The sequence below is a fragment of the Bradyrhizobium sp. DOA1 genome, assembly GCF_001593325.1.
Lineage (GTDB): Bacteria > Pseudomonadota > Alphaproteobacteria > Rhizobiales > Xanthobacteraceae > Bradyrhizobium.
Map to the genome: position 1 here is coordinate 3,065,870 of NZ_JXJM01000001.1, position 48,262 is coordinate 3,114,131.

A 48,262-nucleotide genomic window follows, 5' to 3' on the forward strand; every position below is an offset into this window, starting at 1 on the left:
CGCTTGCGGATCGGCCGTGGCCTGCTGCGGCGCCTGCTCGTTCTTCTTGGCCTTCTTGGCCTTGCCTTGGCCGGTGTTGTCGTACACGCCGGGAATCTGCACCGTGCCGCGGTCCGGATCGATGCGGATGGTGCGCCCGCCATATTCGAAAGTGTACTGGGCTTGAGCAGCTGTGCTCGCCAAAAGGAATGCGGCCGCGGCCACCAGCTTCCTCATTTCCATCTCCTGATCAGATAGTCCCCGAACCGACGCTTACGCCCCGGTTCAATCTTCGAAAGTGATCTAGATCACTGTCCTCGGTATGAGTCGTGCGCGCGCCGACCTTGGTTCAATAACGCCGAACTCGGCCCGGAGTTGGGTGGGGCGGCCGCGCTTCAATATGGCGCGCCTGACCGGCGAAGATTCAGCGCGCCGCGTCTACTTCCGCGGACAACCCGCATCGGCCGCCTGTTGGGCGCGGGCAAGCGCTGCGTCGTTGGCCTTATCGGCATGAACATCGACCGAACCGACGAGGCAGGCTTTTGCGCCGCTGATCGCGAACACGGAGAGCTCCTGGAGCTCCTTCGCATCGTCGACCGTTCGCCAGGTACGGATCACCGCGGCCCTTGGGACACCGCCTCGCATGATCCATTGGACCTTTTCGCCAAACGACTTGCCGGCACCGCGCCATTGCGCAGTCGGTCCGGACACCTTCTCGATCGCGCTCCGAGGCGCAATCGTGATCGATACGATGTTGCCTTCGTCGGCAAAGCTCACCACGTAGCCGGCCGGACCCGGACAGGTCCACAGACCGAGCTCGTCCGTCGACTCGTCCTTGCAGGACGGCCCGGTGGCGGGCGTGAACGTCGTCTGCGCCAGCGCACCGTGGACGCCGCTGATCCCGAGCACGATCGCGACCGCCAATTCCCTTCGCATTGCTAGTCGAACCACGCTGCATAGATCTTCTTGTAACTGCCGTCTTCCATGGAGATGTGCAGCCACTGGTCGACGAAGGCTTTCAGCGCCATGTCGCGCTGGAGCCAATAGGCCTTCTCGGAGAAGTCGAACGGTTTTTCGGGATGCACCGCGCAGAGCACGCCGGCGTGCTGCTTCTGCTGGTAGCGCGTCTCGGAAGAGTCCGTCATCATCAGATCGGCGTTGCCCTTGGCGATCTCGTCGAAGATCACGGTGTTGTCGGGAAATACGGTGATCTCGGCCTCCTTGATGTTGGCACGCGCGAAGCGCTCGTTGGTGCCGCCGGGATTGACGATGATCCGGGTGCCCTTCTTGTCGATGTCGGGGATGCTCTGGTACTTGCCGACGTCGGCGCAGCGCGCGATCGGCGTCTTGCCCTCGCGCATGATCGGCGTGGAGAAAAAGCCCTTCTTCTGCCTATCGAGCGTGACCGAGACGCCGCCCATGGCGATGTCGAACTGGTCGGCCTCGAAATCCTTCATCAGCTTCGGCCAGGCCGTCGGCACGAATTCGACCTTGACGCCGAGCGCCTTGCCGAGCGACTGCGCCATGTCGACGTCGAAGCCGCTGAACTGCTGCGTGGTCTTGTCCAGATAGGAGAAGGGCTTGTAGTCGCCGGTCATGCCGACGCGCAAGGTGCCGCGCTTGACGATCTCGTCGAGGCGCGAGGGCGATGCCTGCTGTGCCAGCGCCGAGACATTCACCAGCAACGTCACGGCCAAAGCGGTGCAGATTCGAACGATCATCTCTTTTCCACCCATGCCCGAGCTGTCATTGTGCAGCTCTTGAGTGTGGATTTAGACCAGATGCTCGTCGCTGGCGAGGTGGAAGTGAAGGAAATTCAGAGATGACGATTTCGATGTACGAGGCTTCGGTGGGCCTCTTCGTGCCGTATTTGCAAAATCTGTCGGCGCTACTCGACAAGAGCGTCGCCTATGCCGAGACCCGTAAGTTCAACCCGGCGGTCCTGCTCGGCATGCGCATGGCGCCGAACATGTACGATCTGGCGCAGCAGGTCGGCGAGGCCTGCCGCCATGCCACGGTCGCTCCGGCCTTGCTGGCCGAGCGCGAGCCGGTGGTGCTGCCGGTGCTCGAGCACGACATGGCCGGACTTCAGGCGCGCATCGCGACGTCGATCGAGTTCATCGAGAGCCTGCCGCGCGCCGAGATCGACGCGTCGGCCGAACGCAATGTTTTCTTCAGGCTGAAGAACGGCACCGAGCTGCCCTTCACCGGGCGGACGCTGCTGCTGACCTTCAGCGTCCCCCAGTTCTTCTTTCACGTGACGACGGCCTACGACCTCTTGCGGCACGCCGGCGTCGAGCTGGTGAAGAAGGACTTTTTGGGAAGGAAGTAGCGGCGGGTTCGATGTTCACTCGCCCCAGTGGGCAGGGCGATCGCATGTCGAGGAGATCTGCCTGCGGCCATCCTTCGAGACGCCCGCCGTTGGCGGGCCCTCAGGATGAGGACCCAGTGTGCGCTAGTTCGAACGAGCACCGAGGCTGCTTAGCCTCATCCTGAGGAGACCGCGAAGCGGTCGTCTCGAAGGACGAGGCGTGCGCTCAGGCCTACGCTTCGCCCTTGCGCTCGTAATCGGCGAGCGAGCTGCGGCCGGCGATCTCGCTGCGCAGCTCTTCGAAGCGACGGTGTGCCTCGTCCTCGCGCTCGTCGACGAAGCGCACGGCGGCCTCGCTCGTCATCGGGCCGCTGATCACGGGGGCGGATTGCTCGCCGATGGTCTCGTGGACGTAGAACTGGTCGTCGTCGCCGCGATGGACCGTCCATTTCAGCCGGATCGCCACCATCGGGCCGGGGCCGACCTTGCTGTAGCCGTCGGCGTCGGTGTGCTCCGGCACCAGCGGCTGCTCCTCGACCAATGGATGCTCGTCAACCGATGCATGCTCTTCGACCGACGGATGCTCTTCAGCCACCGCGTCGACGACCTGCCGATCGTCTGCGTCCGTGTGCTCGCGCTCTCCGGCGACCACGATCTCGGTCTCGGTCTTGCGAATGACGAGGACGGGCTCGGGGTTCTCCAGGATGCTGGCGATGGTCGCCAGCGTTTGGTCGGTCGGATCGATCTCTGACAAGGTTCATCCTCCAGCTCGACGCGCCGGCCAGTCTGTCCCCCTGCCGCCGCGTTTCCGACACCATTACGCGCGCTTGATTAAGGCTGAGTTGGGGCCCGATCTGCACCAAAATGGGACGCTTTCTGGCCTTCCGAAGGCGTGGATACTCATCGAGCCCCGGCCGCCGGCCCTGGCTCGTCAGCCCAGCACGTCCTGATTGATGATGTTCTGCCGGATCGGATCGCCGTCCAGCACACTGAGGATGTTGCGCGCAGTCTGCTCGCTCATGCGGCTCACTGCCTCGACGGTAACGCCGGCGACATGCGGAGCCATGATGACGTTGGGCAGCGCGAACAGTGCGTTGCTGATTGGCGGCGGCTCGACCTCGAACACGTCGATACCGGCGCCGGCGAGCTTTCCGGAGGTGAGGGCGTCGTACAGCGCACCTTCCTTCACGATGCCGCCGCGCGCGGTGTTGATGAGATAGGACCCCGGCTTCATCCGGCCGATACGCGCCGCATCGAACAGGCCGACGGTTTCCGGCGTCTTCGGGCAGTGGATGGTGACGAAATCGGCATTCGGCAACGCGGCGTCGAGATCGGCGACGGGCTCGCAGCCGGCCGCCTTGATGTCGGCGGCGGGTTTGTAGGGATCGTAGACCTGGACGTTCATTTCCATCGCCAGGCAGCGCTTGGCGGTACGGCTGCCGATGCGGCCGAAGCCGATGATCAGCACGGTCTTGCCGTAGAGATCGAACGGCAGCATGCCGAGGCGATTGGCCCACTGGCCGTCCTTGACGCAGGCGTGCATCTCGTTGGCGCGCTTGGCCAGCGTCAGCATCATGAACAGCGCCTGCTCGGCGACCGAGGGCGAGTTGGCGCTGCCCGCGACCATCAGCGGCACCTTGCGGCGGGACAGGGCAGGCACGTCGACGGCGTCGTAGCCGACGCCGATGCGGGTCACCACCTTCATGTCTCTTGAGGCTTCGAGCTCGGTCTCGCCGAAGGCCGTGGCACCCAGCGCCACGCCATGGACGGGAGCGTGGCTCTTCAGCAGGGCCTCGAAATCCTTGGCCGAGATCAGGTTCGCGAATTCGACGAGCTCGATATCGTCGCGCTGGGTAAGGAGGGCGCGCGCCCCTTGCGACAAAGTTTGCGTAACGAAAATCTTATTCTTGTTGGTCGCCATCGTCCCCTGCCTGCGCGAGTTTCTTGTCCGACCCTCATAACACGAGGCCGGACGCCTCGTTTAGCAGGTGCATGTTGTTGAGGTCCATCGCCAAACGCATGGGTGCTCCGTCCTTGGCGCCGGCATTGGGATTGACGCGACCGCAGATCGGCGTGCCCTCGAGCCCGAAATAGACCAGCGTCTCCATCCCCATTGGCTCGGTGACGTCGAGCACGGTCTCGAAGGTCTCGACGCCGGGTTCGAGATGCGCATGCGCCTCGGTGAGATGCTCGGGGCGAAGGCCCAGCAGCAGCTTCTCGGTGCGCGGCAGCGCGTTGTAGCGCGCGGCGCGGGCCGGCGGCAGCGGAAAGGCGATGCGGTCGGTCAGGCGGATCTGGAGCGTGCCGCCGACATCTTCGAGCCGGCACGGGATGAAGTTCATCGCGGGCGAGCCGATGAAGCCCGCGACGAAACGCGTCGCAGGCTTGTGGTAGAGCTCGTTCGGCGTGCCGATCTGCTCGATCTTGCCCTTGTTCATGACCACGACGCGGTCGGCCAAGGTCATGGCCTCGACCTGGTCGTGGGTGACGTAGACCGTGGTGGTGCGCACCTTCTGGTGCACCTTCTTGATCTCGATCCGCATCTGCACGCGGAGTTTCGCGTCGAGATTGGACAGCGGCTCGTCGAACAGGAAGACCTTTGGATTGCGCACGATGGCCCGGCCCATGGCGACGCGCTGGCGCTGGCCGCCGGAGAGCTGCTTCGGCTTGCGGTCGATCAGGTCGGTGATGTCGAGAAGGCGGGCGGCCTCGGTCACCCGCGCCTTGATCTCGGCCTTGGGATAGTGCTTCAGGCGCAGGCCGAACGACATGTTCTCCGCGACCGTCATGTGCGGATAGAGCGCGTAGTTCTGGAACACCATGGCGATGTCGCGGTCCTTCGGCGGCACGTCGTTGACGATGTCGCCGCCGATCATGATGTCGCCGTCGCTGATGTCCTCGAGGCCGGCGATCATGCGCAGCGTCGTCGACTTGCCGCACCCGGAGGGGCCGACCAGTACGATGAACTCATGATCGGCGATGTCGAGGTCGATGCCGCGCACGGCTTCGACATCGTCGTAACGCTTAACTACCTTCCGCAAAGCAACGTCAGCCATGAGACATCAACCCTTTGTCGCACCGGCGGTCAGGCCGGCAATGTAGTAGTCCATCAGGAACGCGTAGATGATCAGCGGCGGCGCGGCGCCGAGCAATGCGCCGGTCATGATCTGCCCCCAGTTGAAGACGTCGCCCTTGATCAGCGTGGTGGTGATGCCGACCGGCAGCACCAGCTGATCCACCGACGTCGTGAACACCAGGGGATAGAGGAACTGCGCCCAGGAGACGGTGAAGGCGAAGATGGTCGCGGCGATCAGCCCGGGCAGGGCGACGGGGATGAAGATCCGCGTCAGCGTCTGCAGCCAGGAGGCGCCGTCGATGAGGGCGGCCTCGTCGAGCTCTTTCGGGATCGAGGCGAAATAGCCGATCATGATCCAGGTGCAGAACGGCACCGTCAGCGTCGGATAGATGAACAGCAGCACGTACCATTTGTTGAGCAGCGTAATGCCGGTCACGTCCTGGACAACCGCCAGCATCTTGAACAGCGGAATGAACAACAGGCTGTCGGGGACCAGGTAGGTCAGGAAGACGCCGGTCGCGAGCGTCGTCGACCCCCAGAACTTCATCCGCGCCAGCGCGAACGCCGCGGGAATGCTGATTAGCATCGTCACGATCACGACGACGATGGAGACGATGGCGGAATTCCAGAAGAAGCGCAGAAACTGGTTGGAGGTCAAAAGCTCCACGTAGTTCGACAGGGTGGGATTGAACACCCACCAGGGATTGGTCGCCGCCGAAATCTCCGCGCTGCTCTTGAGCGAGGTGATCAGCATGTAGATCGGCGGGGTCAGCGAGAAGATCGCGAACAGCACCAGGAAGAAGTACGACCAGCGCAGTGCCCAGGCGCGATCCCGGCTCATGCTGCGGTATTTGACCTTCCGCGTGGGGCCGCTTTTGTCGATTGCGAGCGTGCTCATCAGGCTTCGTTCCCACGTTTGCTGACATCGCGCAGAATGAAGATTGCCGCGACTGCGAGGATTGGCACCATGAACAGCGAGACGCAGGCTCCGAGCGGAATGTCGCTGCTTTGAATGCCGACCTGGAACGCCCAGGTGGCGAATATGTGCGTGGAGTCCAGCGGGCCGCCCGAGGTCAGGATTCGCACGATGTCGAAATTGGCGAAGGTGACGATCAGCGAGAACAGCGTGGTGATGGCAATGATGTTGCGCATCATCGGCAGCGTCACGTACCAGATCCGCTGCCACCAATTGGCGCCGTCGATGGCGGCCGCCTCATAGAGCTGGTCCGGCACCGATTTCAGCGCCGCCAGATACATGATCATGAAGAAGGGTGCGCCGTACCAGACGTTGACGAGGATGACCGAGAAGCGCGCCCAGAAGGTGTCGCCGAGCCAGGGAATCGGGCCGATGCCGAAGAACGACAGCGTGTAGTTGAAGGCGCTGTAGGAGGGGTCGAACAGCCATAGCCAAGCCAAAGTGCTCATCGCGGGCGGGATCACCCACGGCACCAGCAGCATGCCGCGCCATTTGCGTTGGCCTTTGGCCGGCAAATTGTGCACGAAATGAGCGACGATGAAGCCCAGCAGCGCTTTGAAGAACACCGCGGTGATGGCGAAGATGCAGGACTGCCTCACGACCATCCAGAACGTGTCGCGCTTGAACAGGAAGGTGAAATTGCTCAAGCCGACGAACTTCTGCATCGACTTGTTCAGCGTCGCCAGATGCACGGAGTAGAACGCCGGATAGAGCACGAGCGAGGCAATCAGCAAAATCAGCGGCAGCGTCAGCAGGAACGCCACCGTCGATTTCCGCCCGAGAACATTGCGAAGGCTGGTTCGTTTGCGCGAGCTTGCGGCGCGGACGGAGCGAGCTTGCTCAACGACGACATCGGCCATGGTCAGACTTTCCTGCGGAAGGTTCAATGCAAGCCGGCCATATCGGTCGGCTTCTCTCGAAAGAGGATGGAACGGTCGGATGGTCGGCGGCTCACGCGCAAGCGCGCGAGCCGCCGTGGTCCACCGGCATCAGCTCCGCATGAAGCCTTCGCACTCACCCTCGGCCCAGGCGAGCGCCTGCTCCATCGTCTCGCCGCGCGCATACCGCAGCGCCAGCTTGGTCAGCGTCGCCTGGCTGTAGATCTGCTGTGCGATCTTCGGAGGAGCCGGCGAGGCCGCGATCGACATCGTCTGGCGGCCATGCGGGTCGGGATAGCTGTAGAGCGTGCCCTTCGGCGGCCCTTCCTCGGCCCACGTCTTCAGCTTCGTCATGTTTGCGAAAGCCGGGAGGTCGTAGCCGCCGCTCGCCGCGACGAACTTTTCGATCGACGAGGGCTGCGACAGATGGGTCAGCAGGCTCTTGGCGGCTTCCTTGTTCTTGCCGAAGGCCCAGACGCCCCAGAAATACGGCAGGAACGGTGCGAAGCGGCCCTTCGGACCGGCCGGCATGCCGTGGGTCCAGCATTGCTCAGCGACTTGTGGTGCGTCGCGTTTGGCAACCGCCCAAGAGCTCGGCGGATTCAGGATCAGTGCGCCGCGGCCGGAGATCAGCCATTTGTTGTTGGACGCGTCATCCCAGGAGGCAGCGTCCGCCGGCAGCACCGCGATCAGCTTCTTGTAGAACTCGAGCGCCTGACGCACGGCGTCGGTCTTCACGGTGATGTCGCCCTTGGCGTTCACGAGCTCGGCGCCGAATGACTGGAAGATCGCGCCGGCGGTGTCGACGCTATCGGTGGTCTCGCCGAGGCCGATCCCGAACGGGACGCCGGCCTTGTTGCAGGCTTCGGCGGCCTTGAGGAAGGTGTCCATCGTCCAGTTCTCGTCCTTGGGCGTGCTGCCCGCCGGATACATCTCCTGGACGTCGATGCCGGCATGCTTCTTCATCAGGTCGATGCGCGAGCAGGGGCCCTTGATCTGGCTGCCGACGGTGGCAGGAACCGCAAGCCATTTGCCGCCGGCCTGGCCGAGATATTTGGTGGTGCCGTTCACCTCGCCGTTCTGCTTGATGATCGGCCCCATGATGTCGGTGACCGGCTCGAGCTGGTCTGCATAGGCGTGCGGCCACCAGGTCGGCATCTGCAGAATGTCGTGACCGGATTTCGCCTGCGCTTCGGCGGCGACGGTCAGCTCGAGCTTTTTGTTGTTGCTGGTGATGTAGTCGATGGAGACTTCGACCTTCTCCTTGGCGGCCCATTCGTTGACGAGGTCGGTGGAGGCCTTGTTCGCGCCGGGGACCCAATGGTCCCAGAAGCCTATCGAGAGCTTGCCGGCGGCGTAGGCGCCCCGGACATAGGGCGCTGAGATCAGCGCCGCGGAGGACATTGCAGTGGCAGCCACAAATTGACGTCGAGTCAGTGTCTTGCGTGACATCTCATTTCCTCGCCTGGGTGCTTGTTGTTGGAGTTTCCTCTGAGACTTTCTTTTCGAGTTTTTATTGTTCGATTTTCTTATTGGTGCCGCCGGCCTGCGAGGGCAATTCACGCAAGCGGCAGCAAATTGGTAGCGCGATCAGATCATGATTGATCGCATCTGTCGAGAAAGCCGAACGGCTTCTTTCTCAAACTAATGTCGTGCTCGGCCCCGTCACGATCGCATGTCCGGATCATCCGTTGCACGTCGATGCGAGGTTCATTTTGCGATGCACACCTTGCGCAAACGAGTCCGCGAGCGATCCGTGCGCAATTACGCCGCAGTTTCAAATAAGCCTGCATAACCGCTTCGCGTGAAAGAGTTTTCGGGCGTGGACGGCAATCGGCTGCGTCTGGACCTCGGCGCGGCCGAAACGGTAGAATTGAACTCGAGAGTTGTACTCGAGAGTTGTACTTGGGCGGGCTCGCCCGTCAGACACGCTGATCGACGATGGAGACGAGAATGATCAAACCGGCGCTGCGAGCGCGGCTTCACCTGCGACGATGGTTTGCGCTGGGATCGGTGCTCGCGCTGCTGCTCGGCACGGCCGCGGTGGCGAATGCCCAAGGTCTGGTCAAAGGCGTTCAGGAGGGGGCGGCGGCAGGAAACAAGGCGGCAGGTCCGGTCGGCGGCGTGCTCGGTGGCGCCATCGGCGGCGTGGTCGGCGTTTTCACCGGCGTGCTGGGCGTTGGCAACAATCCCAACCAGGCACCGCCGCCCAAGGAGCCCAACAGGGAGGCCGGTAAGGATGCGAAGGACTCCAAGCAGCCTGGCAAGGACAAGGATGCCAAGAGCGCCAAGGCAAGCAAGGGCACCAAAGCGACCAAGGAAGCCAAGAACGCCCCGCCGGGCGGCAAAGATAATAAGGACAGCAAGGACAATAAGGATAATCAGGGCGTCACGGTCCTGACCCAGCCCGGCGCACCGCAGCAGACCGCGGAGCAGATCGTCGCCAACAGCGATGCCTATATCGAGAGGATCAAGACCGAGCTGAACCTCACGCCCGATCAGGAGAAGCACTGGTACGGCTTCTCAAGCGCGATGCACTACCTGGGACACAATGGTGCGGAGCGGCTCAACCTGCGGGTTGCCCGCGCCAAGCGCGATCCGCCCGACGACATCATCGAACAGATGCGCAATGAGTCGCAGTTCCTGATTGACCGGGCTGCAGACCAGCGCAACGTCGCCGACGCGGCCGAGCCGCTCTTTTCGAGCCTCGACGACAAGCAGAAGCAGGTCTTCATCCAGGAGATGGTGCGCCTGAGCCACGAGCGCGGGTTGGATTGATCAAGTTGAATCGGATCGGCCGCGTCTGAATTAACGGAGCTCGCCACGAAATCGTGTATCCTCTCCGCAATTCGGGTATGGTTAGCTTGGTAAGGCTGACTGTGGGGTTGATATGGCGGACGGACTCTCCGTTTTCCTGGTCGAAGACGAGGCGTTGATCCGGATGATGATGGCCGACATGGTGGAGGAACTCGGCCACCACGTCGTCGCGGAAGCGGACAATGTGCGCGACGCCAGCGCCTTCGCCATGACCGCGCAATACGATCTGGCCATCCTCGACATCAATCTGATGGGCGTCTATGTCGACCCCGTCGCCGACCTGATCGAGCGCCGCGGCAAGCCGTTCCTGTTCGCCACGGGCTACGGCCCGGAGTTGCTGCCGTCCTTGCTGCGGCGCAGGCCCATCCTGCGCAAGCCGATCGCCATGGATCAGCTCAAGGCAATGATCGATTCGATGTTTCCGGAAGCACCGGTGAAGACCCCGCACTGAGCGACGGCGAAGATGCTGTACTGGGGGACGGTAAAGATGCCGTACTGAGTGCATCGATCGGACCGCGCGTGATGAGCGCGAGGTCGCGGTATCGGCCGTTCTTCAACACTGTAGCAATGGTCTGTGCCGTCATGGCGGCGCGATCCGAGGCGCGCTGGGCCGCCAGCCGGTCCTTCGCCTTCTCCTCGATCAAGAGCTCGATCAAGGCCAGTCGCTTGTCGTCGTTATCCGCCTCGGTCAGCAGGCGGTGATAGCGGTGATATTCGAAACCCAAATCCTGCTTACGCATGTCACGCCCCTCGCAACTACGCCACACACAGGGCAGGATTGTTTCGCATCGGGAACAACCAGGCAAGCAGATCCTGCGTGGAATCGCGCGGACACCTTAATCAGTTGTGAATCATGGAACCGGTAGGAACTGACGCCGTCGCTCAAGTCGCATTGTGCTCGGCGAACATGTTGAGCCCGACGAAGCTCGCATCCGGCTTGATGACCAGCCGGGTTGGAATGTTGCGCAAGTAATCCTGGAAGCGTCCCTTGGCCTCGAAGCGTACGCGGAAGGCGGAGGCCGCGAGGAATTCCGGAAAGCGCGGCGCGATTCCACCGGCAATATAGACACCGCCGCGGGCGCCAAAGGTCACCGCGAGATTGCCGGCGACCGAGCCGAGGATGGCGCAGAACATGTCGAGCGTCGCGCGGCTGATCGGGCAGCTGCCCTCCAGCGCGGCTTTGGTGATGGCGGCGGGATCACGATGCGGCACCTGGGCGCCATCGACCTCGGCCAGAGCCTCGTAGAGACTTTGCAGGCCGGAACCCGAGAGCGCGCCGCGCTCGATCGAGACATGGCCGAGCCGCTTGCGCAGACAGGCGATCACGCGTTCTTCGCGCTCGTTCTCCGCCGGCAGGGTCGCGTGACCGGCCTCCGTCACCACCGCCAGCCGCGCGCCATGGCGCTCGACCAGACAGGACACGCCAAAGCCGGTTCCCGGACCGACCACCAGCAAGGGTTCGCCGGGCAGGCCATCCTGTCCACCGAGCGGGATCAGGTCGGCAGGCTGCAAGGCGGGAAGGGACCAGGCCACCACCTCGAAATCGTTGAGCACGTGGACGCTGTCGAAGCCGAGGGCGGGTTGCAGCTCGTTGCTGTCGATGACCCAGGGACTGTTGGTCATGACGCAGCGGTTGTTGGTCACGGGCCCCGCCACTGCCAGCACGGCTCGTCGAGGCGTCTGGCCACCGGAGCGGCGTGCGAGGACATCGACGATGGCTTCCCGGACGGTTGGGAAGTCGGCGACCTTCACATAGTCGATTGGTCCGGCTGGATCGCGGCCGCTGGAATCGACCTGGCTCAGCGCGAAGCGCGCATTGGTGCCGCCGATATCGGCGAGAAGAATCTGTCCTGTCTTGCCGATGGTCATGGCGATATGGCTGCCACAGCTTTGCCGGCTGCGGGAACCGCTTCCTCCGCTTTCTCCGATCGCAAATTGCGAACGGCTTCCAGAATCCGTCCTTGGGTGCGGCTAGTCAACACGGACGACATCAAACCGTTGCATCCCGACAGCCCGTCCGTTGACTAATTCGCGCAGCCTTTCGCACCGGCCAGCGGTTGCGCGACAGCGCGGGAAGGCCGACAGTGAGGGAGCGCGCGCGGGACTAGCGCATCGCTCCGCAGATGGAATGAGAAACGATGAAGATTTCCGACCGCGACGTGCTGCTGGTGATCGACGTGCAGAACGATTTCTGCACCCGTGGAGCGCTCGCCGTTCCCGGCGGCGAGAAAGTCGTCCCCGCCATCAACCGAATCGCCCAAAAATTCGCCGATGTGGTGCTGACCCAGGACTGGCATCCGAGTGACCACGTCTCGTTCGCGCCGAACCATGCGGGCAAGCAGCCGTTCCAGACCATCGAGCTCGACTACGGCACCCAGGTGCTGTGGCCGACGCATTGCGTGCAGGGCACGGCGGGCGCCGAATTCCACCCGGAGATCAACGTCGACAGGGCGAACCTCGTGGTCCGCAAGGGCTTTCGCCGCGGCATCGATTCCTATTCGGCATTGTTCGAGAACGACAAGAGGACGCCGACGGGCCTGCTCGGATATTTGCGCGAGCGCGAGCTGAAGACCGTCTTCGTCGCCGGCCTGGCGCTGGATTTCTGCGTTCGCTTCTCGGCGGAGGACGCCCGCAAGGCAGGCTTCGAGGTTGCCGTCATCGAGGATGCCTGCCGCGGCATCGACCTCGATGGCTCCGTGGCCGCGGCTCATGGCAGTTTCAGGGAGCTCGGCATTTCGGTGATCAGCCTCGAAGCGTTCCTGTGAGGAGATCGAGATAGCTATGGCGGACAAGACCAGCAAACAGCCGCGCGGACCCGGGCAGGCCCCGGATGACCCACTGCTGTGGCCGTTTGCAGCAGCGCAGCTTGCCATGGACGCCTGCTTCTGGTGGCTCGATCGCGGTGCACCAGTGGAGCAGGATGAGAGCAATCTGCCCTGGACCACGCCGAACACGGTGGCGTTGGAGCTTGCGACCATGCGCCTGCGCGATTGCACGCGGACGCGCTCCGGCCAGCCGGCTCTGGTCTGTGCACCCTATGCGCTGCACCGGGCCCTGATCGCGGACTTCGCGCCCGGCCACAGCGTGGTGCAGTCGCTCCAAGCGAGCGGCATCGACCGGGTCTATCTCACGGAGTGGCGGTCAGCTTCGCCTGACATGCGCTATCTCTCGATCGACAATTACCTCTCCGATCTCAACGTCGCCATCGACGAGATCGGTGCGCCAGTCGATCTCGTCGGCCTGTGCCAGGGCGGCTGGCTGTCGCTGCTCTACGCGGCACGCTTTCCGGCCAAGGTGCGGCGTCTGGTCTTGGTCGGGGCCCCGGTCGACCTCTCGATCGAGTCGTCATTGGCGCGGCTCACCCGCAACGCCCCCGAGCTGGTTTATGACCAGCTCGTCGCGCGCGGCGGAGGCAATGTCAGCGGCGAGGAGATGCTGCGCCTGTGGTCGAAGGCGCCAAGCCGCGACGACATCGAGGCGGCGTTGCAGAGGGATATTTCGGACGAGGAGGGCGCAGCCCTGCTCGCCCGTTTCGATCGCTGGAATACGGAGACGCTCGATCTGCCGGGCACTTATTATCTTCAGATCGTCAACTGGATCTTCCGGGAGAACCGGATTGCCGGCGGCAAATTCGTCGCGCTCGGCCGCACCATCGATCTCAAGGACGTCAACGTGCCGATCTTCGTGCTGGCCGGACTCGACGACGACGTCGTGCCGGCCGCGCAGGCGCTCGCCACCGCCGGTCTCGTCGGCACGCCGCCGCCCTTCATTGCGGCGGCGTCCGAGCCGACCAATCACCTCGGCCTGTTCATGGGAGCGCGGACCAACGCCCATGCCTGGCCCCGGATCGCCGAATGGCTGCGCGACGACCTGACCGGGGTGTTGGCCCGCAGCGCCTGACGTCGTGGGCGCCGGGCGGGAGCCATGCAATCCCGTTATGCCTGCCGGCGGATGGCCTGCACGGGACGCGGTCGATGGGTTACATATGACGTCGAATTGGCGGCTGCGGCCGCGACAAGATCAAGGGTACTGCGCTCGATGAGTTTCCATTCGATCTACGCCCACGGATTTGCACGCGTGGCCGCCTGCGTCACCACCTCCCATGTGGCAGATCCTTCGGCCAATGCGGAGGCTATCCTGGCCGCGGCGAATGCCTGCCACAAACAATCGGTGGCGGTCGCCGTGTTTCCCGAGCTGTGCCTGTCCGGCTATGCGATCGAGGACCTCGTCAAGCAGGATCCGCTGCTCGATGCGGTCGAGCGCGGGCTCGTGGCGATCGTCGAGGCCTCCTCGCCGCTGATGACGGTCCTGATCGTCGGCGCGCCGCTGCGCTCTGGCAATCGCATCTACAATTGCGCCGTCGTCATCCATCGCGGCAACATCCTCGGTGTGGTGCCCAAGAGCTATCTGCCGACCTATCGCGAATTCTACGAGGGACGGCACTTCGCCTCGGGCGCCGGCATCGCCGGAGAGACGATCTCCTTTGGTGGCTTGCACGCGCCGTTCGGTATCGATCTGTTGTTTTCGGCCGAGGACGTTCCGGGCCTCACCATCGGCGTCGAGATCTGCGAGGACATGTGGATCCCGGTGACACCCGCCTCGGAGCTCGCGCTTGCGGGCGCCAGCGTGCTCATCAACCTCTCGGGCAGCCCGATCACGATCGGCCGGGCGCGTTCGCGCGCGCTGCTGTGCCAATCGACATCGGCGCGCTGCCTTGCGGCCTACGTCTATTCCGCTGCGGGGGCAGGGGAATCCACCACCGATCTCGCCTGGGACGGTCAGACCTCGATCTACGAGAACGGCGTGCTCTTGGCCGAGGGCGAGCGGTTCCGCCAGGGCGGCCAGATCACCTATGCCGACATCGATCTCGACCTGCTCAGGCAGGAGCGCGCGTTGATGGGCACCTTCGACGACAACCGTTGCCAGCGCGAGGCGTTTTTCCGCAAGGTGACATTCGCCCTGAAGCCGCCGGCTGATGACATCGGCTTCCTGCGCAAGATCGAGCGCTTCCCGTTCGTGCCGAGCGATGAGAGCCTGCTCGAGCAGGACTGCTATGAGGCCTACAACATCCAGGTCGCCGGCCTCGTGCAGCGCATGCGCGCCACCGGCACCAAGCGCGTCGTGATCGGCGTTTCGGGCGGTCTCGATTCCACCCATGCTCTGATCGTCGCCGCCAAGGCGGTCGACCTGCTCGGCCTGCCGCGCGAGAACATTCTGGCCTATACCATGCCGGGCTTTGCCACCGGCAGCGAGAGCAAGACCCATGCGCTGGCGTTGATGAAGGCCTTGCAGACGAGCTGGCAGGAGCTCGACATCCGCACCACCGCGACGCAGATGCTGAAGGATATCGGCCATCCCTTCGGCAAGGGCGAGAAGGTCTACGACGTCACCTTCGAGAACGTTCAAGCGGGCCTGCGCACGGATTATCTGTTCCGGCTCGCCAACCATCATGGTGGCATCGTCATCGGAACCGGTGATCTCTCCGAGCTCGCGCTCGGCTGGTGCACCTATGGCGTTGGCGACCAGATGGCGCATTACAACGTCAATGCCGGCGTGCCGAAGACGCTGATCCAGCACCTGATCCGCTGGGTGATCTCTTCGAAACAGTTCAGTGACGACGTCAACCGCACGCTCGGCGCGATCCTGGCGGCCGAGATCTCGCCGGAGCTCGTGCCGGTGGAGGCCGGCGAGAAACCGCAGAGCACGGAAGCGGCCGTTGGGCCCTACGAGCTGCAGGATTTCAACCTGTTCTACACGTTGCGCTTCGGCATGCGTCCGTCCAAGATCGCCTTTATGGCGCAGCATGCCTGGAAGGACGCCGCCAAAGGGGAGTGGCCGCCGGCCTTCCCGACCGATCGGCGCAAAGCCTACGAGCTAGCCGAGATCCGGCGCTGGCTCGAAGTGTTCCTGCGCCGCTTCTTCGCCTTCAGCCAGTTCAAACGCTCGGCGATGCCGAACGGGCCGAAAGTCTCGGCCGGCGGCTCGCTGTCGCCGCGCGGCGACTGGCGCGCGCCGTCGGATGCGAGCGCCGCGGCGTGGCTCGAGGATCTCGAACAAAACGTGCCGACCTGATCGGGACGGCGGATCGACATGGGAGATGAGCGATGTCGGCCGGGGATGGAGCAGAGGCGGGTGCGGACGCCGGGGTCGTCAACGGCCTCTACATCTTCGACATCGAGATGCGTGACGGCAAGCGCGGACAAGCCAGGGCGTGGTCATGCTCTGCGACGGGCGCATCATGGGTGGGGACAGCTATTTCTACTACACCGGCAGCTACACGTTCCGGAACGGCAAGTGGCGCGGCGACATGATCGTCAATCAGCATACTGAAGCCGTCGGCAGGACGCTCGCATTCGCCGGCCGCGAGGTCACCTGCGGCTTTTCGGGGCACTATTCCGCCGGTGGCGCCGAGGTCGAAGGCATGGCGCTGGTCGGCAAGACCAGCGTGACCTTCACCGCCCGTCTCACGCTGAAGGATGCGATGTGAACCCGGCCTGATACCTCCTCGTTCCTGCTCAGGAACCTTCGCACCCACAGAACGTTCGCGTCTGTTGTTGTGATTTTGAGGAGAGGGACATGCGCAGGCACTTGATGTTATCGACCGCAGCTATCGGACTGATGCTTGCTTCCGGCGTTGCTTACGCCCAGGCACCCGGTGAGCGCAGGGACGAACCGAGACGAACCGAGGAACCGGCAAAGGGCGCCGGGCCGCAGCGCGGCGGAGCCCAGGAACGTGTTCAAGAGCGCGCGCAGGGCGCTCAAGAGCGACTCCAGGGCGCAGGCCGCGAAGACAAGGGCGGCGCTGCCAAGCAGGAGGCAAGTGACGACAAGCGCCAGTCACCGAGTTCTGCCGAGCGCAACCAACCAAAAACGAGGGATCAGGCACAAGAAACTCGCGAGCCTTCGCGCGATCGCAACCGTGAGGCCGAGAGCACGAAGCAGGGACGCGACAGCAAGAGCAGTGCTGAGACGAAGCAGGACAAATCGGCGCCACAGAAATCAACGGCCGAGTCCGAGAAGTCCAAGACTGGCCAGCAGAACGAGCGGACTGGCGCCACAGCCAACCAGAACGAGCGCAACCAGGCCCAGCCGCCACGCAATGCGGCCGAGCAACAGCCACCGGCGCAACAGAATAACAGGCCGGCCACCGCCACGGATACGAACCGGACAGCTCCCACCAACAATGCGCAGACCGCGCCCGGCACATCCAGCACACAGACCAACCAGGCCAATCAGACCACGCAGACCAACACGCAGGTCAATCAGCAGGCCCAGGTGACGACCGAGCGGCAGGTGCGGATCTCCGAAACGGTCAGTCGCGCACGGTTGGCGCAGCCGGAGCGCAATCTGAACATCTCGATCCGGGTCGGCGAGACGATTCCCTCGCGCGTGCGGCTGCATCGGCTTCCGCCCGAGATCGTCTCGATCGAGCCTGCCTATCGGGACTACGAATATTTCGCGACGGAGGACGAGGTCGTCATCGTGGAGCCGCGCTCGCATCGCATCGTCAGCCAGGTGCCTCGCGATCCCTCGCGGGCCCGCGCCCAAATGGGCGGCAGCACCTCGTCATCAAGCATGGCGGCGGCTGGCGGAAACATGGTGAACTGCCAGATCATGCGGCGCGACGCCTCCGGCAATGTAGCCCAGGCCGAGCCGACCACCGTGGGTTCGACAGCGCGCACAGATTCCCTGAGCGTGGTCGTCCAGATGCCCGGCGGCGGCTCGTCTGCGCCGATCGCCCTCGGCGCTCCCGCGGGCAATATCCTGGTCGCGACGCAAGGGCAGGGCGATTGCACGGTGACGCTGGAGCCGCAGACGCGCTAACCCAAAGATCACGCTGAAACGACAACGCGCCGCCCGGATGCCCCACCCGGACGGCGCGTTGCTGCGTTCAATCTAAAAAGTTTCGAGGTCCGGAGTGCCTAGGAGTCCGGACCTCGTCACCTTGCCCCAGCCTTCAATCCCCCGCCCCATGTGGTCCCCCAACCCCATGTCGCGCGATCAGAGGGTGATGCCCGTGGAAGTGGCCGCCGATCGATGTCCCGCGATGTACGCGAAGGTTAATTAGGATTCCATTCCGGATCACTACGGACATCGATACTGCTTGCCCTGTGTTCGTTCGGCATCGGTTGCGCGCATCGTTGCCCAATCGGAAAGCGACGGCCGACAAGATGTCCACATCTCACCGGCACCTCGCAACCTGCATTTCACCAGCCTGTCATTGAACTGGTCTAGCGCTGCTCACGTCATCGCTGACGGCCAAGGAGCAAGCCATGTCGAAGCCGGTGCTGGGCGCCGCATTGTCCATCAAATCGATCCCCGCGCATCGCGACTGGCTTCTGGAACGGCAGCGCGATCTCGAGGTCCAGGATTTCTTCCGCGCCGATCTGCTCGATAGCGACTGGCGCAGCGCGGCTAGCGACATCAAGCAGATGCTCGCGGGCCACACCGGCCGGCTCGGCATTCACGGCCCGTTCTGGGGCTTCAAGATCGATAGCCACGATCCCATGATCCGTCAGGCCGTGACCAAGCGCCTGCTCCAGGGGCTGGAAGCCGCCGAGTTCCTCGGCGCGACGCAGATGGTGATCCATTCGCCGTTCACGACCTGGGACCACAACAATCTCGATCTCTATCCCGATAACCGCGGCAATCTCGTCGAACGCGTCAAGGCGACGCTCGCCGAAGTCATTGCGCGCGCCGAGACGATCGGCTGCGAGATCGTCATCGAGAATATCGAGGACAAGGATCCGCGCGACCGCGTGCGCCTCGCCAGGGCGCTCGAAAGCAGCAAGGTCCGCGTTTCGCTCGATACCGGGCACGCCAATTACGCCCATATCTCCACCGGGGCACCGCCGGTCGATTACTACGTGGAAACCGCTGGTGACATGCTGACCCATGTGCACCTCCAGGACACCGACGGCTTTGCCGACCGGCACTGGGCGCCGGGCGAGGGCAACATCCCGTGGGTCGCGGTGTTCCGCGCGCTGGCACGGGTCAATTCCAACCCGCGGCTGATCCTCGAACTCCGCAACCATGACGACGTCCGTGCCGGCGCAGCCCATCTCGCCGCGCTCGGGCTTGCCGAATAACCGACATCACAAAGGGCAGGGTCACCATCATGAGCAAGCTCACCCGTCGCACCATCCTGAAATCCGGCGGCGCTGCCGCAGGCACGCTTCTCCTGCCGCGCTTTGCGATCGGGCAGGCCGACAATCGTCCGTCGGTGACGATCGCCGTGCAGAAGGTGACGAATGCCAACGTGCTCGACGTGCTGCGCGAACAGTCCAACGTCGGCGAGCGCGTGTTCTTTTCCTCGATCTGGGAAGGCCTGATCTCCAAGAACTGGCGCGGCAATCTCGAGGCCGTACCGGGTCTCGCCACCGAGTGGCGCCGCATCGACGACCAGACCGTCGAGCTGAAGCTGCGGCAGGGCGTCAAATTCCACAATGGTGACGAGCTCACGGCGGAGGACGTCGTCTTCACCTTCAGCCGCCAGCGCATGTTCGGCGAGACCGAGGCCAAGAGCCGCTCCACCATCCAGGCCTTCGAGAAGATCCCGACGCCGCGTCCCGGCAAGGAGCTGCCGCCGGATGTGCCCGCGGTCGCGCGCCGCATCTGGCCCGACCTCGTCCGCGTCGACGCCGTCGACAAGTACACGGTGCGCTTCTACAACGCGACGCCCGATGTCACGATCGAGGGCCGTCTGATGCGCTACGGCTCCGACATCATGAACCGTCGCGCCTGGGAAGAGTCCGCGAGCTATCTCGAGTGGGCTCGCAAGCCTGTCACCACGGGTCCCTACAAGGTCGTCGAGCTCAAGCCGGACGTCTCGCTGACGCTCGAAGCGCACGACGAATATTGGGGCGGCCGTCCGCCGCTCAAGCGCATCCGCTTCCTCGAAGTGCCGGAGGTCGCAAGCCGCATCAACGGGCTCTTGTCGGGTGAATACCAGTTCGCCTGCGACATTCCGCCGGACCAGATCGCCGGCATCGAGAAGAACGCGGCGTTCGAAGTGCAGGGCGGCACCATTCTCAATCACCGCCTGACCGTGTTCGACAAGAACCACGCCGTGCTCGCCAATCCGCTGGTGCGGCGCGCCTTCACCCATGCGATCGACCGCCAGGCGATCGTCGACAGCCTGTGGGCCGGCCGCACCCGCGTGCCGAAGGGCCTGCAATGGGAATTCTACGGCGACATGTTCAACGCCGATTGGAGCGTGCCGGCTTACGATCCCAAGCTCGCGCAGGATCTGTTGAAGAAGGCCAATTACAAGGGCGATCCGATCCCGTACCGGCTGCTCAACAATTACTACACTAATCAGGTCGCGACCGCGCAGGTGCTGGTCGAGATGTGGAAGTCGGTCGGCCTCAACGTCCAGATCGAGACCAAGGAGAACTGGTCGCAGATCATGGAGCGTGCGCCCACGCGCGCCGTGCGCGACTGGTCGAACTCGGCTGCCTTCAACGATCCGGTGTCTTCGCTCGTCGCCCAGCATGGCCCGAACGGCCAGCAGCAGCAAATCGGCGAATGGACCAATGTCGAGCTGAACAAGCTGTCGGAGTTCCTGGAGACGTCGACCGATCGCGCCGCGCGCAAGAAAGCGTTCCGCCGCATGCTGGAAATCGCCGAGCGCGAGGACCCCGCCTATACGGTGCTGCACCAGAACGCGACCTTCACGGCCAAGCCGAAATCGATCAAATGGAAGGCCGCGCCCGCCTTTGCGATGGACTTCCGCGCCGGCAATTTCGAGGCCTGAGCGGTGCCGCCGCTGGTCAGCATCAAGGACTTGCGCGTCGCCTTTGGCGGCGTGCCGGTCCTGCGTGGCGTCGACATCAGCTTGCAGAAGGGCGAGGCCCTCGGCCTCGTCGGCGAGTCCGGCTCGGGCAAGTCGGTGACGTGGCTTGCCGCCCTCGGCCTGCTGCCGCGTCACGCCTCGGTCTCCGGCTCGGTGCTGCTCGACAGCCGCGAGATCCTCGGCGCGCCCGCCGCCGCGCTCGACCAGGTCAGGGGCGGGCGCGTCGCCATGATCTTCCAGGATCCGGCCAGCGCCCTCAACCCGGTGCTGACCATCCGCAGGCAGCTCTGCGAAGCGCTGGCGCTGCATCGCGATCTCTCGGGTGAGGCGCTGAAGGCGGAAGCCCGGCGGCTGCTCGATCTCGTCGGAATTCCCGATGCAGCGAGGCGGCTGTCCGCCTATCCGCACGAATTCTCCGGCGGCCAGGTCCAGCGCATCATGATCGCGATGGCGCTCGCCGGAAATCCCGACCTGCTGGTTGCGGACGAGCCGACCACCGCGCTCGACGCCACCATTCAAGCCCAGATCCTGGAGCTGCTCTCCACGATCCGGGGCGAGATGCACATGGCGATGGTGCTCATCAGCCACGATCTCGGCGTCGTCGCCGAGAACTGCGACCGCGTCGCGGTGATGTATGCCGGCCGCATCGTCGAGCAGGCGCCCAGCAACCAACTGTTCGCCGATCCCGTGCACCCTTATGCGCAAGGCTTGATCGGCGCGCTGCCGCCGCTGGATGGACCGCGGCGGCGCCTCACCCCCATTCCCGGCACGGTGCCCGATCCCGCGCACATGCCCAGCGGTTGCGCCTTCGCGCCGCGCTGCATGCTGGCGGCCGAGCCGTGCGGCCATGCCGCGCCGAGCCTGGCGCCGATCGCAGATGACCGCAGCGTTGCCTGCATCCGCGCCGAGGCCTCGCGCCGCGCGCTGCTCGGGATCGCCGCCGAATGAGCCTGCCGCTTGTCGAGGTGTCCGCGATCTCGCGCAGCTATGCGATGCGTTCCGGAATGTTCGGCCGCGCGACGGCGGTTCATGCCGTCGACGGCGTGTCGCTGACGATTCCCAAGGGTGAGACGCTCGGCCTCGTCGGCGAGTCCGGCTCGGGCAAATCGACGACGGGCCGCATCGTGCTCGGCCTCGAGCCGCCCGATAGCGGCGAGGTGCGGTTCGACGGCAGGCCAATGGCTGCGCCGGGAACGGTTGCGTGGCGAGCCCAGCGCGCGCGCATGCAGATGATCTTCCAGGATCCCCTGGGCGCGCTCGACCGGCGGCTGCCGGTCGCGACGCAAATCCGCGAGCCGCTCGACATCCACGATCTCGGCACGCCGGCCGAGCGTGAGCACCGCGTCCGCGAGCTGCTGCGTGCCGTCGAGCTCACACCGGCCCATGGTGCGCGCTATCCCGGCGCGCTCTCCGGCGGCCAGCGTCAGCGCATCGTGCTGGCGCGGGCGCTGGCCACGAAGCCCGATTTCCTGGTCTGCGACGAGCCGGTCAGCGCACTCGACGTCTCGATCCAGGCGCAGGTGGTGAACCTGCTTTGCGATCTCCAGGCGCCACTGTCGCTGACGCTGCTGTTCATCAGCCATGATCTGCGTGTCGTCCGGCAGATCAGCAATGTCGTCGCCGTGATGTATCTCGGCCGCATCGTCGAGATCGGCAGCGCCGATGATCTGTTTGCGCGACCCGAGCATCCCTATACCCAGGCGCTGGTCTCGGCCTCGCCCGCGCCGGGCCGCCGCAGCGCGGGCCGCATCGTGCTTGCGGGCGATCCGCCGAACCCGGCTGCGCGGCCGCAAGGCTGCGCCTTCCATCCGCGTTGCCCGCGCGCCATCGCGCGCTGCAAGAGCGAGGTGCCCACGCTCGCGGCCGTGGGCGGCGACAGGCAAGTCGCCTGCCATCTCGTCACGGGCGCCGAGACGCGGGATGCAGCCTGATGGGACGCTATTTCGCCATCCGCATCGGACGCGCGGCGCTCACGATCGTGCTCGTGGTCACCTTCGCCTTCATCGTGCTGCGTCTCTCCGGTGATCCCGCGCTGATGATCCTGGGACCTGAGGCGCCGCCCGAGGTGCTCGCAGCATTCCGCAAGGCCTGGGGCCTCGATGATCCGATCTGGGCGCAATATTTCGACTATTTCGGCGCCATTGCCAAAGGCGAGCTCGGCCGCTCCATGCGCGACGGTCGTCCCGCGATCGAACTCGTGCTGGAGCGCATCCCCGCGACATTGGCGCTGACCTTGCCGGCCTTCTTCTTCAAGGTCGCGCTTGGCATTCCCGCCGGTATTTACGCCGCGCTGCATCGGGGCTCGGCCATCGACCGCGCCGTGATGATGACCGCGGTCGCCGGCTTCACGGTGCCGAGCTTCGTGCTCGCGCTGCTGCTCGTCCTCGTCTTCGCCGTGCAGCTTGGCTGGCTGCCGTCAGGCGGGCAGGACAGCTGGCGCCACGCCATCCTGCCCATTGCGACGCTGAGCCTCGGCGGTGCGGCCGTGCTGGCGCGCTTCACCCGCAGCGCCATGCTGGAGGTGCTGGGCCAGCCCTATATCCGCACCGCCTCGGCCAAGGGCGTGCCCTGGCGCAAGGTCGTGACCTCGCATGCGCTGCCGAACGCCGCGATCCCGACCGTCACCATTCTCGGCTTCATGGTGGGGACGCTGATCGCCGGTGCGGTCGTGGTGGAGAGCGTGTTTGCCTGGCCGGGCGTAGGGCGCCTGCTGGTCGTCGCCGTCGCCAACCGCGACCTCGCCGTCGTGCAATGCATCCTGCTGCTGGTCGCGATGACCATGGTGACCTCGAACCTGATCGTCGATTTCCTCTATGGCTTCCTCGACCCGCGCCTGCGCACCAAGGGAGCGCATGCATGACCGACGCGACGCTGAAGGACACCGCCACACGCCGGCGCATCAGCCTTCCGGCAATCCCGGTGTCGGTCGCGCTCGCGATCACCTGGATCGTCGCGGTGCTTGTCATCGCGGCGTTCGCCGAAAAAATTGCGCCCTACGGCTTCACCCAGCTCGACCTCCGCAACCGGCTTGCCGCGCCCGGCAATGCCGCGCACTGGCTGGGCACCGACGAGCTCGGCCGCGACGTGCTGTCGCGTCTTCTGGTCTCGATCCGCATCTCGCTCCTGATCGCGTTCGGCGCAACCGCGATCTCGGCCTTGGTCGGCACCACGCTCGGCTTTCTCGCCGCGCATTTTCGCGGGTTCGTTGAGCAGCTCGTGCTGATGCTGACCGACTTCCAGGCCAGCATGCCCTTCCTGATCATGGCGCTGGCTGTGCTCGCCTTCTTCGGCAATTCGCTGCCGCTCCTGATCGGCCTGATGGGCCTGTTCGGCTGGGAGCGCTACGCCCGCATCGCGCGCGGCCTTGCCATCTCCGCCAACGCGCAAGGCTATGCCGCCGCCGTGCGCCAGTTGGGCGCGACGCCGTCGCGCATCTACCTCCGCCACATCCTGCCCAACATCGCCTCCACTCTGATCGTCTCGACCACTTTGGTATTCCCCGAGGTGATCCTGATGGAATCAGGCCTGTCCTTCCTCGGCCTCGGCGTGCAGCCGCCGATGACCAGCCTCGGCAATATGGTCGGCTACGGCCGGGAATATCTGACCCGGGCGCCTTGGATCATGCTGGCCCCGGCGACCACCATCGTCGTGACCACGCTGGCCGTCTCGGTGATCGGCGACTGGCTGCGCGACCGGCTCGATCCGACGTTGCAATAGCGGCGGCGGTCTCGTGTCCCGGACGCGCAAAGCGCGAGCCGGGACCCAGGCGGCCGCAGCACTCACCGCCACATGGGCACCGGCTCTGCAGCGCATCGTCGAAGTGGCGCCGCGCTGCGCCCGGGGCACGGCAGGCCCCCCGCGCCGGGAGCAGGGGAGCTCTGTCAGCCCCAAGTTCCCGTTGCGCGCGTTCCCCGCCTGCGCTATCCGGCCGGAAAGGCCTGAGGCGGCTCCATATTTTCCCGCCCGGCCATCAAACCCGAGGACGGAACCGCCATGCCAGCCTATCGCTCCCGCACCACCACCCACGGCCGCAACATGGCGGGTGCCCGCGGCCTCTGGCGCGCGACGGGCATGAAGGACGGCGATTTCGGCAAGCCGATCATCGCGGTCGTCAACTCCTTCACCCAGTTCGTGCCCGGCCACGTCCATCTGAAGGACCTCGGCCAGCTCGTGGCGCGCGAGATCGAGCAGGCCGGCGGCGTCGCCAAGGAGTTCAACACCATCGCGGTCGACGACGGCATCGCCATGGGCCATGACGGCATGCTCTACAGCCTGCCGTCGCGCGAGCTGATCGCCGACAGCGTCGAGTACATGGCCAACGCCCATTGCGCCGACGGCCTCGTCTGCATCTCCAACTGCGACAAGATCACCCCCGGCATGCTGATGGCCGCGCTGCGGCTCAACATCCCCGCAGTCTTCGTTTCGGGCGGCCCGATGGAGGCCGGCAAGGTCAAGCTGCAGGGCAAGACCAAGGCCGTCGACCTCATCGACGCCATGGTGGCCGCGGCCGACAGCAAGGTCAGCGACGAAGACGTCAAGGTGATCGAGCGCTCGGCGTGCCCGACCTGCGGCTCCTGCTCAGGCATGTTCACCGCCAACTCCATGAACTGCCTGACCGAGGCGCTTGGCCTCGCGCTGCCCGGCAACGGCTCGGTGGTGGCAACCCATGCCGATCGCAAGCGCCTGTTCGTCGAGGCCGGCCACACCATCGTCGATCTCGTCCGCCGCTATTACGAGCAGGACGATGCATCCGTGCTGCCGCGCAACGTCGCCAACTTCAAGGCGTTCGAGAACGCGATGACGCTCGACATCGCCATGGGCGGCTCGACCAACACCGTGCTGCATCTGCTCGCCGCCGCCCATGAAGGGCAGGTGGCGTTCACCATGAAGGATATCGACCGCCTCTCGCGCCGCGTGCCCGTGCTGTGCAAGGTGGCGCCGTCCGTCGCTGACGTGCATGTCGAGGACGTGCATCGCGCTGGCGGCATCATGGGCATCCTCGGCGAACTCGATCGCGCCGGCCTGATCGACACCTCGGTCTCGACCGTGCACGCACCGACCATGAACGACGCGCTGGAGCGCTGGGACATCAAGCGCACCAAGAGCGAGGCGGTCCGCACCTTCTATCGCGCCTCGCCCGGCGGCATCCCCACGCAAGTCGCCTTCAGCCAGGAGCGCCGCTACGACGAGCTCGATGCCGACCGCGAGAAGGGCGTCGTGCGCAACCTCGAGCACGCCTTCAGCAAGGATGGCGGTCTTGCCGTGCTCTACGGCAACCTCGCGCAGGACGGCTGCATCGTGAAGACCGCCGGCGTCGACGCCTCGATCCTGAAATTCTCCGGCCCCGCGCGCGTGTTCGAAAGCCAGGACGCCGCCGTCGAAGGCATCCTGGGCGGCAAGGTCGTCGCCGGCGAGGTCGTGGTCATCATCTATGAAGGCCCCCGCGGCGGCCCCGGCATGCAGGAGATGCTGTATCCGACCAGCTATTTGAAATCGATGGGCCTCGGCAAAGCCTGCGCGCTCGTCACTGACGGTCGCTTCTCCGGCGGCTCCTCCGGCCTGTCGATCGGCCATTTGTCGCCGGAAGCGGCCGAAGGCGGCAACATCGGTCTGGTGCGAACCGGCGACATCATCGCCATCGACATCCCCAACCGCAGCATCAGCCTCGAGGTCTCCGACGAGGAGCTCGCCCGCCGCCGCGCGGCGGAAGAGGCAAAGGGCGATGCCGCTTGGCAGGCGCAAGGCCGCAAGCGCAACGTCTCGACCGCGTTGCAGGCTTACGCCGCGCTCACCACCAGCGCCGCGCGCGGCGCGGTGCGCGAGGTGAAGCGGCGCCCGAGATAGTTGCCTGATCGGTAGCGCCAATCCCGATTCATTGCTCCGGAACGACGCGCGATCGCCTATGTGGAGCGCGCGCCGATGCGCGGTTGCAGGCCGTGTGGCCGGAATGGAGTTTGGAAAGAAACGGCCCTCGCCTCTGGGGGGCTAGTTGGGGGTGAGGCGAGGGCCGTTTGCGAAGTGGGCACCCGACGTGCGGGCTTGCCCGCCAGGCAGCTATGACCATAATGCTTTTATCCCCAATCTGCTATTTAATTCTTATTTATTTCGTTTTTGTTTATAATCTAATTGTGCCATCCTATGAGAACTGCGGAAATTCATTTTCCGGATCTCGCCGGAGGCGGCCGCCTTATTCAGCTCCGTCCGCAACGGTCCCGGATTGCCAGTAGCGGAGTAAGCCATGAGTCACGCTCCATCACTCGTGCCGCAGATGACCACAGACCAGGACGTCTATCTCGTGCTCGATGATTTCGGCCGGCGATTGGGCCGCGCCTGGTGCGAAACAGCGGAAGAGGACGCCAATCGCGCGACCCTGCTCAGGCATCTCGTCGACGGACAATATCTGCATCCCGCCCGTGTCGTGGCCTTCAATACCGCGGAAGGATGGTCGCGAGATTGCACCGCGGAGATTGCCGACGAGTTGCGTCGCCGCTTTGTCGAATTCGAGGAGACGGATCCCTCGCTGCTGGAGTTCTTGGAACGAGCGGCGAGGCGCTGAAGCTCGCCCTCGCAGAGGTGGGTAACGCTTAGGAGGCGGCGCTCGAACGGAGCACTGGCGATATCCAATCGCCGGCTCGCGCTCCCAGACGTCACGCGGACTTCGATGCGAACCCACGTCGCGCGCGTTAATGCGCGTGGTCAATGAGTTCTTACCGCTCTACCGCGAGGGGCCGTTCGCATTAAGGATGCCCGGACGAAGTTCGGCAGCTCTGGATTTTACCGCGTATACTGCGCCGACCTTCGCACATCCATTTCGGGCAACTGGGGCACCACACGCAATGTCTCGTACTCTCGCCGTTGTTTTCTCCACCGCCGTCGCCGCGATTTCCATGACGGGCGCAGCCTCTGCCGGCTGTTATAATTGCTACACGCCGCCGCCCTGCACGACCTGCTATCAGCAGCAATATGTCGCGCCGCAATACCGCACCGTCGACGAGACCGTGATGGTCTCGCCGGGCTCCGTCGTCGCGCACCGCACGCCGGCGCAGTACCGCACCGTGATGGTGCCGCAGACCGTGATGGTGGCGCCGCCCAGCGTCCAGTACGAGCGCATCCCGCCGCAATACGCCACACGCCAGCGCGTCGAGATGGTCTCGCCCGGGTATTCCTATTACGCCCCGGTGCAGATGAACTGCGCGTCCTGCGGCTACTGAGCTGAACCCGGTCACGACGAATAGTCGCGCGGCGCTCCTTGGGGGGCGCCGCGCTTTCTTTCGCGCGAAGGTGAGGGAGCTTTGAACCGCCGAGCGCGGAACGACACGAAACGAGATGAGCTTGTTTCTCGCCTCCCTCGAGCGACCGCAACTCGGGCTGGTCGCCGCTCTCGCTGTTCCGTTGATCTGCGTCATTGCGATCGTCTGGTCGGTCGGCTCCACCGACCGCGTCACCTATCTCGGCCCGGACCACGGCCAGGAACAGACGATCGCGCAGGTCCGCCTCAAGACGCTCCCGCAAGGGAGTTACGTGATCGAGCGGGGCGCGATCTACAAGGCCATGCGGGCAGGATGCCGCTACGACCTCAATTACAGCCCGCAATTTGGCCGCTACGTCAACGCTCATCAGAGGACCAAATATATCCGGAGCGCCGTGCTGGTTGATTGCCCGTCGAGCTAGGGGTGGCTGATGGCGGCCAGTTCGACGAAGGAGCGAGCCGAGTGGCTGCTACATCTTCCTACGACCTCGCGCGTCGGACCGCCGCATTCTCTAAACGACAAAGGCCCGCCAGCGGCGTCAATGACGAGGCTTGCCCTCTCGCTTGAGTAGCTCCAGTCGTCGTTCTAGCTGGTCCTTCTTCGCCAGAAGCCTGGCGGCGAGAATATCGTTGACGAGGCTGTGGAGTTGCCACAGCTCTTCAAGAGGCATGCTCTCAAGCGGCTTCCGCTCCATGGATCCCCCCGACTCACACGGGGCGAAAGCTTGAAGTTAACAGACTGAACCGGCAATCAGTCGCCGGTCGAGCGCGAAGGTTATCTACACCTTGCTTCTGGACCTCGGCTTTCGGGATGTTGGCGATCCGGAATTGAGAGCAACCCAAAATGCCGTCGACCTGGAGCCGGCAGGTTCTCAATCGCGATGTCTTAAGTGAAAATATCAGCCGTTGACCTTGAGTGGCTCGCCTAGCGTGAGCCGGCGGGCCTTCATTTACGTTAAAAATAGACCCCTTCACGGGGGCGGCACGCTCCTTGCCATGTGGATCTCCACAGCATGGAGGCGTGCACCGATGGGACAGCGTATTCGTATCTCGCGACGTCCAAAGCCCAGATTGGCACATATGACCCGCGAACTGGTGAGGTTGCTGAATGCGATCGAAGAGCTCGAAGAGTTGAGAGAAAGAGTCCGGCTCGCCGAAGCGAGCCGGGTGCTGCACTAGCCGCTCTCCTCGATGGCGAGCACCAGGGATATCTGGCGTCCCTTGATGCCAAACATGCACGGGGAGGCCGCCGCGGCGGTTGACGTCGCCACGCGCGCCGCCATAAACAAAGCGAGCCGATGTTGGGTAGCAAAGCGGTCGCAGAGTCCTCGAAACGTTTCTGCGAAGCGATGAAAAGCTAAACAATTTCAAGGCTTGGAAGGGTGGCCGAGTGGTTTAAGGCACCGGTCTTGAAAACCGGCGTGCCCGCAAGGGTACCGTGGGTTCGAATCCCACCCCTTCCGCCAGTATATTGTTCTCCACTGTTCGCAGTCGTTCGAACTCCACAGCAAAATCAGTGACTTGCGCCGAAGTGCTGTACTTTGCAGTTCGCCGGTGTTCCTCCTAATCGGGGCACTGACCGTAGCCCGTGGGTTCGGAGGACGGTTTTCCCGGAGGAACAATGGCTGGAAGGCTCAAACCCCTCGACGTAGAGCGCCAAACCAAGCCCGGCAAATACGCCGATGGTGATGGGCTCTACTTGATCATCACCGGACCAACGTCGAAGAGCTGGTCATACAGATATTGGAAAGATGGCAAGGAGCGCTGGCACGGCCTCGGTTCCTTGAAAGAAGTGTCGCTAAAAGATGCGCGGCTGGCACGGGATGCGGCGCGGCTGCGCGTGAAAGGCGATCGCAGCACCGCCGGCGTGGACATAGTGCAGGAGAGGCGAAAGGCGCGCGAAGAATCGAAAGCCATCGAGGCCAAGGTTGGGTTGCCAACGTTCGAGGAATGCGCGGAAGTCTACATCCGGACGAATTGGTCGACCTGGAGCGTGAAGCATCGCGATCAGTGGCCCTCGTCCCTCAAGCGGTACGCCTATCCCACAATCGGCAAGCTGACCATCCCGGAGATCAAGCCGAGCCACATGTACGATCTGCTCAAGCCGATCTGGGTGGAGAAGCGCGAGACTGCAAACCGGGTTCGCGGCCGGATTGAAACGATCATTGCGAAGAACGTTGATATTGACGATCCAGACTTCCGCAATCCGGCCGAGCTTACGAGGCAGTTGCGCGAAAAGCTCCCAAAGCGCCCCAAGCGGATGATGATGCTGAAACTGCAATGACGTACAAAGGTTCCTTGGACGGTGGGCGCCTTTTTGAAGTGAGGACGTCTCAGTTCGCGGCCTCTTTCATTTCGGCCTACGTTGACTTCTGCTATTGGCCGTAGCTGACCTTCACGCCGAAGCCCGTTCGGGGCCGATTCTGACCCATATCGGACATTGGGAGTCGGACAACGCCCCGTTAAATTGCTATACTGTCCGTCCAATCTCCCGAGCTGGGAGGCACTTGTGAGCAGCGAGCGCGTGGAGCGGCGGCTGGCGGCTGTGTTAGCGGCGGATGTCGCCGGCTATAGCCGCTTGATGGGCCGCGAAGAGGAAGGCACGCTGGCGCAGCTCAAGTCGTTGCGGAAGACGCTCATCGATCCCGCTATGGCCGAGTATCGTGGCCGCATTGTAAAGACGACCGGCGATGGCATGCTGGTCGAGTTCGCTAGTGCCGTGGACGCAGGTCACTGGGCCGTTGAAGTTCAGCGTAGCATGGCCGACCGGAATACGGGCCTGCCACAGGATCAAAGGATAGAGTTTCGGATCGGAGTTCATGTCGGCGATATAATCATTGATGAAGACGATATTTTTGGCGATGCCGTCAACATAGCCGCCCGTCTGGAGGGGATTGCAGAGCCAGGAGGGATATGCATCTCCGATGACGCTCAGCGCCAACTCCGCGGCAAGCTTGACATTTGCTTTGACGATCTGGGTTTTCAGTCGCTGAAGAATATCGCTGAGCCAATGCGTGCCTGGCGAATGCGTGTGGATAAGATCTCGGCTGCGGCGGGTTCAAAGAGTGTTTCTGCCGCGCCGAGCCAACTCTTCGCGCTTCCTGATAAGCCCTCGATTGCCGCGCTTCCGTTCCGAAACTTGAGTGGTGAGTTAGAGCAGGACTACTTCACCGACGGCATCACCGAAGATATCATCACGGCATTGTCAAAGTGGCGCTGGTTCTTCGTGATTGCTCGCAATTCAAGCTTTTCCTACAAGGGCCGCCAAGTCGACATAAGAGATGTTGGTCGGCAATTGGGTGTACATTACGTCCTCGACGGAAGCGTTCGAAGGGCTGGCAGTCGGGTGCGCGTGACGGCGCAGCTGGTAGACACCACCACTGGCACGAGCATCTGGGCAGACAGGTATGATCGTGATCTCACCGATGGGTTTGTGATTCAGGATGAGGTGGCGCAAGATGTCGCTACTGCGATAGAGCCGGCGGTCTCGAAAGCCGAAATCGAACGCGCCCGCCGCAAGACGCCGGAGCAAATGGTGGCGAGAGACCACTATTTTCGTGGAATGTGGCACTTCCATCAGTTTAGCAAGGAGGATGCACAGAAGGCCATTGTCTGTTTCAATCTCGCGATTGAGCTAGATCACACGCTTGCCGACGCCTACGTCGGGATTGCTCGGACTTTATTCAGCACTCGTGCCTATCGGCTCAGCCCAGGGCGCGATGTCAATGCTCATAAAGTCAACGCTCAAATTGCTTCTGCTGCTAAGAGTGCTCTTGCACTTGAGCATAGCAGCGCTTCTGCCTGCTATATTTTAGCACTCAATCTGGCGCATAACGACGATTGCGAAACCGCAGTCAAATTCGCCAGGCGAGCAATTGAGCTGAATGAAAATTTTGCTCTCGGCTATTTTGCGTTAGCGGTGGCAAGCAATTTTCTCGGCCTGCCGCGCGAGGCCCTGACGGCGATCGATCGGGCGCTACGGCTTAGTCCCAATGATCCGCAAATCTTCGCTTGGCTCGCCCAACGGGCGTCGGCCTTGTATCTGCTCAGACGTTACGCCGAAGCCGCTGAGACGGCGAGGCAAAGCCTTGGACAGCGCTGGTTCCACACCGCGTGCCGCGTACTGGCGGCGAGCTACGCCCACCTCGACATGATCGACTCCGCAAGAAGGACACTGAGTGATCTGTTAGCAAGCGAGCACTCGGAGAAAACGATTGCGGAAGTGATCCGTCCCTTCAAACGTGAAGATGATCGCAACAATTACAGGGAAGGGTTGCTCAAGGCAGGAATGCCGCAACAATGATCAATCAGCCATGTCGGACGCGGCCGGAACGACACCAGCTAATTGCGTCGTTCAGTCGGTCGTCGCCCCAAAATAGTTCGCCGTCCACGACGAACGTCGGTGATCCGAATATACCTAGATCTCGCGCTGCGCTCGTCTCCGCCCCAAGTTCGGCCTTCGCCGTCTCTGCATAAGCCAACGTGAGCACACGGTCCGGGTTTTGCCCAATGTCCCGTAAACTCTCCGATACATTGGGCTCGTCGCCAGTTTCCTGTCTTAGCGTGAACCAGCGGCGGTACGCGGCGCAAACAAATTCCGGCCCCCAACCTTCGCGCATGCCAACAGTTGCGATGAGATTTGCGACTATTGACTGCTTGGCGGGGTAGGGCACAGGGAGATTGGCTGGATAGCCGTACATCGCGGCGCGGCGTCCGATATCCCGCCACATATAAGTCAGTTTAGCTGGCTTATCGGCGAACGGGACGTGCCTCATTTCTTGCAAGATGATGAGCAGATGAAACGGGCGCCAACGGAAGGAAATTCCCGTAGATCGCTCAACATCGGAGAGCCTCAACACGCTCAAGTAGGAATACGTGCTGCCCATAGTGAACCAGAAATCAATCTGCGATGGGGCCACTCTAGATCTCCCCTCGTCAGGCCTGACACGCTTACTGTCGACCATCTCAACGCGCCGTTCAAGAGGGGGAACAACGTGTCCTGCGATCGCAAGCAGCAGCGATTTCCGTCTCTGGCCCGAACGCGAAGTCTAGGCAGCGTCCCGGGTGGTCGGCTCATAGGGGTAGATCGGAAGCAGGCAGCCTGCACTCCGAAGTGCGGTCATGACCCAAACCGGTCCTCCAAGAGGGCGCTCTAGACAGGCTGTCTCAACTGCGGGATCATGCAGCGCAAGGCGAACCGGGGCGCCATGATGGACGTCGGAGTTTGGCTGCGGAGGCTTGGCCTCGAACAATATGAGGCGGCATTCCGCGAAAATGAGATCAGTGAGAAGGTCCTGCCCAATCTGACGGCGGAGGACTTGAAAGACTTGGGCGTCGCCATGGTTGGGCACCGCCGCACGCTTCTAGATGCAATTGCGGTTCTGCGCGCGGAAAAGAGCGCAACCACGCCAGCATGCGACGTTTCTCTGGCAATCCACGAAGAGGAGGACACCGCCGAGCGTCGCCAAGTGACCGTAATGTTCTCGGATCTCGTCGGCTCGACGGCGCTCTCGGTCCGGATGGACCCAGAGGATTTGCGCGAGGTCATCACGGCCTATCAGAAGTGTGTTGCCGAGACCGTCCGCAGCTTCGGCGGGTTCGTGGCAAAATACATGGGCGACGGCGTTCTCGTCTACTTCGGTTATCCTCAGGCGCATGAGGATGACGCCGAGCGAGCTGTTCGTGCCGGCCTCGCCCTGATCGACGCGGTTGCTGCGCTCCCAGCTCGCGAGCCCCTGCAGATGCGGGTTGGGGTTGCCACCGGGCTGGTGGTCGTCGGAGATCTCGTCGGCTCCGGCGAAGCGCAGGAGCGCGGGATTGTCGGCGAGACGCCGAACCTTGCGGCCCGTCTGCAAGGCATCGCGGAACCGAACACAGTCGTCATTGCCGAGGCCACGCGCAAACTGCTGGGCAATCTCTTCGAGCTGCGGGACCTCGGGCCAACGGAGCTTAAGGGGATCACAGGTCTAGCGCGAGCTTTCGCGGTGCTGCGGGCCAGTTCTGTCGAGAGCCGTTTCGACGCAATGCATCCCGGCGGCCTGACCGCACTCGTCGGCCGCGAAGAAGAGCTTGAGCTCCTGTTACGGCGCTGGGCAAAAGCCAAGGCCGGCGAAGGCCAGGTGGTGCTGCTGTCCGGTGAGGCCGGGATCGGCAAATCCAGGCTCTCCACTGCACTCATGGAGCGCCTGACGGCCGAACCCCACACACGGCTTCGTTATTTCTGCTCGCCCCAACACATCGACAGCGTTCTTTATCCGATCATCGGGCAGTTCGAACGGGCTGCCGGACTTGTGCACGGCGACATATCGCAAGCCAAGCTCGACAAGCTCGATGCGCTCCTGGCGCAGACTTCGACGTCCCGCCAGGACGCGGCGCTGTTGGCCGAGATGTTGTCGCTTCCTAACGACGGACGCTATCCCGCTCTGGAGTTTGTTCCCGAACAGCGCCGGCAGAAAACGCTGGCGGCACTCGGCGTCCAATTGGAAGCCCTCGCGCGGTCCAGCCCGGTGCTCATGATCGTCGAGGATGCGCACTGGGGAGATCCCACGAGCCTGGAAGTGTTCGGTCGCTCGGTGAACCGGATCGCGAGCCTTCGCGTGCTCTTGATCGTGACGTTTCGGCCTGAGTTCGACGCGCCCTGGGTCGGACAATCGCATGTGACAACGCTTGCCCTCAATCGGCTGGGACATCGCGAGGTCGGGACCGTCATCGAGTGCGTCGTCGGCAATAAGCTGCTGCCGGCGAAGGTCAGAAAGGACATTGTCGAGCGCACCGACGGCATCCCGTTGTTCGTCGAGGAGATGACGAAGGCGGTGCTGGAGGCTGGGGGCGAGCGCGGAGCGATGCAGACTGCGGCCGCGATTCCCTCTCCAGCGCTGGCGGTCCCCGCGAGCCTGTATGCTTCTCTGATGGCGCGGCTCGACCGGCTTGGCCCGGCCAAGGAGGTAGCACAAATCGGAGCGGTCATAGGTCGTGAGTACTCTCATGTGCTATTAGCCGCCGTGCTGCGGCAGTCAGAGCCGGAACTGGTCTCGGCGCTCGACCGCCTGATGCAAGCCGGGTTGCTGTTCCGAAACGGCATCCCGCCGCACGCGACCTATTTGTTCAAGCACGCCCTCGTTCAGGACACCGCCTATGGCACATTGCTGCGCAATAGGCGGCACGCGCTGCACGCGCGCATTGCCCGGGCGCTCGAAGAGACGTTTCCGGACATCGCGGCAACCCAGCCGGAAGTGCTCGCGCACCACTTCACCGAAGCTGACCTTGCGGAAAACGCCATTGCCTACTGGCAGGCGGCCGGCCAGCGCGCGGCTGAGCGCTCGGCGCATGCCGAGTGCCTTGCCCATCTCTACAAGGGGCTGGCGCTCGTCAGGCGGGTCGCCGATCCGGCGGAGCGTGCCCGCCGCGAACTCGCCCTGCAGCTCGTGCTTGCGCCGGTGCTGATCGCCACCAAGAGCTATTCGGCGGCGGAGGTGGAACAAGCTTATCTGCACGCACGCGATCTGTGTCAGCAAGCCGGCGATGTAGCGCAGCTCTATGCCGTGAACTGGGGGCTGTGGCTTGTTTACCAGCAGCGCTGCGAGTTCAAGGCGGCTCGCGGCCTATTGGACGGGCTGTTCGCGGTCGCTCGGCAGAGCGCCGACCCGGCGTTGCTCCTGCAGGCGCATCATGCCGCATGGACGACACTCCTTCATCTCCCGGAACTGACCGCGTGTCGGACGCATCTCGAAGCCGGATGGGCGCTATATCGGCCGGACGCGCACCGTGGCCATACGTTCCTGTATGGCGGCCACGACGCAGCCGTCTGCAATCGATACACCGCGGCCCTCACGCTGTGGCCGCTTGGCTTCCCCGAGCAGGCGCTTGCCACGGCGCGCGAGGCGGTGAGGATGGCGCGGGGGCTGTCGCACCCCTTCAGCGTTGTTCTCGCCCTGGTGTTCGCGGCAATGATCTACCACCATCGGCGGGAAGCGGAGCCGGCCCAGGAGCATGCGGAGACCGCAATCGCGGTGTGCGCTGAGCATGGGATCGCACCGCACCTGGCGGCGGCTGGGAGCATCTTGCGGGGGTGGGCGATCGCGGCACGCGGGCAGGCGGTGGAAGGGATCGCGGAGATTCGCGGCGGTCTCGCGGCCGTCGAGCCGACGGGCGTGCGCATCCGTCGGCTATTATCTCGCGTCGCTGGCTGAAGCATCGGCGTGGGCCGGAGAAATCGAGCAAGGATTAACTGCGCTGGTCGAGGCTGCGCGCATTGTCGAGGAAACCGGCGAGCGGCGATGGGAGGCGGAAATCTGCCGGTTAACTGGGGAGCTGACGCTTGCCAGGCGGAGCGGCGACGGGACCGAAGCAGAAGGGTGGTTTCGGCGTGCGCTAGACGTGGCGGGTTGCCAGAGCGCCAAATGCCTGGAGCTGCGCGCTGCCACCAGCTTGGCCCGGATCTGGCGCGACCGTGGCAAGCGCAGAGAATCCCGCGATCTCCTCGCGCCTATCTACGGCTGGTTCACCGAGGGCTTCGACACGTCGGATTTGAAGCAGGCCAAGTCCTTACTCGACGAACTGACGCAATGAAGGTGCTTTTGGTCGCAGGAGGCCACATGGAAGGTCAGGTTATGGCCCTTAGCTGAACAACGGTGAGCCAATTCGGATGTCGGCTATCGGCCGCGAACCTGACGCGGGGCCGCCTTTGCCTCGACTGCCGCTTATGACCCCCAAACGGACTTCCCTAAAGCGCCGGCCAAACTCGCGAGAGGACAAGGAAAGTTGCGGCTGGAAATTCCTGATCGGAAGCACATATCACCAGCATGGTGACAGTTGTGCAATGCACTTGCGGTGCTGAGTACAGACGCACCGAAGAGAAGTTCTTGGTACCGCATCCAGGTGACGTGGTCTGCGCAATCTGCGGAGCTGCTCTGGACTCACGGCAGGAAAGCACCCGCGTTCCCAGTTACGAACTTATTGAACGCCCGAAGACGAGGCTTTCAAGGTCCGTCTGATTCCGAAAGCAGCGGATCACCGCTCCTCTGCACTCAGCGTTGGAAGTTGTTAGAATGGCACAGATTTTTAGCTGAGTGTCTCAGAGCCCACATGAAATGCTACGGGGACTTTCTACGGCTAAGTTCTACGGAAGCTTAGCTTCTTGAATTGGTCATGGCCAGGCCGGCAGCGGCGGTCGTGAGTTGTTGAATGCTGCCGTTGCTGACCTGCTACATTGCTGGAGAGGGCCGACAGCGGCTTTCGCAATGAGGAAACGCGGGATACAGCCACAGTCGCGGCTCCGGCACTCCTCTGCGCTCTCGGCGAGATACGATCCCATCCGACTCGGCTTGTGCAGCGGGTCCATCTTGGCCAGTACGGCCGAGGCATCGCGAAAGGCGAGGTGTTGCTTCGATCAGCCGGTGCTGTCCTGACGGGCAGACTGGGCCGCAAGCTGCTTTCGGTAGTCAGGGACGGGAAGTCCACCCCATCCCCAATTTTCCAGCTGAACTTCGTCGATCACGACGAATGTCGAGTCTTGCGGTTTGCCCAGAATCTGGAACAGCAGGTCGCTGACGCCCTTGATAAGCGCCGCCTTCTGTTCGGGCGTGGTGGCCGTCGCGCCGGGTGATGTACCTTCGCGTGTGACCTTGATGTTGACGTAAGGCATGGTCCTTGTCTCCTCGGTTGTTTACCGGCCGGCGTGCTGGCCGCCGTCGACGTGCAGCGTTTCACCGGTGACGAAGCCCGCGCTTTCCAGGTAGAGGACCGCATCGACAACGTCCGCGATCTCGCCCATATGTCCCATGGGGTGCAGATTGCCGAGAAACTGGTGCGTTTCGGGCTGATGCATGGGCGTCTTAATGATGCCAGGGGCAACGGCATTCACGCGAACACCCTGTCTGGCGTACTCCATTGCGAGACCACGGGTGACCGCGTCCAGCCCGCCTTTGGTGAGCGATGCGAGCCCGGCGGGCACTGCCGAGCTTGGTTGGCCGACAAGCGCGGTCGTTATTTGCACGATATGCCCATGTCGCTGCTTCAACATGTGCGGAAGAGCAAGTTGTGTCACATGGAAGAAGCCGGCGAGATTGACGTCGAGAACGTCGCGAAAGTCGTTTGCCGTATAATCGGTGAACGGCTTGCTTATGAAGATTCCGGCGTTGTTGATGAGGGTGTCAATCCGTCCAAACCGTTCGATGGCCATATCGACGACCCGGCTCGCGACCCCGCGGTCGCCGATATGGCCGGCGACGGCGACCACATCGCCGTCGTTCCCTTGCTTCATGTCCCGTGAATTCGCGACCACCGCGTATCCGAGCTTCCGGTAAGCGTCCACGATACCGGCCCCGATGCCCCGCGAGGCACCTGTGACGACCGCGACTTTTTCGATTTTACTCATTCTCGTTCTCCATTGATCAGGGATGAAGCTTTGCTGTCCTCACGGGCCAAGTCGGCTGCGAGGCTTTGTTCGAAGTTGCTATAAGTTTCAGGCGCTCATAGCCGCTTAGTCGGCTGCGGATGGATCCAGCGCCGGCGCATGCGCGGTGGAGAGTGCTTCCACGATCTCCTTCGTGGTCACAATCGCGCTCGCATAATTCGGCAGGTTGATTTCCAGTGCGGCGTGCATCATCTCGTCCGAGTAGTCGGCAACCGCATCCTTGACGACGGTGACGTCATACCCTAGCTCCGCGGCGAAGCGCACGGTCGCTTCCACGCACGTGTGCGCCACCAATCCGATGACGATCAGTTGTTGGATGCCGTGCCTCTTGAGCTGCAGATCCAAATCGGTGTTGGCAAAGCCGCTGGAGCACCAGTGTTCGTCGGCAACGATCTCGCCTGGAGCCGGAACGAATTCAGCGCGGAACTCACCGCCCCAGGTGCCGAATTCAAAACTACGGCGTTTCCACGCAGCTCGCTGGATGGGGGCGATGTACTTCCAAGAGGCATAATCCCCGGCGCGGTACCGGTGATGCATGGCATAGAAAACCCGGACCTTTGCATCGCGTGCCGCATGCAAGACTTTCTGCATGTGCGGAACACAGTTGTTCGCTTCGGCGACGGCCTTGATCCGTGGCCAGATCTTGCCGCCCTCGGAAATGAAGTCGTTGTAAGGGTCGATAACTAGCAGTCCGGTGACGTTCTTGTCGAAGGAAGCGTGAGGCATGGGAGCTCTCCATAGCAGGCGCGCCGTTGCCACGGCGCGGTCCCGGTTGGTGTTCAGTTCTTCTTGAGGGCTGCCCGTTCGATGCTGGCCGCAAAAAGAGGCGTTTCGCTCTGATTGTGAGCAATCGAAGCAGGCTGGCGCTGGGCGCGGAACAGGTCGAACGGAATTCCCTGCTTGCCAATGAACGTCATGAACTCGTCCGTCGCGTTTGACCGTACCCTGTTGGTGAATTCGCACTTCCCGGGCTCGATTTCCCTGGCGCTCAATTCCCAGGTGACATGGATGGTGGTCCGCCCGGTCGGCGTGAAGACGTCCGAGGTCGAATCGAGGATCAGGTGGTTCTTCTCGCCCAACGTCTCGACATAGTGCTGAACCATCAAGCTTCCGCCGATGATTTCTACGTTGATGGACATCCTCCGCCCGTCGGGTGCGGTGGTGAAGCCAGCAGCGATGTGTGCCGGCGAACAGCCCTGATAATCGGCCTCGGAGAGGTTGAAGCACCAGGAGGGAATATCGATCTTCTCGATCGGTGCGTTGATGATGGCCGTGAAGCTTGAATCGACGATTTGGTTGGTGATCATGTTTCGGTCTCCTTTTGCTCTGCGCGTCATAGGCTTGACGGCCCGTTGGGCTACCCGCGGAGACGTTTTCGCGGGTCGGTCGTCACGGGCGACGTCGACTGGTCTCAAACCGACAAGTGTTCGTCGTCCATAGGGTGCAGCGGGCGGACGGATTTTGCTCGTTATGGGTTGTTATGGATCGTTAGCCCTTGCGCGGCTGGGGGGTGCCATGCCTCGCAGTCGGCCAGAAAGCCGCCGAATAGCTCCTCGCAACGGCTAACAGCGTCTAACAACCCATAACGAGCTAACTCCCCGCGGCTGCGCGAGGGTCATGACGCAGCAATCAGCCGACTTCGAACTCGGGTCGGGAGAACGCGAACATGGAGAAGATCGTCATGACCATGCCGGAAGTATCCCCGAATACGACGATGATTGTGCCTGCCCGGACGATAGACCTTGTAAAGACGCTAAGATCTTTGACGACGGCCGCACTGATCGTCGGAAGCACTTATGTGCACTACGTGGCGAACGCCCAACCGCACAGAAGCTGGGAAGCCGTGCCGCATCGTATCAGCAGTCTTGGCAGCGAGTTTGGTCGGCCAGCGGCTGAGTAGCCGCAATCGGCAACAGCATTCGAAAACACATCGCAGATTTGAGAGGACACGATGGCCTTTACCATCAGCATCAATGGAAGCAGGCATAGCGTCGATGTAGACGGCGACACGCCGCTACTGTGGGTCTTGCGTGACGTGCTCGGTATGACCGGCACGAAATTCGGCTGTGGCGAAGCGCTATGTGGCGCCTGTACGGTGCATATCGATGGCCTCGCGACAAGGTCATGCGTCACTCCGATCGATAGCATCGGAAAGTCCACTGTCACGACGATTGAGGCCGTCGGGGCGACGGCGCCTGGCGCAAGCATTCAGAAGGCCTGGCTCGACCACGAGGTCGTCCAGTGCGGCTACTGCCAATCAGGGCAGATCATGTCGGCTTCGGCGTTACTAGCCAGTAATCCGCATCCCACCGATGCTGACATCGACGAAGCCATGAGTGGAAACATCTGCCGATGCGGGACCTATGTGCGCATCCGTGAGGCGATCAAGCTTGCCGCGCAAGCGAACGCAAAGGGAGATTGACATGATCTTTGATGGCATTGCATCGCGTTCCAACGACACCAAGCTGTCGCGTCGCAGCTTCCTCTACAGTGGCGCCGCGGCTGGCGGTGGTCTGTTACTAAGTCTGAGCTTGCCATTCGGCCAAACCAAGGCTGCGGCGCTGGAAGACTTCACGCCGAACGCATTCATCCGTATCGCCGGCGATGGTCGGGTCGTCCTGACGATGCCTTATGTCGAAATGGGGCAGGGCACCTACACCTCAATCCCGATGCTGCTCGCCGAAGAACTCGAGGTGAGCCTGTCCCAAGTGCATCTGGAGCACGCGCCGCCGAATGAAAAACTCTATGCCAATCCGATGTTGGGCGTGCAGGCCACGGGAAACTCAAATGCCATCCGCGGGGGGTGGCAACCGCTGCGAGAGGCCGGCGCAACTGCGCGGGTCATGCTGGTCGCCGCGGCCGCGCGGCGTTGGGCCGTTGACCCGACTGTCTGCCGCGCGCGCGACGGCGAGGTGATCCATGAGCCGACAGGTCGTCGACTGAAATACGGGGAGCTTGTCGCTGATGCGGCGCTACTGCCTTTCCCGGAAAAGGTGACGCTGAAGCGGCCAGAAGACTTCCAGCTGATCGGCACGTCGGCCAAGCGGCTCGACGCGCCTGGTAAGGTCAACGGGACGGCCCGCTACGGCATCGACGCGCGCCCGCCGAACGTGAAGATAGCGACGCTGGCGCAATCACCGGTGTTTGGCGGCCGATTGAGGAGTCTGGACGATAGCGCCGCAAGAGCCGTCCGCGGCGTCCGCCAGATCGTCCGGCTCGACGATGCCGTCGCTGTCGTGGCCGATCATATGTGGGCGGCGAAGAAGGGTCTGAAGGCCCTCGTTATAGAATGGGACGATGGTCCTCACTCTGGGTTGGACACGACGCAGATCGCTCGCGAGCTGGAGCAGGCTACCCTTGGTTCTGGCGCGGTCGCCCAGAACGTTGGTGACGTGGACAAGGCGCTGGCGGGTGCAGTCACCAAGGTGGACGCGATGTACCAGGTTCCGTTCCTGGCGCACGCGACGATGGAACCCATGAATTGCACGGTGCACCTTCGCAAAGACGGGTGCGAGATCTGGATCGGCAGCCAAGCTGTGGCGCGCGTGCAGGGGATGGCGGCGAAGGCCGCAGGTCTTCCGCCCGAGAAGGTCATTGTCCATAATCATCTAATCGGCGGCGGGTTTGGCCGGCGGCTGGAGGCCGATGGTGCGGTCCGCGCTGTCGAGATCGCAAAGCATGTCGATGGTCCCGTGAAGGTCGTGTGGACGCGCGAGGAAGACATTCAGCATGACATGTATCGGCCGTATTGGTTCGACCGAATTTCCGCCGGGCTCGACAAGCAGGGTAAGCCCGTGGCTTGGAAGAACCGCTTCGCCGGCCCTTCGGTGATTGCGCGTTGGCTACCTCCCGCCTTCAAGAACGGCCTTGATCCCGACTCGACCGAAGGCGCGATCGATCTCGTGTACGAGCTGCCGAACATCCATGTAGAGTTCGTGCGCGTGGAACCTCCTGGTATTCCGACGGCGTTCTGGCGCAGCGTCGGCCCGTCGCACAATGTTTTTGTGACTGAAAGCTTCGTCGACGAGCTTGCATCGGCAGCACGGCAGGACCCTGTTGCGTACCGGCGGATGCTCCTGGATCGCCATCCGCGCGCCAAGGCCGTGCTCGATCTGGCCGCGGAAAAGTCCAGCTGGGGAGATCCTTTGCCCACAGGCCGGGGCCGAGGCGTTGCATTGCAATTTGTATTCGGCAGCTACATGGCACAGGTTGTCGAGGTCGAGGTGTCCAAAGACGGAAATGTGCGGGTTGTGCGGGTGGTGTGCGCGATCGATTGCGGCACGGTCGTTAACTCCGACACGGTGCAGGCGCAAGTCCAGAGTGGCATCGTTTTCGGAGCGACTGCAGCGCTTTATGGTGAGATCACGTTGAAGAACGGGCGCGTCGAACAGACCAACTTTGACACGTACCAAATGATGCGCATGAACGAAGTGCCGGCCATCGATGTCCATATCCTCAAGAGCACCGCGGCTCCGGGTGGGATGGGAGAAACCGGGACGTCGTTAATCGTACCGGCCATTGCCAACGCGATCTTCGCTGCCACTGGCAAGCGCCTGCGCAAGATGCCGGCGGACAGCAACATCCTAAAGCGGTCGGTGTAACCGGACTTCCAAGATTCAAGATCGGAAATTTTCTACTCATCCGGAGGCAAGGTTCCCGCCTGGCGACCGCGGGCCGTGCCTGTCTCGCCGGCGGGGCTGAGAACAATTATCCGGTGGTTCACCGGTTTGACGCAGCAATTACCCCCGCGCGCCTGCAGTTCCAGAGCTTGCTGGCAGAAGGGCTACGGGGCGAGCATATCGGCGCACGCCCTTTCGCTCTTTGGGCAGCATGCTGGGAGATTGGCCTCTGACGCGCTTTAAGACGGTGGAGATTTCACGCGTCCACCAAAATCAAGGCAAATCCTTCCGTGCTCTGGAAACAGCCGACAGCCGGACAAAAAGCCCCTGTGTGATGTTTTGGACGGGGCAGACGGTGTGCAAGCTCAAAATGAGCGCCGCGCGTCGCAGAGATTTGATTTTCTCCAGCTTTTCAATTATTTGCGTAGAACGGTAGCATATGAGGAGAGGGGTTCGATCGCTTTTCGATCGATAAGCTTTGTATGCTGCGGGCGTAGAGAATGGGCGCCTCGCATTGGGATGCAGTGGTCGCCAAGATGGGGCAGATGTGAACGAGCTCTCGGCTGCAAATAGCTCCTCCGGCAAGGGCGCCCCACTGAATCTAGATCTTCACGCCGTTTCGTTCGGACCGTTTTCGCTGAGGTCTCGGTTGCTCGAGAGAGATGGCGCCCCGGTCAAGCTCGGCAGCCGCGCGATGGATATTTTGCGCCTGCTCGTCAGCCGTGCCGGCGAAGTGGTGCCCAAGAACGAGATTTTGGCCTACGCTTGGGCGGGCCTGGCGGTCGAGGAGATCAGCCTGCGGGTGCATGTCGCTGAACTGCGCAAGGTTCTCGGCGACGGCAAGGACGGTGCCCGCTTCATCACCAACATTCCGAGTCGGGGTTATTGCTTCGTCGCTCCCGTGCAGCGCCGCGAACCCAACGTTGATCCGGTGCCCGCATCGCGTGCCCCCGAGGGAGCGCCCCCGCCCCCCTTGCCGCGTCGGCTGGACCGGATGATCGGGCGCGACGACGTCGTGGCCGAACTGTCCGCCCGTCTGCTCCGCGATCGCTTCGTCACGCTTCGAGGGCCGGGCGGCATCGGCAAGACCACGGTCGCGACCGCGCTCGCCCATGACATGTGGCGAACGTTCGAAGGCCGCGTCCATTTTCTCGAGTTCGGTCCGTTGAAGGACGCCGCGCTGGTCTCGAGCACCGTCGCGGCCGCATTGGGACTTGTGGTGCATCACGATGATCCCTCGGACAGCATCATCAATTCCCTGCGGGGACGGCGGCTGCTTCTGATCCTTGACAGTTGTGAGCACGTGATCGACGAGGTCGCGCGCCTGGCGGAAAACATCTACCGCGAGGCGCCCGACATCGCAATTCTCGCCACCAGTCGCGAGTCGCTGCTGGTCGAAGGCGAGCAGATCTTCGAACTCGTTCCGCTGCCGGGGCCCCCGCAAGGCGTTAGCCTCAGCGCCGGTGAAGTGCTGGACTATCCTGCCGCGCGGTTGTTCGTCGACCGTGCTGCCGCGGCCGGGCATCGGGCAAATATCACGGATGAGGACGCGGAGGTGCTTGCTGAAGTCTGCGGCAAGCTCGACGGCATCGCGCTGGCGATCGAGCTGGCTGCCGCGCGCCTCGGCGTCCACGGATTGCGCGAGCTGGCCGCGCTGCTGGACAGCCGGCTCAAGCTCGAATGGCGCGGACGGCGAACGGCGCCGCCCCGGCAACAGACGCTCGGTGCAACGCTTGACTGGAGCTTCGGCTTGATCGGCGAAAGCGAGCGCATCGTGTTTCAGCGGCTTGCCATTTTCGCAGGCCCCTTCACGCTCAAGGCTGCGATGGCGGTCGCGACCGAGGAGGGCGGGCCGGGCGATCGTGTGGTCGACGCACTGGAGCAACTCGTCGCCAAGTCGCTGGTGTCGGCGCAGCCGGACGGTGCCTCGCGGCGCTATCGCCTGCTCGATGCCACGCGCGCCTACGCGATGCAGAAGCTGGCCGACGGCGGCGAGGCGGACGTGATTGCGCGCCGTCACGCCTTCTATGTCCAGCGGACGCTCGAAGCCGGCATGGCGGAGCAGGGCCGGGACCAGGGCTCCCGCCTCCAGGAGCGCGCCAGCCTGCTCGCCGATGCCCGCGCGGCGCTGCAATGGAGCTATGCCAACGATGAAGGCGCCGCCTTGCGCGTGCCGCTTGCCGGCAGCTGCGCCAGGCTGTTCATCGAGCTCAATCTGCTGAACGAGGCGCGCATCTGGTCGGGCCGCGCGCTCGCAACGCTTGATGACGCCGATAAGGGCGGGAAATGGGAGCTCGAGCTTCAGTCGACGCTCGGTCATGCCTTCATGTTCACCGAGCGCAACAGCGAGCAGGCCGAGGGGGCGCTCCGGCGCGGGTTGGAGATCGCTGAAGCGATGGACGACCACGCAAACGGGTTCAGACTGCTGTCGCGACTGAACATGTTCTATCGCCGTACGGGAGACTACCGGCATCTGGTGCCGACCGCACTCCACGCCGAGCGGATTGCCCGGCTGATCGGCGACAGCGCGGGCCTCGCCGGCAGCAAGGCGCTTCTTGGAGTGTCCCATCATCTTGCCGGGAATCAGGCCGAGGCACAGGCCCATCTCGAGGAAGGCGTGCGGGATGATGCCGCGCTGCGCGGAACGCAGCCCGGGCATTTCGCCTATTCACGCACCCCGCAGATTCCGCTCGCGCGGGTGTTGTGGCTCCGCGGCTTTCCCGATCGGGCGCTCGACTGCGTCCGCCCGCTCGTCGGCGCCGCGGTGCCGCGCGACGTAGTGATGCATTGCATCGCGCTGTGCTGGTCGGCTTCCGTGTTCGGTTGGGTCGGGGACTGGGCCTCCGTCGAGACGATGACGGGGCGCCTGGCAACGCATGCGAATGTGCACGGGCTCGCGCCCTATGAAGCCGTAGCCTCGGGATTTCGCGCCCAGACCATGATCGCCCGCGGCGACGTGACTGGCGGCGTCGATTTGATGCGGGCTGCGCTTCTGCGCCTGCATGCAGATCGTTACGAGCTCTACGCCTCGGCGTTCGCTGCCGACCTGTCGCAAGGATTGGCGGCCCTCGGCCGGGCGACGGAAGGGCTGCAAGTTCTGCGCGAGACGATCGCCCGGGTTGAACAGGGCGGCGGAGGTTTTGACATGCCGGAACTGCTGCGGCGGCGCGGCGACCTTGAAGCGCGTACCGGTGCTGTCGATGCTGCAGAAGCCAGCCTGGTCGCGTCGCTCGCACTGGCGGAGCAACAGGGCGCGTTGTCTTGGCGATTGCGAACGGAAATGTCGCTGGTACGGTTTGCGCAGCAACGCGGCGGCAAGAAGTCGCTTCGCGATCTCGCGGCAACCCACGCCCGGTTCTCGGAAGGGTTTGAGACCGCCGATCTCAAGGCGGCGCGGCTCATGCTGGACGAGGCTTCCTGAGAACGCTCAGTCAAATCGCAATTCCGAGAGGTCGATGGACACCATCAGCTCGTCGCGCATCGGCGCCAAATCCTCGCCGCGCAGATAGGCGCGCCGCCGGGTCGGGATCATGATGCCGTCGATGCTGACGGGATCCGATACGTAATGGGCCGCCGGGAAATTGCCGGCGATCTCGACTCGGTAGTCATGCCGACGGATCAGCATATCAGGACCGAAATAGAAGTCCTGCTCGTCGCTATGGCTGGCGATAGCCGCCGGAAAAGTGGCTCGCAATCCGCGCCAGACTTCAGGGCCCTCGCGCCACGGTTCGATCTCGCGCACCTCGAATCCGTCCATCGCGAGCAGAAAAGGCGCGGTCATGTAGGTCCAGAGCGCGTAGCCGTTGAAATAGGCGCGATGCAGCGGATCCCAGTGCGTCCGCATGTCGTGTCCCGCGAACGCAGCGCGCGGATTGTTGCGCTCTGCCACGATTCGTCCTCCCGCAGCGACAATGGCGATCCGTTCCGGGCTGAAGTCGGTGCGCTGACCGGGCTTGCCGAATGGCTCGACCGACGCGCGCTCGCGATGCAGCTCGATGCGCATCGTTCGCGGCGCCTGGTCCTGGTCGAGACCCTTCAAGGCCCAGAAATCGCCGCCCGTCACGATCGTGGCGGTGAGAAGACTGTGGGCATTCCATCGATCGAGGCCGCCATGGGCCTCGATCGCATTCGCCAGCAGCGGAATCATCCGACTCTCCCTCTCACATCCGCGGTGTTGCCGAATGGAGATAGCCCGGCGCGCACCAGCCCGCCCGTTAAGCGTTGTTAAGTGCCGTTGTCGAAGCGCGGCGCCTAGGCTTCCGCCATGATGTCCAGCACCGCATCGGCAAAGGCCTTCGGCGCCTCCTGCGGCAGATTGTGCCCGATACCACCCTTGATGGTCCGGTGCGAATAGCGTCCGGAGAACTTTTTGGCGTAGGCCGACGGCTCCGGATGCGGCGCGCCGTTGGCGTCGCCCTCCATGGTGATGGTGGGTACGGCGATCACGGGCGCCTGCGCCAGTCGCGCCTCGTACGCGTTGTATTTCGCCTCGCCATCGGCAAGACCGAGCCGCCAGCGGTAATTGTGAATCACGATCGCCACATGATCCGGATTGTCGAAGGCCTGGGCGCTGCGCTCGAAGGTGGCATCGCCGAAGTGCCACTGGGGCGATGCGAGTTGCCAGATCAGCTTGGAGAAATCGTGGCGATACTTGTCGTACCCTTCGCGGCCGCGCTCCGTTGCGAAATAGAACTGATACCACCATTGCAGCTCGGCCTTGGGAGGCAGCGGCATCTTGCCGGCCTGCTGGCTGCCGATCAGATACCCGCTCACGGAGACCATCGCCTTGACCCGCTCCGGCCACAAGGCGGCGATGATGTTGGCTGTGCGCGCACCCCAGTCGAAGCCGGCAATGGTCGCCTTGTCGATTTTGAGCGCGTCCATCAGCGCAACGATGTCGGCCGCGATGGCTGACGGCTGCCCGTTCCGCACCGTCGCCTCCGCCAAGAAGCGCGTGGTGCCGTAGCCACGCAGGTAGGGAACGATCACGCGGTGCCCGGCAGCAGCGAGCAGCGGGGCAACATCGACGAAAGCGTAGATATCGTAGGGCCAGCCGTGCAGCAGGATCACGGGCTGACCATCGGCCGGGCCAGCCTCGGCATACCCGATGCTGAGCAGGCCGGCCTCGATCTGCTTTAGGGGCGCAAA

General features: G+C 63.3%; 43 protein-coding genes, 1 tRNA gene and 2 pseudogenes. 27 read left to right on the forward strand and 19 right to left on the reverse strand.

What is annotated here, in order from left to right:
- The 3 genes and pseudogenes from SE91_RS14575 to SE91_RS14585 all read right to left on the reverse strand — a co-directional run.
- Nucleotides 1-216 (reverse strand): annotated as a pseudogene (locus SE91_RS14575) (DUF2147 domain-containing protein); the annotation flags it as partial.
- Between the two features lie 201 nt (nucleotides 217-417).
- Nucleotides 418-915, reverse strand: coding sequence for a hypothetical protein (locus tag SE91_RS14580; RefSeq protein ID WP_063921299.1), 498 nt, complete (start codon nucleotides 913-915; stop codon nucleotides 418-420).
- Nucleotides 916-917: 2 nt separating this feature from the next.
- Entirely contained in the window at nucleotides 918-1,700 is a 783-nt protein-coding gene (locus tag SE91_RS14585) for a transporter substrate-binding domain-containing protein (protein WP_061848061.1), read from the reverse strand.
- Nucleotides 1,701-1,813: 113 nt separating this feature from the next.
- Between SE91_RS14585 and SE91_RS14590 the strand changes: the two genes are divergently transcribed.
- Nucleotides 1,814-2,311, forward strand: coding sequence for a DUF1993 domain-containing protein (locus SE91_RS14590; RefSeq protein ID WP_061848062.1), 498 nt, complete (start codon nucleotides 1,814-1,816; stop codon nucleotides 2,309-2,311).
- A 211-nt stretch (nucleotides 2,312-2,522) separates the two neighbouring features.
- On the opposite strand, the gene SE91_RS37060 is transcribed toward SE91_RS14590, so the two are convergent.
- From SE91_RS37060 to SE91_RS14620, 6 genes are all read right to left on the reverse strand, one after another.
- Nucleotides 2,523-3,044: a hypothetical protein gene (locus SE91_RS37060; protein WP_061848063.1), complete on the reverse strand. Its 522-nt coding sequence runs from the start codon at nucleotides 3,042-3,044 to the stop codon at nucleotides 2,523-2,525.
- 177 nt (nucleotides 3,045-3,221) lie between these two features.
- Nucleotides 3,222-4,211 (reverse strand): hydroxyacid dehydrogenase, encoded by a 990-nt coding sequence (locus tag SE91_RS14600; RefSeq protein ID WP_061848064.1) that lies wholly within the window; start codon nucleotides 4,209-4,211, stop codon nucleotides 3,222-3,224.
- A 34-nt stretch (nucleotides 4,212-4,245) separates the two neighbouring features.
- Nucleotides 4,246-5,346, reverse strand: a complete 1,101-nt coding sequence (locus SE91_RS14605; RefSeq protein ID WP_061848065.1) for an ABC transporter ATP-binding protein — start codon at nucleotides 5,344-5,346, stop codon at nucleotides 4,246-4,248.
- Between the two features lie 6 nt (nucleotides 5,347-5,352).
- Complete coding sequence (locus tag SE91_RS14610) at nucleotides 5,353-6,264, reverse strand: carbohydrate ABC transporter permease (protein ID WP_060736086.1); 912 nt, start codon at nucleotides 6,262-6,264, stop codon at nucleotides 5,353-5,355.
- Nucleotides 6,264-7,202, reverse strand: a complete 939-nt coding sequence (locus tag SE91_RS14615; RefSeq protein ID WP_060736085.1) for a carbohydrate ABC transporter permease — start codon at nucleotides 7,200-7,202, stop codon at nucleotides 6,264-6,266. The genes SE91_RS14610 and SE91_RS14615 overlap by 1 nt, the downstream gene beginning before the upstream one ends.
- 129 nt (nucleotides 7,203-7,331) lie before the next feature.
- Nucleotides 7,332-8,672, reverse strand: a complete 1,341-nt coding sequence (locus SE91_RS14620; RefSeq protein ID WP_060736084.1) for an ABC transporter substrate-binding protein — start codon at nucleotides 8,670-8,672, stop codon at nucleotides 7,332-7,334.
- A 501-nt stretch (nucleotides 8,673-9,173) separates the two neighbouring features.
- On the opposite strand from SE91_RS14620, the gene SE91_RS14625 reads away from it, so the two are divergent.
- Together SE91_RS14625 and SE91_RS14630 are read left to right on the forward strand one after the other, a co-directional pair.
- Nucleotides 9,174-9,998 carry a Spy/CpxP family protein refolding chaperone gene (locus SE91_RS14625; protein ID WP_061848066.1) on the forward strand — a complete coding sequence of 275 codons (825 nt, stop codon included), beginning with the start codon at nucleotides 9,174-9,176 and terminating at the stop codon, nucleotides 9,996-9,998.
- A gap of 112 nt (nucleotides 9,999-10,110) precedes the next feature.
- Complete coding sequence (locus tag SE91_RS14630; RefSeq protein WP_061848067.1) at nucleotides 10,111-10,488, forward strand: response regulator; 378 nt, start codon at nucleotides 10,111-10,113, stop codon at nucleotides 10,486-10,488.
- Nucleotides 10,489-10,579: 91 nt separating this feature from the next.
- On the opposite strand, the pseudogene SE91_RS35340 reads toward SE91_RS14630, so the two are convergent.
- A pseudogene (locus SE91_RS35340) lies at nucleotides 10,580-10,777 on the reverse strand (hypothetical protein); the annotation flags it as partial.
- A gap of 142 nt (nucleotides 10,778-10,919) precedes the next feature.
- Nucleotides 10,920-11,906: a glucokinase gene (gene glk, locus SE91_RS14635; protein ID WP_061848068.1), complete on the reverse strand. Its 987-nt coding sequence runs from the start codon at nucleotides 11,904-11,906 to the stop codon at nucleotides 10,920-10,922.
- 269 nt (nucleotides 11,907-12,175) lie between these two features.
- On the opposite strand from glk, the gene pncA reads away from it, so the two are divergent.
- The 15 genes from pncA to SE91_RS14710 all read left to right on the forward strand — a co-directional run bounded on the left by pncA (nucleotide 12,176) and on the right by SE91_RS14710 (nucleotide 28,503).
- Nucleotides 12,176-12,802 (forward strand): bifunctional nicotinamidase/pyrazinamidase, encoded by a 627-nt coding sequence (pncA, locus tag SE91_RS14640; RefSeq protein WP_061848069.1) that lies wholly within the window; start codon nucleotides 12,176-12,178, stop codon nucleotides 12,800-12,802.
- Nucleotides 12,803-12,818: 16 nt separating this feature from the next.
- Nucleotides 12,819-13,937, forward strand: a complete 1,119-nt coding sequence (locus SE91_RS14645; RefSeq protein ID WP_061848070.1) for an alpha/beta fold hydrolase — start codon at nucleotides 12,819-12,821, stop codon at nucleotides 13,935-13,937.
- Nucleotides 13,938-14,075: 138 nt separating this feature from the next.
- On the forward strand, nucleotides 14,076-16,109 hold the full coding sequence (locus SE91_RS14650; RefSeq protein ID WP_061848071.1) for an NAD(+) synthase: 2,034 nt from the start codon (nucleotides 14,076-14,078) through the stop codon (nucleotides 16,107-16,109).
- Between the two features lie 139 nt (nucleotides 16,110-16,248).
- Nucleotides 16,249-16,524 carry a hypothetical protein gene (locus SE91_RS14655; RefSeq protein ID WP_502687141.1) on the forward strand — a complete coding sequence of 92 codons (276 nt, stop codon included), beginning with the start codon at nucleotides 16,249-16,251 and terminating at the stop codon, nucleotides 16,522-16,524.
- A gap of 89 nt (nucleotides 16,525-16,613) precedes the next feature.
- Nucleotides 16,614-17,861: a DUF1236 domain-containing protein gene (locus SE91_RS14660; RefSeq protein WP_061848072.1), complete on the forward strand. Its 1,248-nt coding sequence runs from the start codon at nucleotides 16,614-16,616 to the stop codon at nucleotides 17,859-17,861.
- A gap of 449 nt (nucleotides 17,862-18,310) precedes the next feature.
- On the forward strand, nucleotides 18,311-19,126 hold the full coding sequence (locus SE91_RS14665; protein ID WP_061848073.1) for a sugar phosphate isomerase/epimerase family protein: 816 nt from the start codon (nucleotides 18,311-18,313) through the stop codon (nucleotides 19,124-19,126).
- A gap of 29 nt (nucleotides 19,127-19,155) precedes the next feature.
- On the forward strand, nucleotides 19,156-20,793 hold the full coding sequence (locus SE91_RS14670; RefSeq protein WP_061848074.1) for an ABC transporter substrate-binding protein: 1,638 nt from the start codon (nucleotides 19,156-19,158) through the stop codon (nucleotides 20,791-20,793).
- Between the two features lie 3 nt (nucleotides 20,794-20,796).
- Nucleotides 20,797-21,780, forward strand: a complete 984-nt coding sequence (locus tag SE91_RS14675) for an ABC transporter ATP-binding protein (RefSeq protein WP_061848075.1) — start codon at nucleotides 20,797-20,799, stop codon at nucleotides 21,778-21,780.
- On the forward strand, nucleotides 21,777-22,763 hold the full coding sequence (locus SE91_RS14680) for an ABC transporter ATP-binding protein (protein WP_061848076.1): 987 nt from the start codon (nucleotides 21,777-21,779) through the stop codon (nucleotides 22,761-22,763). Before SE91_RS14675 ends, SE91_RS14680 begins: the two co-directional genes overlap by 4 nt.
- A complete protein-coding gene (locus SE91_RS14685; protein WP_061848077.1) occupies nucleotides 22,763-23,692 on the forward strand; it encodes an ABC transporter permease in 930 nt (309 codons plus the stop codon). Before SE91_RS14680 ends, SE91_RS14685 begins: the two co-directional genes overlap by 1 nt.
- Entirely contained in the window at nucleotides 23,689-24,549 is an 861-nt protein-coding gene (locus SE91_RS14690; protein WP_061848078.1) for an ABC transporter permease, read from the forward strand. The genes SE91_RS14685 and SE91_RS14690 overlap by 4 nt, the downstream gene beginning before the upstream one ends.
- 276 nt (nucleotides 24,550-24,825) lie before the next feature.
- Nucleotides 24,826-26,676, forward strand: a complete 1,851-nt coding sequence (gene ilvD / locus SE91_RS14695) for a dihydroxy-acid dehydratase (protein WP_061848079.1) — start codon at nucleotides 24,826-24,828, stop codon at nucleotides 26,674-26,676.
- Between the two features lie 394 nt (nucleotides 26,677-27,070).
- Complete coding sequence (locus tag SE91_RS14700; protein ID WP_060736073.1) at nucleotides 27,071-27,388, forward strand: hypothetical protein; 318 nt, start codon at nucleotides 27,071-27,073, stop codon at nucleotides 27,386-27,388.
- Nucleotides 27,389-27,719: 331 nt separating this feature from the next.
- Complete coding sequence (locus tag SE91_RS14705; RefSeq protein WP_060736072.1) at nucleotides 27,720-28,043, forward strand: hypothetical protein; 324 nt, start codon at nucleotides 27,720-27,722, stop codon at nucleotides 28,041-28,043.
- A 115-nt stretch (nucleotides 28,044-28,158) separates the two neighbouring features.
- Nucleotides 28,159-28,503, forward strand: a complete 345-nt coding sequence (locus SE91_RS14710; protein ID WP_061848080.1) for a hypothetical protein — start codon at nucleotides 28,159-28,161, stop codon at nucleotides 28,501-28,503.
- A 117-nt stretch (nucleotides 28,504-28,620) separates the two neighbouring features.
- On the opposite strand, the gene SE91_RS37065 is transcribed toward SE91_RS14710, so the two are convergent.
- The gene (locus tag SE91_RS37065) at nucleotides 28,621-28,776 is read right to left on the reverse strand and encodes a hypothetical protein (RefSeq protein WP_193409728.1); all 156 of its coding nucleotides are present in this window, start codon (nucleotides 28,774-28,776) and stop codon (nucleotides 28,621-28,623) included.
- Between the two features lie 681 nt (nucleotides 28,777-29,457).
- Here SE91_RS37065 and SE91_RS14715 point away from each other — a divergent pair.
- From SE91_RS14715 to SE91_RS14725, 3 genes are all read left to right on the forward strand, one after another.
- Nucleotides 29,458-29,547 (forward strand) — tRNA-Ser (locus SE91_RS14715).
- A 155-nt stretch (nucleotides 29,548-29,702) separates the two neighbouring features.
- Nucleotides 29,703-30,365, forward strand: a complete 663-nt coding sequence (locus tag SE91_RS14720; RefSeq protein WP_008559642.1) for a tyrosine-type recombinase/integrase — start codon at nucleotides 29,703-29,705, stop codon at nucleotides 30,363-30,365.
- A gap of 225 nt (nucleotides 30,366-30,590) precedes the next feature.
- A complete protein-coding gene (locus tag SE91_RS14725; RefSeq protein ID WP_063921300.1) occupies nucleotides 30,591-32,384 on the forward strand; it encodes an adenylate/guanylate cyclase domain-containing protein in 1,794 nt (597 codons plus the stop codon).
- A gap of 4 nt (nucleotides 32,385-32,388) precedes the next feature.
- Here SE91_RS14725 and SE91_RS14730 read toward each other — a convergent pair whose 3' ends face one another.
- Nucleotides 32,389-33,000: a 2-hydroxychromene-2-carboxylate isomerase gene (locus SE91_RS14730; RefSeq protein ID WP_236840719.1), complete on the reverse strand. Its 612-nt coding sequence runs from the start codon at nucleotides 32,998-33,000 to the stop codon at nucleotides 32,389-32,391.
- A 261-nt stretch (nucleotides 33,001-33,261) separates the two neighbouring features.
- Here SE91_RS14730 and SE91_RS14735 point away from each other — a divergent pair, with 261 nt between their 5' ends.
- Together SE91_RS14735 and SE91_RS37640 are read left to right on the forward strand one after the other, a co-directional pair.
- Nucleotides 33,262-36,270: an ATP-binding protein gene (locus tag SE91_RS14735; protein ID WP_061848082.1), complete on the forward strand. Its 3,009-nt coding sequence runs from the start codon at nucleotides 33,262-33,264 to the stop codon at nucleotides 36,268-36,270.
- Between the two features lie 187 nt (nucleotides 36,271-36,457).
- Nucleotides 36,458-36,649: a hypothetical protein gene (locus SE91_RS37640; protein WP_061848083.1), complete on the forward strand. Its 192-nt coding sequence runs from the start codon at nucleotides 36,458-36,460 to the stop codon at nucleotides 36,647-36,649.
- An 820-nt stretch (nucleotides 36,650-37,469) separates the two neighbouring features.
- Here SE91_RS37640 and SE91_RS14745 read toward each other — a convergent pair.
- The 4 genes from SE91_RS14745 to SE91_RS14760 form a co-directional block, all read right to left on the reverse strand.
- Nucleotides 37,470-37,724 (reverse strand): tautomerase family protein, encoded by a 255-nt coding sequence (locus SE91_RS14745; RefSeq protein ID WP_061848084.1) that lies wholly within the window; start codon nucleotides 37,722-37,724, stop codon nucleotides 37,470-37,472.
- A gap of 21 nt (nucleotides 37,725-37,745) precedes the next feature.
- Nucleotides 37,746-38,456: an SDR family NAD(P)-dependent oxidoreductase gene (locus tag SE91_RS14750; protein ID WP_008559614.1), complete on the reverse strand. Its 711-nt coding sequence runs from the start codon at nucleotides 38,454-38,456 to the stop codon at nucleotides 37,746-37,748.
- Nucleotides 38,457-38,561: 105 nt separating this feature from the next.
- Nucleotides 38,562-39,221: a cysteine hydrolase family protein gene (locus tag SE91_RS14755; RefSeq protein WP_008559613.1), complete on the reverse strand. Its 660-nt coding sequence runs from the start codon at nucleotides 39,219-39,221 to the stop codon at nucleotides 38,562-38,564.
- Between the two features lie 53 nt (nucleotides 39,222-39,274).
- Nucleotides 39,275-39,802 (reverse strand): hypothetical protein, encoded by a 528-nt coding sequence (locus SE91_RS14760; RefSeq protein ID WP_008559611.1) that lies wholly within the window; start codon nucleotides 39,800-39,802, stop codon nucleotides 39,275-39,277.
- A gap of 359 nt (nucleotides 39,803-40,161) precedes the next feature.
- Here SE91_RS14760 and SE91_RS36270 point away from each other — a divergent pair, with 359 nt between their 5' ends.
- The 4 genes from SE91_RS36270 to SE91_RS14775 all read left to right on the forward strand — a co-directional run bounded on the left by SE91_RS36270 (nucleotide 40,162) and on the right by SE91_RS14775 (nucleotide 46,535).
- Nucleotides 40,162-40,395 (forward strand): hypothetical protein, encoded by a 234-nt coding sequence (locus SE91_RS36270; RefSeq protein ID WP_156489618.1) that lies wholly within the window; start codon nucleotides 40,162-40,164, stop codon nucleotides 40,393-40,395.
- A gap of 51 nt (nucleotides 40,396-40,446) precedes the next feature.
- Nucleotides 40,447-40,917, forward strand: a complete 471-nt coding sequence (locus SE91_RS14765; RefSeq protein WP_008559609.1) for a (2Fe-2S)-binding protein — start codon at nucleotides 40,447-40,449, stop codon at nucleotides 40,915-40,917.
- A gap of 1 nt (nucleotide 40,918) precedes the next feature.
- Complete coding sequence (locus tag SE91_RS14770) at nucleotides 40,919-43,096, forward strand: xanthine dehydrogenase family protein molybdopterin-binding subunit (protein ID WP_061848085.1); 2,178 nt, start codon at nucleotides 40,919-40,921, stop codon at nucleotides 43,094-43,096.
- 667 nt (nucleotides 43,097-43,763) lie between these two features.
- A complete protein-coding gene (locus tag SE91_RS14775; protein ID WP_283806239.1) occupies nucleotides 43,764-46,535 on the forward strand; it encodes an ATP-binding protein in 2,772 nt (923 codons plus the stop codon).
- 6 nt (nucleotides 46,536-46,541) lie between these two features.
- Here the strand turns inward: SE91_RS14775 and SE91_RS14780 are convergent, their stop codons facing one another.
- Together SE91_RS14780 and SE91_RS14785 are read right to left on the reverse strand one after the other, a co-directional pair.
- Nucleotides 46,542-47,261, reverse strand: coding sequence for a hypothetical protein (locus SE91_RS14780; RefSeq protein ID WP_008559589.1), 720 nt, complete (start codon nucleotides 47,259-47,261; stop codon nucleotides 46,542-46,544).
- Between the two features lie 104 nt (nucleotides 47,262-47,365).
- On the reverse strand, nucleotides 47,366-48,262 hold an 897-nt coding region (locus tag SE91_RS14785), incomplete at its 5' end, for an alpha/beta fold hydrolase (RefSeq protein WP_061848087.1).

Bases quoted from the DNA above. Each gene is read 5' to 3' on its own strand.
- SE91_RS14670 (WP_061848074.1), top strand. From the start codon at position 19,156: ATGAGCAAGCTCACCCGTCGCACCATCCTGAAATCCGGCGGCGCTGCC.
- SE91_RS14650 (WP_061848071.1), top strand. From the start codon at position 14,076: ATGAGTTTCCATTCGATCTACGCCCACGGATTTGCACGCGTGGCCGCC.
- SE91_RS14700 (WP_060736073.1), top strand. From the start codon at position 27,071: ATGAGTCACGCTCCATCACTCGTGCCGCAGATGACCACAGACCAGGAC.
- SE91_RS14665 (WP_061848073.1), top strand. From the start codon at position 18,311: ATGTCGAAGCCGGTGCTGGGCGCCGCATTGTCCATCAAATCGATCCCC.
- SE91_RS14705 (WP_060736072.1), top strand. From the start codon at position 27,720: ATGACGGGCGCAGCCTCTGCCGGCTGTTATAATTGCTACACGCCGCCG.
- SE91_RS14735 (WP_061848082.1), top strand. From the start codon at position 33,262: ATGCAGCGCAAGGCGAACCGGGGCGCCATGATGGACGTCGGAGTTTGG.
- SE91_RS36270 (WP_156489618.1), top strand. From the start codon at position 40,162: ATGGAGAAGATCGTCATGACCATGCCGGAAGTATCCCCGAATACGACG.
- SE91_RS14685 (WP_061848077.1), top strand. From the start codon at position 22,763: ATGGGACGCTATTTCGCCATCCGCATCGGACGCGCGGCGCTCACGATC.
- SE91_RS14585 (WP_061848061.1), bottom strand. From the start codon at position 1,700: ATGATCGTTCGAATCTGCACCGCTTTGGCCGTGACGTTGCTGGTGAAT.
- ilvD (WP_061848079.1), top strand. From the start codon at position 24,826: ATGCCAGCCTATCGCTCCCGCACCACCACCCACGGCCGCAACATGGCG.
- SE91_RS14625 (WP_061848066.1), top strand. From the start codon at position 9,174: ATGATCAAACCGGCGCTGCGAGCGCGGCTTCACCTGCGACGATGGTTT.
- pncA (WP_061848069.1), top strand. From the start codon at position 12,176: ATGAAGATTTCCGACCGCGACGTGCTGCTGGTGATCGACGTGCAGAAC.
- SE91_RS14755 (WP_008559613.1), bottom strand. From the start codon at position 39,221: ATGCCTCACGCTTCCTTCGACAAGAACGTCACCGGACTGCTAGTTATC.
- SE91_RS14765 (WP_008559609.1), top strand. From the start codon at position 40,447: ATGGCCTTTACCATCAGCATCAATGGAAGCAGGCATAGCGTCGATGTA.
- SE91_RS14620 (WP_060736084.1), bottom strand. From the start codon at position 8,672: ATGTCACGCAAGACACTGACTCGACGTCAATTTGTGGCTGCCACTGCA.
- SE91_RS14690 (WP_061848078.1), top strand. From the start codon at position 23,689: ATGACCGACGCGACGCTGAAGGACACCGCCACACGCCGGCGCATCAGC.
- SE91_RS14770 (WP_061848085.1), top strand. From the start codon at position 40,919: ATGATCTTTGATGGCATTGCATCGCGTTCCAACGACACCAAGCTGTCG.
- SE91_RS14630 (WP_061848067.1), top strand. From the start codon at position 10,111: ATGGCGGACGGACTCTCCGTTTTCCTGGTCGAAGACGAGGCGTTGATC.
- SE91_RS14745 (WP_061848084.1), bottom strand. From the start codon at position 37,724: ATGCCTTACGTCAACATCAAGGTCACACGCGAAGGTACATCACCCGGC.
- SE91_RS14750 (WP_008559614.1), bottom strand. From the start codon at position 38,456: ATGAGTAAAATCGAAAAAGTCGCGGTCGTCACAGGTGCCTCGCGGGGC.
- SE91_RS14610 (WP_060736086.1), bottom strand. From the start codon at position 6,264: ATGAGCACGCTCGCAATCGACAAAAGCGGCCCCACGCGGAAGGTCAAA.
- SE91_RS14590 (WP_061848062.1), top strand. From the start codon at position 1,814: ATGTACGAGGCTTCGGTGGGCCTCTTCGTGCCGTATTTGCAAAATCTG.
- SE91_RS14760 (WP_008559611.1), bottom strand. From the start codon at position 39,802: ATGATCACCAACCAAATCGTCGATTCAAGCTTCACGGCCATCATCAAC.
- SE91_RS14780 (WP_008559589.1), bottom strand. From the start codon at position 47,261: ATGATTCCGCTGCTGGCGAATGCGATCGAGGCCCATGGCGGCCTCGAT.
- SE91_RS14680 (WP_061848076.1), top strand. From the start codon at position 21,777: ATGAGCCTGCCGCTTGTCGAGGTGTCCGCGATCTCGCGCAGCTATGCG.
- SE91_RS14660 (WP_061848072.1), top strand. From the start codon at position 16,614: ATGCGCAGGCACTTGATGTTATCGACCGCAGCTATCGGACTGATGCTT.
- glk (WP_061848068.1), bottom strand. From the start codon at position 11,906: ATGACCATCGGCAAGACAGGACAGATTCTTCTCGCCGATATCGGCGGC.
- SE91_RS14720 (WP_008559642.1), top strand. From the start codon at position 29,703: ATGGCTGGAAGGCTCAAACCCCTCGACGTAGAGCGCCAAACCAAGCCC.
- SE91_RS14605 (WP_061848065.1), bottom strand. From the start codon at position 5,346: ATGGCTGACGTTGCTTTGCGGAAGGTAGTTAAGCGTTACGACGATGTC.
- SE91_RS14710 (WP_061848080.1), top strand. From the start codon at position 28,159: ATGAGCTTGTTTCTCGCCTCCCTCGAGCGACCGCAACTCGGGCTGGTC.
- SE91_RS14600 (WP_061848064.1), bottom strand. From the start codon at position 4,211: ATGGCGACCAACAAGAATAAGATTTTCGTTACGCAAACTTTGTCGCAA.
- SE91_RS37065 (WP_193409728.1), bottom strand. From the start codon at position 28,776: ATGGAGCGGAAGCCGCTTGAGAGCATGCCTCTTGAAGAGCTGTGGCAA.
- SE91_RS14580 (WP_063921299.1), bottom strand. From the start codon at position 915: ATGCGAAGGGAATTGGCGGTCGCGATCGTGCTCGGGATCAGCGGCGTC.
- SE91_RS14615 (WP_060736085.1), bottom strand. From the start codon at position 7,202: ATGGCCGATGTCGTCGTTGAGCAAGCTCGCTCCGTCCGCGCCGCAAGC.
- SE91_RS14645 (WP_061848070.1), top strand. From the start codon at position 12,819: ATGGCGGACAAGACCAGCAAACAGCCGCGCGGACCCGGGCAGGCCCCG.